The 57,671-nt window shown below is 49.7% G+C and carries 48 protein-coding genes, 2 tRNA genes and 1 other annotated feature (1 of these 51 running past the window's edge); of the genes, 35 read left to right on the forward strand and 15 right to left on the reverse strand.

Annotated elements, in window-relative coordinates; translation table 11 throughout:
• The 7 genes from lepA to acpS form a co-directional block, all read left to right on the forward strand.
• On the forward strand, positions 1–1,143 hold a 1,143-nt coding region (lepA, locus tag AC6R0R_RS09075), incomplete at its 5' end, for a translation elongation factor 4 (RefSeq protein ID WP_500626460.1).
• 123 nt (positions 1,144–1,266) lie between these two features.
• Complete coding sequence (lepB, locus tag AC6R0R_RS09080) at positions 1,267–2,163, forward strand: signal peptidase I (protein ID WP_500626461.1); 897 nt, start codon at positions 1,267–1,269, stop codon at positions 2,161–2,163.
• 30 nt (positions 2,164–2,193) lie between these two features.
• Positions 2,194–2,871 (forward strand): ribonuclease III, encoded by a 678-nt coding sequence (gene rnc, locus AC6R0R_RS09085; RefSeq protein ID WP_334554189.1) that lies wholly within the window; start codon positions 2,194–2,196, stop codon positions 2,869–2,871.
• Positions 2,864–3,838, forward strand: coding sequence for a GTPase Era (gene era / locus AC6R0R_RS09090; RefSeq protein ID WP_334554191.1), 975 nt, complete (start codon positions 2,864–2,866; stop codon positions 3,836–3,838). Before rnc ends, era begins: the two co-directional genes overlap by 8 nt.
• Before the next feature lie 91 nt (positions 3,839–3,929).
• On the forward strand, positions 3,930–4,652 hold the full coding sequence (gene recO / locus AC6R0R_RS09095; RefSeq protein ID WP_487901376.1) for a DNA repair protein RecO: 723 nt from the start codon (positions 3,930–3,932) through the stop codon (positions 4,650–4,652).
• Positions 4,652–5,383 carry a pyridoxine 5'-phosphate synthase gene (gene pdxJ / locus AC6R0R_RS09100; protein ID WP_334554195.1) on the forward strand — a complete coding sequence of 244 codons (732 nt, stop codon included), beginning with the start codon at positions 4,652–4,654 and terminating at the stop codon, positions 5,381–5,383. The genes recO and pdxJ overlap by 1 nt, the downstream gene beginning before the upstream one ends.
• Before the next feature lie 5 nt (positions 5,384–5,388).
• Positions 5,389–5,772 (forward strand): holo-ACP synthase, encoded by a 384-nt coding sequence (acpS, locus tag AC6R0R_RS09105; protein ID WP_500626462.1) that lies wholly within the window; start codon positions 5,389–5,391, stop codon positions 5,770–5,772.
• 14 nt (positions 5,773–5,786) lie between these two features.
• Here the strand turns inward: acpS and barA are convergent, their stop codons facing one another.
• Positions 5,787–8,579, reverse strand: a complete 2,793-nt coding sequence (gene barA, locus AC6R0R_RS09110; RefSeq protein WP_500626463.1) for a two-component sensor histidine kinase BarA — start codon at positions 8,577–8,579, stop codon at positions 5,787–5,789.
• A gap of 175 nt (positions 8,580–8,754) precedes the next feature.
• Between barA and rlmD the strand changes: the two genes are divergently transcribed.
• The 6 genes from rlmD to AC6R0R_RS09140 all read left to right on the forward strand — a co-directional run bounded on the left by rlmD (position 8,755) and on the right by AC6R0R_RS09140 (position 18,356).
• Positions 8,755–10,074 carry a 23S rRNA (uracil(1939)-C(5))-methyltransferase RlmD gene (rlmD, locus tag AC6R0R_RS09115; protein WP_500626464.1) on the forward strand — a complete coding sequence of 440 codons (1,320 nt, stop codon included), beginning with the start codon at positions 8,755–8,757 and terminating at the stop codon, positions 10,072–10,074.
• Between the two features lie 49 nt (positions 10,075–10,123).
• Positions 10,124–12,343 carry a GTP diphosphokinase gene (gene relA, locus AC6R0R_RS09120; RefSeq protein ID WP_334554203.1) on the forward strand — a complete coding sequence of 740 codons (2,220 nt, stop codon included), beginning with the start codon at positions 10,124–10,126 and terminating at the stop codon, positions 12,341–12,343.
• Between the two features lie 101 nt (positions 12,344–12,444).
• Positions 12,445–13,254, forward strand: a complete 810-nt coding sequence (gene mazG, locus AC6R0R_RS09125; protein WP_500626465.1) for a nucleoside triphosphate pyrophosphohydrolase — start codon at positions 12,445–12,447, stop codon at positions 13,252–13,254.
• A gap of 172 nt (positions 13,255–13,426) precedes the next feature.
• Complete coding sequence (pyrG, locus tag AC6R0R_RS09130; protein ID WP_334554207.1) at positions 13,427–15,067, forward strand: CTP synthase; 1,641 nt, start codon at positions 13,427–13,429, stop codon at positions 15,065–15,067.
• A gap of 82 nt (positions 15,068–15,149) precedes the next feature.
• Positions 15,150–16,451 carry a phosphopyruvate hydratase gene (eno, locus tag AC6R0R_RS09135; RefSeq protein WP_334554209.1) on the forward strand — a complete coding sequence of 434 codons (1,302 nt, stop codon included), beginning with the start codon at positions 15,150–15,152 and terminating at the stop codon, positions 16,449–16,451.
• A gap of 531 nt (positions 16,452–16,982) precedes the next feature.
• Complete coding sequence (locus AC6R0R_RS09140; protein WP_487901370.1) at positions 16,983–18,356, forward strand: L-cystine transporter; 1,374 nt, start codon at positions 16,983–16,985, stop codon at positions 18,354–18,356.
• A gap of 82 nt (positions 18,357–18,438) precedes the next feature.
• On the opposite strand, the gene AC6R0R_RS09145 is transcribed toward AC6R0R_RS09140, so the two are convergent.
• Complete coding sequence (locus AC6R0R_RS09145; RefSeq protein WP_500626466.1) at positions 18,439–19,686, reverse strand: multifunctional CCA addition/repair protein; 1,248 nt, start codon at positions 19,684–19,686, stop codon at positions 18,439–18,441.
• A gap of 116 nt (positions 19,687–19,802) precedes the next feature.
• Here AC6R0R_RS09145 and AC6R0R_RS09150 point away from each other — a divergent pair, with 116 nt between their 5' ends.
• Both AC6R0R_RS09150 and AC6R0R_RS09155 read left to right on the forward strand, forming a co-directional pair.
• Positions 19,803–21,458, forward strand: a complete 1,656-nt coding sequence (locus AC6R0R_RS09150) for an ExeA family protein (RefSeq protein WP_500626467.1) — start codon at positions 19,803–19,805, stop codon at positions 21,456–21,458.
• Positions 21,458–22,225: a general secretion pathway protein GspB gene (locus AC6R0R_RS09155; RefSeq protein WP_500626468.1), complete on the forward strand. Its 768-nt coding sequence runs from the start codon at positions 21,458–21,460 to the stop codon at positions 22,223–22,225. Before AC6R0R_RS09150 ends, AC6R0R_RS09155 begins: the two co-directional genes overlap by 1 nt.
• A gap of 76 nt (positions 22,226–22,301) precedes the next feature.
• Here the strand turns inward: AC6R0R_RS09155 and AC6R0R_RS09160 are convergent, their stop codons facing one another.
• The 3 genes from AC6R0R_RS09160 to AC6R0R_RS09170 form a co-directional block, all read right to left on the reverse strand.
• Entirely contained in the window at positions 22,302–22,913 is a 612-nt protein-coding gene (locus AC6R0R_RS09160) for a TIGR04211 family SH3 domain-containing protein (protein ID WP_334554218.1), read from the reverse strand.
• Positions 22,914–23,088: 175 nt separating this feature from the next.
• Complete coding sequence (locus AC6R0R_RS09165; RefSeq protein WP_500626469.1) at positions 23,089–24,348, reverse strand: inorganic phosphate transporter; 1,260 nt, start codon at positions 24,346–24,348, stop codon at positions 23,089–23,091.
• 127 nt (positions 24,349–24,475) lie between these two features.
• Positions 24,476–25,156: a TIGR00153 family protein gene (locus AC6R0R_RS09170; RefSeq protein ID WP_334554222.1), complete on the reverse strand. Its 681-nt coding sequence runs from the start codon at positions 25,154–25,156 to the stop codon at positions 24,476–24,478.
• A gap of 207 nt (positions 25,157–25,363) precedes the next feature.
• Between AC6R0R_RS09170 and AC6R0R_RS09175 the strand changes: the two genes are divergently transcribed.
• Positions 25,364–26,881, forward strand: a complete 1,518-nt coding sequence (locus tag AC6R0R_RS09175) for a CYTH and CHAD domain-containing protein (RefSeq protein WP_500626470.1) — start codon at positions 25,364–25,366, stop codon at positions 26,879–26,881.
• Positions 26,882–26,909: 28 nt separating this feature from the next.
• Here AC6R0R_RS09175 and AC6R0R_RS09180 read toward each other — a convergent pair whose 3' ends face one another.
• Positions 26,910–27,692 carry a potassium channel family protein gene (locus AC6R0R_RS09180; RefSeq protein ID WP_500626471.1) on the reverse strand — a complete coding sequence of 261 codons (783 nt, stop codon included), beginning with the start codon at positions 27,690–27,692 and terminating at the stop codon, positions 26,910–26,912.
• Between the two features lie 122 nt (positions 27,693–27,814).
• Between AC6R0R_RS09180 and AC6R0R_RS09185 the strand changes: the two genes are divergently transcribed.
• From AC6R0R_RS09185 to hldE, 3 genes are all read left to right on the forward strand, one after another.
• A complete protein-coding gene (locus tag AC6R0R_RS09185) occupies positions 27,815–29,071 on the forward strand; it encodes a methyl-accepting chemotaxis protein (RefSeq protein WP_487901363.1) in 1,257 nt (418 codons plus the stop codon).
• Positions 29,072–29,206: 135 nt separating this feature from the next.
• Complete coding sequence (gene glnE, locus AC6R0R_RS09190) at positions 29,207–32,065, forward strand: bifunctional [glutamate--ammonia ligase]-adenylyl-L-tyrosine phosphorylase/[glutamate--ammonia-ligase] adenylyltransferase (protein ID WP_500626472.1); 2,859 nt, start codon at positions 29,207–29,209, stop codon at positions 32,063–32,065.
• 141 nt (positions 32,066–32,206) lie between these two features.
• Complete coding sequence (gene hldE / locus AC6R0R_RS09195) at positions 32,207–33,637, forward strand: bifunctional D-glycero-beta-D-manno-heptose-7-phosphate kinase/D-glycero-beta-D-manno-heptose 1-phosphate adenylyltransferase HldE (RefSeq protein ID WP_500626473.1); 1,431 nt, start codon at positions 32,207–32,209, stop codon at positions 33,635–33,637.
• Positions 33,638–33,720: 83 nt separating this feature from the next.
• Here hldE and arcA read toward each other — a convergent pair whose 3' ends face one another.
• The gene (gene arcA, locus AC6R0R_RS09200; RefSeq protein ID WP_334554234.1) at positions 33,721–34,437 is read right to left on the reverse strand and encodes a two-component system response regulator ArcA; all 717 of its coding nucleotides are present in this window, start codon (positions 34,435–34,437) and stop codon (positions 33,721–33,723) included.
• Between the two features lie 326 nt (positions 34,438–34,763).
• Here arcA and AC6R0R_RS09205 point away from each other — a divergent pair, with 326 nt between their 5' ends.
• Both AC6R0R_RS09205 and AC6R0R_RS09210 read left to right on the forward strand, forming a co-directional pair.
• Complete coding sequence (locus tag AC6R0R_RS09205; RefSeq protein ID WP_500626474.1) at positions 34,764–35,153, forward strand: DUF3293 domain-containing protein; 390 nt, start codon at positions 34,764–34,766, stop codon at positions 35,151–35,153.
• Positions 35,154–35,234: 81 nt separating this feature from the next.
• Positions 35,235–35,717 carry a putative 4-hydroxy-4-methyl-2-oxoglutarate aldolase gene (locus AC6R0R_RS09210; protein WP_500626475.1) on the forward strand — a complete coding sequence of 161 codons (483 nt, stop codon included), beginning with the start codon at positions 35,235–35,237 and terminating at the stop codon, positions 35,715–35,717.
• Here the strand turns inward: AC6R0R_RS09210 and AC6R0R_RS09215 are convergent.
• Complete coding sequence (locus AC6R0R_RS09215; RefSeq protein ID WP_500626476.1) at positions 35,714–36,178, reverse strand: hypothetical protein; 465 nt, start codon at positions 36,176–36,178, stop codon at positions 35,714–35,716. The genes AC6R0R_RS09210 and AC6R0R_RS09215 overlap by 4 nt on opposite strands.
• A 347-nt stretch (positions 36,179–36,525) precedes the next feature.
• Positions 36,526–36,645, forward strand: a sequence feature (Thr leader region).
• Positions 36,646–36,674: 29 nt separating this feature from the next.
• Between AC6R0R_RS09215 and thrA the strand changes: the two genes are divergently transcribed.
• Genes thrA through thrC form a run of 3 tightly spaced genes read left to right on the forward strand, consistent with a single transcriptional unit; the run spans position 36,675 to position 41,387 of the window.
• Entirely contained in the window at positions 36,675–39,134 is a 2,460-nt protein-coding gene (gene thrA / locus AC6R0R_RS09220; protein WP_487901359.1) for a bifunctional aspartate kinase/homoserine dehydrogenase I, read from the forward strand.
• 16 nt (positions 39,135–39,150) lie between these two features.
• On the forward strand, positions 39,151–40,107 hold the full coding sequence (gene thrB, locus AC6R0R_RS09225) for a homoserine kinase (RefSeq protein WP_500626477.1): 957 nt from the start codon (positions 39,151–39,153) through the stop codon (positions 40,105–40,107).
• The gene (gene thrC / locus AC6R0R_RS09230) at positions 40,104–41,387 is read left to right on the forward strand and encodes a threonine synthase (protein WP_500626478.1); all 1,284 of its coding nucleotides are present in this window, start codon (positions 40,104–40,106) and stop codon (positions 41,385–41,387) included. The genes thrB and thrC overlap by 4 nt, the downstream gene beginning before the upstream one ends.
• Positions 41,388–41,472: 85 nt before the next feature.
• Here the strand turns inward: thrC and AC6R0R_RS09235 are convergent, their stop codons facing one another.
• The 4 genes from AC6R0R_RS09235 to mtnN all read right to left on the reverse strand — a co-directional run bounded on the left by AC6R0R_RS09235 (position 41,473) and on the right by mtnN (position 44,666).
• Positions 41,473–42,093, reverse strand: a complete 621-nt coding sequence (locus AC6R0R_RS09235; protein WP_500626479.1) for a TRIC cation channel family protein — start codon at positions 42,091–42,093, stop codon at positions 41,473–41,475.
• 69 nt (positions 42,094–42,162) lie between these two features.
• The gene (gene btuF, locus AC6R0R_RS09240) at positions 42,163–42,981 is read right to left on the reverse strand and encodes a vitamin B12 ABC transporter substrate-binding protein BtuF (RefSeq protein WP_500626480.1); all 819 of its coding nucleotides are present in this window, start codon (positions 42,979–42,981) and stop codon (positions 42,163–42,165) included.
• Positions 42,981–43,955, reverse strand: coding sequence for a cobalamin biosynthesis family protein (locus tag AC6R0R_RS09245; RefSeq protein ID WP_500626481.1), 975 nt, complete (start codon positions 43,953–43,955; stop codon positions 42,981–42,983). Before AC6R0R_RS09245 ends, btuF begins: the two co-directional genes overlap by 1 nt.
• A gap of 15 nt (positions 43,956–43,970) precedes the next feature.
• Positions 43,971–44,666, reverse strand: a complete 696-nt coding sequence (mtnN, locus tag AC6R0R_RS09250) for a 5'-methylthioadenosine/S-adenosylhomocysteine nucleosidase (RefSeq protein WP_500626482.1) — start codon at positions 44,664–44,666, stop codon at positions 43,971–43,973.
• Between the two features lie 235 nt (positions 44,667–44,901).
• Between mtnN and rpsO the strand changes: the two genes are divergently transcribed.
• The 3 genes from rpsO (at position 44,902) to nlpI (ending at position 48,664) form a co-directional block, all read left to right on the forward strand.
• Positions 44,902–45,171: a 30S ribosomal protein S15 gene (rpsO, locus tag AC6R0R_RS09255; protein WP_032551549.1), complete on the forward strand. Its 270-nt coding sequence runs from the start codon at positions 44,902–44,904 to the stop codon at positions 45,169–45,171.
• A 316-nt stretch (positions 45,172–45,487) separates the two neighbouring features.
• Complete coding sequence (gene pnp, locus AC6R0R_RS09260; RefSeq protein WP_500626483.1) at positions 45,488–47,617, forward strand: polyribonucleotide nucleotidyltransferase; 2,130 nt, start codon at positions 45,488–45,490, stop codon at positions 47,615–47,617.
• Between the two features lie 129 nt (positions 47,618–47,746).
• Positions 47,747–48,664, forward strand: a complete 918-nt coding sequence (nlpI, locus tag AC6R0R_RS09265) for a lipoprotein NlpI (RefSeq protein WP_500626484.1) — start codon at positions 47,747–47,749, stop codon at positions 48,662–48,664.
• A 34-nt stretch (positions 48,665–48,698) separates the two neighbouring features.
• Here nlpI and AC6R0R_RS09270 read toward each other — a convergent pair whose 3' ends face one another.
• The 3 genes from AC6R0R_RS09270 to AC6R0R_RS09280 form a co-directional block, all read right to left on the reverse strand.
• On the reverse strand, positions 48,699–49,580 hold the full coding sequence (locus AC6R0R_RS09270; RefSeq protein WP_500626598.1) for a U32 family peptidase: 882 nt from the start codon (positions 49,578–49,580) through the stop codon (positions 48,699–48,701).
• 20 nt (positions 49,581–49,600) lie between these two features.
• Positions 49,601–50,614: a ubiquinone anaerobic biosynthesis protein UbiU gene (gene ubiU, locus AC6R0R_RS09275; RefSeq protein ID WP_500626485.1), complete on the reverse strand. Its 1,014-nt coding sequence runs from the start codon at positions 50,612–50,614 to the stop codon at positions 49,601–49,603.
• A gap of 165 nt (positions 50,615–50,779) precedes the next feature.
• On the reverse strand, positions 50,780–52,819 hold the full coding sequence (locus tag AC6R0R_RS09280; protein ID WP_500626486.1) for a sensor domain-containing protein: 2,040 nt from the start codon (positions 52,817–52,819) through the stop codon (positions 50,780–50,782).
• 199 nt (positions 52,820–53,018) lie between these two features.
• On the opposite strand from AC6R0R_RS09280, the gene ubiT reads away from it, so the two are divergent.
• From ubiT to infB, 8 genes are all read left to right on the forward strand, one after another.
• Positions 53,019–53,546 (forward strand): ubiquinone anaerobic biosynthesis accessory factor UbiT, encoded by a 528-nt coding sequence (ubiT, locus tag AC6R0R_RS09285; protein WP_500626487.1) that lies wholly within the window; start codon positions 53,019–53,021, stop codon positions 53,544–53,546.
• Complete coding sequence (locus AC6R0R_RS09290; protein ID WP_500626488.1) at positions 53,530–54,033, forward strand: GNAT family N-acetyltransferase; 504 nt, start codon at positions 53,530–53,532, stop codon at positions 54,031–54,033. The genes ubiT and AC6R0R_RS09290 overlap by 17 nt, the downstream gene beginning before the upstream one ends.
• A 215-nt stretch (positions 54,034–54,248) precedes the next feature.
• The gene (gene secG, locus AC6R0R_RS09295; protein ID WP_334554266.1) at positions 54,249–54,581 is read left to right on the forward strand and encodes a preprotein translocase subunit SecG; all 333 of its coding nucleotides are present in this window, start codon (positions 54,249–54,251) and stop codon (positions 54,579–54,581) included.
• 27 nt (positions 54,582–54,608) lie between these two features.
• Positions 54,609–54,692 (forward strand) — tRNA-Leu (locus AC6R0R_RS09300).
• A gap of 55 nt (positions 54,693–54,747) precedes the next feature.
• Positions 54,748–54,824, forward strand: a tRNA-Met gene (locus AC6R0R_RS09305).
• 252 nt (positions 54,825–55,076) lie between these two features.
• The gene (rimP, locus tag AC6R0R_RS09310) at positions 55,077–55,532 is read left to right on the forward strand and encodes a ribosome maturation factor RimP (protein WP_500626489.1); all 456 of its coding nucleotides are present in this window, start codon (positions 55,077–55,079) and stop codon (positions 55,530–55,532) included.
• A gap of 24 nt (positions 55,533–55,556) precedes the next feature.
• The gene (gene nusA / locus AC6R0R_RS09315) at positions 55,557–57,044 is read left to right on the forward strand and encodes a transcription termination factor NusA (RefSeq protein WP_334554270.1); all 1,488 of its coding nucleotides are present in this window, start codon (positions 55,557–55,559) and stop codon (positions 57,042–57,044) included.
• 22 nt (positions 57,045–57,066) lie between these two features.
• On the forward strand, positions 57,067–57,671 hold the start of the coding sequence (gene infB / locus AC6R0R_RS09320; protein ID WP_500626490.1) for a translation initiation factor IF-2. It continues 2,107 nt past the right edge of the window; only the first 605 of its 2,712 coding nucleotides appear in the window; it begins with the start codon at positions 57,067–57,069; the stop codon falls past the right edge of the window.

Consider the following 57,671-nt stretch of genomic DNA (forward strand, 5'->3'; position numbering starts at 1 on the left):
AAAAAGAACGACAAGATCAAAGTGATGAGCACAGGTCAAACTTGGGGGGTGGATCGTTTAGGGATTTTCACGCCAAAACAAATCGATACCGACATTCTTCGCACTGGCGAAGTCGGTTGGGTTGTGTGTGGTATCAAAGACATCTTGGGCGCGCCTGTTGGTGATACGCTGACTTTGGCGAAAAACGGCAGTGAAAAACCACTACCGGGCTTTAAGAAAGTCAAACCTCAGGTGTATGCGGGTCTCTTCCCTGTCTCCTCAGACGATTACGAAAACTTCCGTGACGCGCTAGGTAAACTGAGTTTGAACGATGCCTCTTTGTTCTACGAGCCAGAAAATTCGGCGGCACTGGGCTTTGGCTTCCGTTGTGGTTTCCTTGGCATGCTGCACATGGAGATCATTCAAGAGCGTCTAGAGCGTGAATACGATCTTGATCTTATCACCACTGCGCCAACCGTAGTGTACGAAGTGGAAAAGACCGACGACACGCTGATCTATGTGGATAGCCCAGCAAAACTGCCGGCGATCAACGATATCGAAGAGATTCGTGAGCCAATTGCACGTTGTAATATTTTGGTGCCTTCTGATTACTTAGGTAACGTGATTACCTTGTGTGTTGAAAAGCGCGGCGTTCAAGTGGATATGGTGTACCACGGCAACCAGGTGGCGGTGACTTACGATATCCCGATGGCAGAGGTGGTGCTTGATTTCTTTGACCGCTTGAAGTCTACCTCACGTGGTTACGCTTCTCTGGATTACAACTTCCAACGCTTTGAAGCGTCTAACATGGTACGCGTGGATGTACTGCTCAACGGTGATAAAGTCGACGCGCTGGCGTTAATCACGCACAAAGATCAATCGCAAACTCGCGGCCGTCAGCTGGTGGAAAAAATGAAAGAGTTCATTCCACGTCAGATGTTTGATATTGCGATTCAAGCGGCGATCGGTAACCACATCATCGCTCGTTCTACGGTGAAGCAGTTGCGTAAAAACGTTATCGCTAAATGTTACGGTGGTGACGTGAGTCGTAAGAAGAAACTACTGAAGAAGCAAAAAGAGGGTAAGAAGCGTATGAAGCAGATCGGTAACGTCGAGCTGCCACAAGAAGCGTTCCTTGCTATTTTGCACGTAGGCAAAGATTAAGTTTGCCCACCGGTAAAGATTGAGCGCGATAGTGGGTCGGCGATGTTGACTGGCTTTAGCGCCAACGTTTTGAGTGAAAGGGGCTACCCTTTCACTTTCGTATTTTTGAGATAAGGGAAGTCAATGGCGAACACATTTTCACTCATCCTAGTCATCGTCACTTTGGTGACTGGTATTGTTTGGCTACTGGAGAAGCTGGTTTTTGCTAAGCAGCGTCAACGCCAAGTGATGGATATCGAAGCACAAACCACAGGTTTGGATGACGCGACGTTAGCCAAAGTGAAAAAGCAGCCTTGGTGGATCGAGAACAGTGTCTCCATCTTCCCCGTGATTGCGATTGTGTTGGTGCTGCGCTCGTTCATTTATGAGCCGTTTCAGATTCCATCAGGCTCCATGATGCCAACGCTATTAGTCGGCGACTTTATCCTGGTTGAGAAATACGCTTATGGACTCAAAGATCCCGTTTGGCGTACACAACTGGTGGAAACAGGCAAACCGGAGCGCGGTGATACGGTCGTCTTTAAGTATCCACCACAACCGAGCATCGATTACATCAAACGCGTGGTCGGCCTTCCGGGTGATACCGTGCGTTACAGCAGCAAAAAAGAGATCTGCATTCAGCCACAAGGTGAGAGCACTTGCCGCCAAGTGGGATTATCGAATGTGGTAGAGAGTCCGTTTATTCAAGACGGCGTACCACTTATCCAACTGAATGAAGAGTTGGGTGAAGTGGAGCATCAAATTTTGGTTAACCCTCTTCGTCGTGATCGCGTGTCGGCGTATCAGCCACGCAGTGGTGTGAACGAGTGGGTCGTACCGCAAGGGCACTATTTTGTCATGGGTGATAACCGTGACAACAGTGCTGATAGCCGCTACTGGGGCTTTGTTCCAGAGGCCAACCTCGTTGGCAAGGCCGTTGCAATTTGGATCAGTTTTGAGTTTGATCGTGGTGCAGACAGTGTCTTGCCGACTTGGATTCCAACTGGTGTGCGTTTTAACCGCATTGGTGGCATTAACTAGCTTGTTTAAAGCACAAACTATCGAGAGAGCATGAATTCTCCAATCACTAATCTAGAAAACAGACTCGGCTATCCGTTCAACGATGCCGAGTTACTCCAACTTGCGCTGACACACCGCAGCGCAAATGGAAAACACAATGAGCGTCTTGAGTTTCTGGGCGATTCAATTTTAAGTTTTGTCATTGCTGACGATCTTTATCACCGCTTCCCTAAAGTGAACGAAGGGGACATGAGCCGTATGCGTGCGACCTTAGTGCGTGGCAATACACTGGCGGAACTGGGTCGAGAATTCGAACTCGGAGATCACTTAAAATTAGGTCCAGGTGAGTTAAAAAGTGGCGGTTTCCGTCGTGATTCCATTCTTGCCGATGCCGTAGAGGCGATCATTGGGGCGATATACTTGGATAGCGATATTGAAGTGGTCCGTAGGATTATACTCAGCTGGTACCAGAGTCGTTTGGATGCCATTAAGCCGGGGGTATCGCAAAAAGATCCCAAGACGCGTTTGCAAGAATTTCTGCAAGGGCGAAGAAAACCGCTTCCTGTCTATACAGTGACTACTATTAAAGGTGAAGCACACAACCAGCAATTTACGGTTTCGTGTGAAGTGGCAGGCATCGGAGATCCTGTCATTGGCAAAGGCACCAGCCGCCGCAAGGCAGAACAAGCGGCTGCGGAATTAGCGCTAGAGCAACTTAACAATGACTGACTCAACCGACAACAACGAATTTGATATCGATGCGTTCTTTTCATCAAGTGGTGAAACCGCGTCGCCAGAGAACCAACACTGTGGTTTTATTGCCATTGTTGGCCGACCGAATGTTGGCAAATCGACACTACTGAATCGCATTCTAGGTCAAAAAATTTCGATAACTTCACGTAAACCTCAGACCACGCGCCACCGTATTATGGGTGTGGACACAGAAGGGGATTACCAAGCGATTTATGTCGATACCCCAGGGCTACACATTGAAGAGAAACGCGCCATCAACCGTTTGATGAACCGCGCGGCCAACTCTTCATTGAGTGATGTCAATCTGGTGTTTTTCCTCGTTGATGGAACCCACTGGACCAAAGACGATGAGATGGTGCTCACTAAGTTGCAAAAGTCGAACTTCCCTGTTGTGCTTTGTGTCAACAAAGTCGACAACGTTCAAGATCGCAACGAAGTGATGCTGCACATGATGGATCTGTCGAAGAAGATGGAATTCGTCGATGTGGTACCGATTTCGGCCAAACACGGTAAAAACATTGATGTGCTGCGTAAGCATGTCCGTGAACACTTACCTAAAGCGGCCCATCACTTCCCTGAAGAGTATGTGACTGACCGCTCTCAGCGCTTTATGGCGTCTGAAATTGTGCGTGAAAAGTTGATGCGCTTTACTGGCGAAGAGTTGCCTTATTCGGTGACGGTGGAAATCGAGCGTTTCGATTACAACCCAGACACCGACGGTTTCCACATCAACGCACTGATCTTGGTCGAACGCAGTGGCCAGAAGAAAATGGTCATCGGTAAAGGCGGCGAGAAGATTAAGACGATTGGTCGCGAAGCGCGCCTCGATATGGAAGAACTGTTTGGCCGTAAGGTCTACTTAGAAACGTGGGTCAAAGTGAAATCGGGCTGGGCGGATGACGAGCGTGCACTGCGCTCTCTCGGTTACATCGACGATCTTTAACCGTTGGCTCTCTTAGCGCCTCGCTAAGAGAGCACTCTCCTCACTAGGTTGACGAAGGATCGCAACCTCGTGTCTGTTGTGATCAAAGGCTATGTCATCAGAAGGTTTACAACGCTGCTTTGTACTTCATCGCCGACCCTATAGTGAATCGAGCCTGATTCTTGACGTCTTCAGTGAAGAGTATGGCCGCATCACCTTGATGGCAAAAGGTGCACGCAGCAAACGTTCTAACCTCAAAGGGGCGCTGCAACCCTTCACACCACTACTATTGAAATGGTCAGGCAAAGGTTCAATGAAAACACTGCGCCAAGCCGAGCCAATCAGTTTAGGTCTTCCTCTCTTTGGTATTCATCTCTATTCCGCTATGTACGTCAATGAGTTGATTGGCCGAGTGTTAATGGCCGAAGTGGCGATGCCTGCTCTGTTTCATGACTACCTGCATGCGTTGACGGAGTTGGCGCAAAGCGAGAATCCAGAGCCTGCTTTGCGCCGCTTTGAGTTGGCGCTGCTGTCGGCGATGGGGTATGGCGTGGATTTTTTACACTGTGCGGGCAGTGGCGAGCCAGTCTCACCGGAGATGACCTATCGCTATCGCGAGCAGAAAGGATTCATTGCCTCAGTGAGAAACGACAACCTGACGTTTTTAGGCAATGAACTGATCGCGATCAGCGAGCGTCGCTTCACCACAAAAGAACAACTCAAAGCGGCAAAACGCTTTACACGACTTGCCTTAAAGCCGTATCTTGGCGGCAAACCTTTAAAAAGCAGGGAACTTTTCATCGCAAGGGTTCCCAGAGCACGGAGTATGGAATAATGAGCTCAATCTACCTTGGCGTGAACATCGATCACATCGCAACTCTACGTAACGCACGCGGGACAAAATACCCAGACCCTGTCCATGCCGCAGAAGTGGCTGAGCGCGCCGGTGCAGATGGGATCACCATCCACCTACGCGAAGATCGCCGTCACATCAACGATCGTGATGTTCGTATCTTACGTGAAACGATTCAAACGCGAATGAATCTGGAAATGGCCGTTACCGATGAAATGGTCGAGATTGCGCTGCAAACCCAGCCAGAGTATGTCTGCTTGGTGCCAGAGAAACGCGAAGAGCTGACCACTGAAGGTGGTCTGGATGTGGTGGGGCAACTTGAGAAAATCAAAGCGGCGACCCAAAAACTCACCGATGCCGGCATTAAAGTCTCTCTGTTCATTGATGCCGATCGCCAGCAAATCGACGCCGCAAAAGCGTGTGGTGCACCCTACATTGAACTGCACACCGGCCACTATGCAGATGCAACCAATGATGCAGACCAACAAGATGAGTTGAAAAAAATCGCTGCAGGCGCCAGCTATGCCGCCGATCTCGGCATTACCGTGAATGCCGGGCATGGCCTCACCTATCACAATGTGGCACCGATTGCGGCCATTCCAGAAATGTACGAGTTGAACATTGGTCACTCAATTATCGGCCGCGCGGCCTTTGATGGTTTGGCAAAAGCCGTGGCTGACATGAAGGCCATTATGGTTGAAGCTAGAAAGTAGTCACTATGGCGATCGTAGGATTAGGCACAGACATTGCGGAAATCGAGCGAGTGGAAAAAGCCCTCGCTCGCAGTGGTGATGCGTTTGCCCAGCGAATCTTAACGCCGCCTGAGCTCGATACGTTTCATGCCATTAAACAGAAGGCGCGTTTTCTCGCCAAACGCTTCGCTGCGAAAGAAGCCGCGTCAAAAGCATTGGGAACGGGAATCGCGCTCGGCGTGACCTTTCAAGACTTTACCATCAGCAATGACGAACTCGGTGCGCCCGTCCTGACGCTGGCGAATAAAGCTTTAGCATTGGCGAATCAAAAACAGGTGGCGCATGTCCACCTGTCGATCTCTGATGAGCGCCACTATGCGATGGCGACGGTAATTTACGAATCGGCCTGATGTCAGGCCGAGACCTAATTAAGTGCTAGGTAGTGGGCCGACGTCTCGGTCACTTTATCCATTTCATCTTGCAACTCAAACAGCTCCGGCTCCACCTCTTCAATACTCGCGTCTGAGCGCAGCGCTTTCTCTAATGTCGCGCAAATCGACTTAAGACGTGGCACACCGCAGTATGAACCGCTGCCATGCAGTTTGTGGACATGATGAATCAGATTCTCTCGAGCTTCTTCATCCCCATCCCCGGTGAGCGCCTGTTCGACAACCGAATTGACCTCGGGGATGTAGTCGACCAGCATTTGTAGCATCTCTTTGGCGAGCGAGGCTTTGTTGGCAGATTGCTTCAACGCGGCGGGCCAGTCAATGACGATTTTGCTATCACTCTCGGACGGTGTGCTCGGCACGTCCGGTGTTGTGTGGACTGACAGATCGAGCTTTTCCAACTCTTGCACAGTGGCATTGGGGTTCCAGTGCATCAACACCTGCTGCAATACATGCTCTTCTATTGGTTTGGTGAGGTAGTCATCCATGCCGGCTTTAAGTAGGCGGTCGCGCTCGCCTAGCATGGCATGAGCGGTGACAGCGATCACCGGAGTCTGTTCATTGAGCGGCAGTTTTTTGATCGCTTTGGAGGCGGTAACCCCATCCATTTTAGGCATTTGAATGTCCATAAGGATCATATCGAAATGCTGATGTTCCGCCTGTGCGACGGCGTCTTCGCCATTGCTACAGGTGATCACTCGCTCAACGCGCTCTTTGAGTAGGGCGGTGATGAGTTTCAAGTTTGCGGGGTTATCATCCACCGCCATCACCGTCAGTGGCAATTTATCTGTGCTGACAGGCGTGTTGGGCTCCAATATAGGCAGCGCCTCTTGGTTGGCGGCTAACGTCTGTAGAAGCTTACGGCGTGACAATGGTTTGGTGATGCAGTGAACTTGATACTTTTGAATCAAGTGATCAGACAAAGCAAGGGCGGTACTTGGCATGCCGAGTACAACGTGCGGCGCGTAGGCCATGGCGCGTTCCACCAAGCTTTCCACTTCGCTAACGGTGTTATCTTGGCTCGGAGCCAGATTGAGCAGTACGTAATCATAGCTGGCAGGTTCTTCAGGCATCGACGAGCGGTAAGTGACCGACAAGCCCTCGCGAGTCAACATGTTTTGTACGATCGAGGCCGCTTGCATATTAGGTTCGATTAGCAGCAACTGGCGCTGCGCTAGGGTTTGCGCTTCGATGAGATCGCTCACCGGCATATCGGTGACATGCAATCTCAGGGTAAACCAGAAGGTAGAGCCTTGGTGCAAGCGACTGGTTAGGCTGATTTCACCGCCCATTTGACTGACGAGTTTCTGCGTGATGACTAGCCCAAGCCCGGTGCCACCATAGCGGCGCGAGATGCTGGCGTCTGCTTGACTAAAGGCTTGGAAAAGCTGCGCTTGTTGACGCTCTGAGATACCGATACCCGTGTCGCGTACCATAAATTGCAACTCGACCACGTCATCGCGCTGTGAGCGAAGTTCGACGCTGATATCGATGTTGCCACGCTCAGTAAACTTGATGGAGTTGCCCACCAGGTTGGTCAACACTTGTTGGATGCGCAGCGGATCGCCAGCGAGACCCGCCGGAATTTTCGGATCCACTTTGAGCGTCAACTCTAGCCCTTTCTCATGGGCGCTGGTGGCTTGTAGGCTGACCACCTCTTCTAGCGACTCTTGGAACTCAAAAGGAATATTCTCCAGCGCCAGCTTACCCGCTTCAAGTTTCGAGAAATCGAGGATGTCATTGATGATGTTGAGCAAGTTGTTGGCGGAACGCTCGATGGTCTGCAAGTAATCGGTTTGGCTGTTGGTGAGTTTGGTTTTCAACATCTGGCGAGTAAAACCTATCACACCATTTAGCGGCGTTCTTAGCTCGTGTGACATGTTTGCCAGAAACTCAGATTTCACTCGCGCTGCTTCTTGCGCGCGTTTTTTCGCAATATCGAGCTCGATGTTTTGGATCTCAAGCTGCTCTAGGGTTTCGCGCAGATCGGAAGTGGCTTGGTCGATGCTGTGCTGCATTTCCACGTGGTATTCCGACAGCGAGACCGCCATTGCGTTGATGCCGTTTTTCAACGAGTCGAGCTCGCCGTGCATTTTGCCTTCGATACGTACATCCAAATGCCCGCGACGAATGCGATCCACCATGTTTTTCATGTGAGAGATCGGACGGGTCACGTCGTACATCAAGCGGTAGGAGAAGACGGCGGATAGGCCGAGTCCGACGAGCAACACTAACGCAGCGGCAAAAATTTCTTGATACTGCTGCAAGCGCAGCGACGAGAGATCGAGTTCAATCGAGACATAGCCGAGTGCTGGTGTGGTGCTTTGCCCTTCGAGTGTCGCGGTTAAGCCCGCCTCAGAGATAACGGGCGCGCGAAGAATTAAGGTGTTGCCGCGCAAATCAGAGGTGAGTAGCAGCGGGATGGGCTCTTGTTTTGGAAAGGTCAGCGACTCGAAGTTAGGGTGAAAGTTCGAGGTCACGAACAGATCGTGCTTGTAATCAAACACGGCAATACTGCGGACAAATTTCGAGTTCTTACGATGCGCAAAGCTGATGATACGCCTGACAGCTTCGCGGCTGTTATTGCGAAGCCCGTCTTCACTGGCAATTGCCAAAGGCTCAACGATATTTAAACCTGAATTGATGACCTGAGTTTCCAAATCGTGATAGCGATTAAAGGAAAAGAAGGCGGTCAGCAGAAGCCCGATGATCAATGTGGGGGCGAGAGTAAGAGAAATAACGCGGGCGCGTAAGCCATATCTGGTCATTATTGTCTAAACATCGTGGTGTGGATATGGGAAAATAACTTCCATAAATAGAAGCCGCCGAAGGTTTAAGCATAATCAACTCGGTCGGCTCACACAATGATTCTGCTGTAAAAGCGGGAATCGACACTGTAATTAGAGCAAATACAGTCTGTTGACTGCGAAATAGGCACGGCACATGGCGCGTTTCTTCCAACCTAAAAAGAAAACTCAACTCAATACTAAGCATCAATCTGTTCTGGTCGAGAAACTCGATCACCACGGTGCGGGCATGGCATACCAAAATAAAAAGCCGATTTTTATTGAAGGCGCTCTGGCCAAAGAAGAGGTATTGATTCAACTGACGGAAAGCAAAGCCAAGTACGCGCGTGCCAAATTGATCAAAGTTCTCACGCCTAGCCCAGAGCGTATTGCGCCATTTTGCCCGCATTACGACATGTGTGGCGGCTGTAACATGCAGCACCTCTCTAACGCTGATCAGCAAGTGCATAAATCGCGCACCTTAGCGCAGTTGATGCGCAAATTCAGCGGACAGGATGCAGCGCTCTCAGCGCTGATTTCTGGGGATGAGCAAGGCTATCGCCGCCGCGCGCGCATCAGTATCAAGTGGGATAAAAAGCAGCGTCAGTTACAGTTTGGTTTTCGTAAAAAACAGAGCCAAGAGATCATCACACTGACCGATTGCCCAGTATTGGCGCCAGAGCTGAGCGCGTTAATGGCGCCGCTGTATGCCTTGTTGTCGGAGTTCAGTCAGCCAGAGCACCTTGGCCATGTGGAATTGGTGAAGGGAGACAACGTTAATATCTTGGTGGTGAGACATCTCAAGCCGCTGACCGAGAATGAAGAAGCGGCGTTGATCGCCTTTGCGACCACTCACCACATCACGCTTTACTTGATGCCGGAAAGTCATCAGTTGACGTTGGTGATGGGCGAGGCTGGGGTCTACCAAGAAGCAGGCGTGACTATTGCGTTTGAACCAAATAACTTTATTCAGGTCAATCAGAAGGTCAACGCGCAAATGGTCCAACAGGCGATGGCGTGGCTAACGTTGAGCGACAGTGATCGTGTGTTGGATCTGTTTTGCGGTCTAGGCAACTTTAGCTTGCCAATCGCTAAGCATGTAGCGCATGTGGTTGGTGTTGAAGGTGTGGAGGCGATGGTTGAGAAAGCGGCGAACAATGCGGCGCTCAATCAACTCTCCAATGTCGAGTTTTTCCAAGCGAATTTGGAACTACCCATCGCAAATAACGCCTGGGCGGGCGAAAAGTTCGATAAAGTGTTGCTCGACCCAGCACGAGCGGGCGCGAGCGGCATCGTAGAACAACTTTCTGCTTTGGGTGCGACTCGTGTCGTTTATGTTTCTTGCAATCCTGCTACCCTAGCAAGGGATTCGCAAAGCCTTATCGAGCAGGGCTACCAATTAGAAAAACTCGCGATGTTGGATATGTTCCCCCATACCAGCCATTTAGAATCAATGGCGTTATTTGTTAAGGATTAGACCCGCCCGCTGGGCGAGGTTAAAAAAATAAAAAACTAGGACGATAGAGATGGTTGCGGTAAGAAGCGCACACTTAAATCAAGACGAACAGTTTGAGCTAGAAAAATGGATTGCGAGCCTGAATCAGGACGCAAAAATTGCCCAGCGCTTAAAAGAAGTGTACCGCCAGTGCGAAAAGGTACTTGAGGGTAATGAACAAGGCCCACTGCTGTTATGGCGTGGCCGTGAAATGATCGAAATTTTAATCACGCTGTCGATGGACAAAGCTACCTTAGTGGCGGCGTTGCTGTTTCCGCTCGTCTCGGCTGGCGCCTACGCGCGTGATGCCTTTGAAGAAGACTTTGGCAAAGAAACCATCAAACTGATTGATGGCGTAGAAGAGATGGCGGCACTTGGCCAGCTCAACATTACCATGGAAGGCAGCGCTGCATCGGCGCAGGTGGACAATGTCCGCCGAATGCTACTGGCGATGGTTGATGACTTTCGCTGCGTAATCATTAAGTTAGCTGAGCGAATTTGCAACCTCATTGAAGTAAAGAAAGCGCCCGATGAAGTGCGCCGTGCTGCAGCGAAAGAGTGTGCGAATATCTACGCACCACTGGCCAACCGTTTGGGTATCGGTCAGTTGAAGTGGGAAATTGAAGACTACGCCTTTCGTTACCAGCAACCGGAAACCTACAAACAGATTGCGAAGCAGCTCTCTGAGCGACGCATTGTCCGTGAGCAGTACATCAAAGATTTTGTCGATGATCTCTCCGATGAAATGAAAGAGGCGGGCATCAACGCCGAAGTGAGCGGGCGTCCCAAGCACATCTACAGCATCTGGCGCAAAATGCAGAAGAAAAATTTGGCGTTCGATGAGCTGTTTGACGTGCGCGCAGTGCGCATCATCGCCGACAAACTGCAAGACTGTTACGCCGCGCTGGGGATGGTGCACACCAAATACAAACACCTGCCCAGTGAGTTTGATGACTACGTTGCAAACCCAAAACCAAATGGCTACCAATCCATTCACACCGTGATCCTCGGCCCGGAAGGCAAAACCATCGAGATTCAGATCCGCACCAAGCAGATGCACGAAGATTCTGAACTTGGGGTGGCCGCGCACTGGAAATACAAAGAGGGCGGCGCTGGTCGCAGTGGGTACGATGAGAAAATTACCTGGCTACGCAAACTGCTTGATTGGCAAGAGGAGATGTCCGACTCGGGTGAGATGTTGGATGAAGTGCGTAGCCAAGTGTTTGATGACCGCGTCTATGCCTTTACTCCGCGTGGCGATGTCGTCGACTTACCGATGGGCGCGACTCCACTCGATTTTGCTTACCACATTCACTCGGAAGTGGGGCATCGCTGTATTGGTGCCAAAGTAGCGGGCCGTATCGTGCCTTTTACCCATAAATTGTCGATGGGCGATCAAGTTGAGATCATTACTGCTAAAGAGCCCAACCCATCGCGCGACTGGTTAAACCCGTCGATGGGGTTTGTGACCTCAGGGCGAGCACGCGCGAAGATCAATGCTTGGTTCCGCAAGCAGTCTCGTGAGAAAAACCTCGAGGCGGGGCGCGAGATTCTCGAGGTGGAACTGGCGAAAATTGGCGCGACGTTAAAAGATGCCGAGCGTTATTCGCTGAAGCGCTTTAACGTCAACTCGACCGATGAACTGTTTGTTGGGGTGGGCAGCGGTGATTTGCGGATTAACCAAATCATCAATCATATCAATGCGTTGGTGAATAAGCCCACCGCAGAAGAAGAAGACAAGCAAGCCCTAGAAAAGCTCCAAGAAGCCGAGCACAAAGCGCCGGCTCAGAGCCGCCCTAAGAAGGATGCGGTTGTGGTCGAAGGGGTCGACAACTTGATGACCCACCTCGCTCGATGCTGTCAGCCAATCCCGGGCGATGAAATCTGCGGTTATATCACCCAAGGCCGTGGCATTTCAGTGCATCGCGCCGATTGTGAGCAGCTTGATGAGTTAAGGCACCATGCGCCAGAACGTATTATTGATACCGTTTGGGGCAGCGGCTTTGTGGGCTCCTACATTCTCACTGTCCGTGTTGAGGCGATGGAGCGCGGTGGGCTGTTAAAAGACATCACTACGCTGTTTGCCAATGAGAAAATCAAAGTGACCAGCATGAAGAGTCGCGTCGACTACCGTAAACAGTTATCGATCATGGATTTTGATCTTGAAGTGAACAACATCGAGGTGTTATCACGGGTGATCAAACGTGTGGAACAGATCCGAGACGTGATGAGCGTTAAACGTTTGGGCTAACCGGAATCCGTAGCAATTATTGACAATGCGCGTTAAGCGCGACCAACAGTTCGAAGGTGAGTGGTTATGCTGCTCACCTTTTCATTTTGTGAGGGAGAGGCATGAGTCATCCAATTGAACAATTAGAGCAAATCATGGCCAAGCTGCGTGATCCAGAACACGGCTGTCCGTGGGATTTAAAGCAGTCTTTCGACACCATAGTGCCGCACACCATTGAAGAAACCTATGAAGTGGTGGATGCGATTCACAACCGCGATTGGACCAATCTAAAAGAAGAGCTTGGCGATCTGTTGTTCCAGGTGATTTTCTACAGTCAACTGGCTAAAGAGCGGCAATTGTTTGATTTTTCTGAGGTGGTCGACACAGTGAATGAAAAACTCACGCGCCGTCACCCGCATGTCTTTGGCCAAGCGGAGTTTGCCAGCGACGAGGAAATTAACGCCAATTGGGAGGCGGAAAAAGCCAAAGAGAAAGCGCAACTAGGCAAAAATGAACAAAGTATCCTAGACTCAATACCAGCTTCTCTACCGGCGCTTTCTCGTGCTACAAAAATTCAGAAAAAGTGCGCCAAAGTGGGCTTTGATTGGGACACTTTAGGACCCGTGGTGGATAAAGTGCGCGAGGAGGTCGATGAAGTCGTCGCGGAAGCGGTCCAAGTCTCGGTGCAAGATGACAAGGTCGAGATGGAGCTCGGTGATTTGCTGTTTGCGGTGGTGAATCTTGCTCGTCACCTCGGTCATGACCCAGAATCGGCATTGAGTAAGGCGAATCTTAAGTTTGTGCGTCGCTTTAAAGGCATAGAATCACGTGTTGCGGCGCAGAATAAGACGCTAGAACAGTTACCCTTAGAGGCGCTTGATGCTCTGTGGGATGAAGTAAAAGCGGCGGAAAAAAATACTCGCTCAGAGTAATCACGCGAATTCGTCTGAGTACAGTCAGCCGTCGTGTGAATTTGATTTGAAGCAAAAAAGAAAAAATGACAGTGTGATAGATTTCACGTTGTGGCGGTTAGGGTCTTCTGGTATATTTTCGTCCCGTCCAGAAGAATTCCATTTCCCTCATTCAACCAATTTCAGGTTAAACATGACGACAAATTACATTTTTGTTACTGGCGGGGTTGTATCCTCTCTAGGTAAAGGTATTGCAGCTGCATCTCTAGCCGCTATTCTAGAAGCTCGTGGTCTTAAAGTGACCATGATGAAGCTTGACCCTTACATCAACGTTGACCCGGGCACCATGAGCCCAACTCAGCACGGTGAAGTGTTCGTCACGGAAGATGGCGCAGAGACCGACCTAGACCTTGGTCACTATGAGCGTTTCATTCGCACCAAGATGACTAAGCGCAATAACTTTACTGCCGGTCGTGTTTACGCAGACGTGCTTCGCAAAGAGCGTCGTGGTGACTACCTAGGCGCCACCATTCAAGTTATCCCTCACATCACTAACGCCATCAAAGACCGTGTTATTGCCGGTTCTGAAGGGCACGATGTGGCTATCGTTGAAGTTGGTGGTACGGTCGGTGACATCGAGTCATTGCCGTTTATGGAAGCGATTCGTCAGCTTGCTGTTGAACTCGGCCGTGAACGTGCGATGTTCATGCACTTGACGCTAGTCCCTTACCTTGCTGCGGCGGGTGAAGTGAAAACCAAGCCGACTCAGCACTCAGTGAAAGAGCTGCTCTCTATCGGTATCCAACCTGATATTCTGGTTTGTCGTAGCGATCGCATGATCCCAGCGAACGAGCGTAAGAAAATTGCCCTTTTCTGTAACGTTCCTGAGAAAGCGGTGATTTCGATGAAGGATGTGGATTCGATCTACAAGATCCCTCAACTCATCAAATCGCAAGGTCTTGATGATCTTGTGTGTGCACGTTTTGGTATCGACGCTCCAGAAGCAGACCTGTCTGAATGGGAACAGGTTATCTATGAAGAAGCGAACCCAACGGGCGAAGTGACTATCGGTATGATCGGTAAATACATCGAACTACCGGACGCGTACAAATCAGTCAACGAAGCGCTTAAGCATGCTGGCTTGAAAAACCGCTTGAACGTCACCATTAAATACGTAGATTCACAAGATGTTGAGACTAAAGGCGTTGAAGTGCTTGCTGGTCTTGACGCTATTCTAGTACCGGGCGGTTTTGGTGACCGTGGTATCGAAGGTAAGATTCGCGCAGCGCAATACGCGCGTGAAAACAATGTCCCTTACCTTGGTATCTGTCTTGGTATGCAAGTCGCGCTGATTGAATACGCTCGTAACGTCGCGGGTATGGAAGGCGCGCATTCAACAGAATTTAATAAAGAGACGAAATACCCTGTGGTAGGCTTGATCACTGAGTGGGTCGACGGTGAAGGTAAAGTTGAAGAGCGTACCGAAACGTCGGATCTTGGTGGTACTATGCGTCTTGGCTCTCAGCTATGTCACTTAGAGAAAGGAACTAAGGCTCGCGAGCTTTACGGTAGCGCGACGATTCATGAACGTCACCGTCACCGTTACGAAGTGAACAACGTCCTTCGACCACAAATTGAAAAAGCGGGCTTGAAGGTCTCTGGTCTTTCTGCAGACAAGAAGCTGGTGGAAATGATTGAAAACCCTGCGCACCCATGGTTCGTTGCGGCTCAGTTCCACCCAGAATTCACATCGACGCCTCGTGATGGTCACCCATTATTCGCAGGTTTCGTGAAAGCCGCTGGTCAGCACTCACGCGGCGAGTTTGAGAAGTAAGTAAAAAGGATACGGGCGGCGGCGAAGGTTGTGCTGCTGCCTTTTAAATTTGACATTTATATTTGAACGAGAGGAAACATTAATGTCTAAGATCGTTAAAGTTCTAGGTCGTGAAATCATCGACTCACGTGGTAACCCAACTGTAGAAGCTGAAGTACACCTAGAAGGCGGTTTCGTAGGTATGGCTGCTGCTCCATCTGGCGCATCTACTGGTTCTCGCGAAGCTCTTGAGCTACGTGACGGTGACAAAGCACGTTTCCTAGGTAAAGGTGTTCTTAAAGCTGTTGAAGCAGTAAACGGCGAAATCGCAACTGCTCTAACAGGTAAAGACGCGAAAGACCAAGCGGCTATCGACGCAATCATGATCGAGCTAGACGGCACTGAGAACAAATCTAAGTTCGGTGCAAACGCAATCCTAGCGGTTTCTCTAGCGAACGCTAAAGCTGCTGCAGCAGCGAAAGGCATGCCTCTATACGAGCACATCGCTGAGCTAAACGGTACTGCTGGTCAGTTCTCTATGCCTCTACCAATGATGAACATCATCAACGGTGGTGAGCACGCAGACAACAACGTTGACATCCAAGAGTTCATGATCCAACCAGTTGGCGCTAAGACTCTAAAAGAAGGTCTACGTATCGGTGCTGAAGTATTCCACAACCTAGCAAAAGTTCTTAAGTCTAAAGGCTACAGCACTGCAGTGGGTGACGAAGGTGGTTTCGCTCCAAACCTTAAGTCTAACGCTGAAGCGCTAGAAGTGATCGCAGAAGCGGTTGCAGCGGCAGGTTACGAACTAGGTAAAGACGTAACTCTAGCTATGGACTGTGCTGCATCTGAGTTCTTCGACAAAGAAGCTGGCATCTACAACATGAAAGGCGAAGGTAAAACCTTCACTTCTGAAGAGTTCAACCACTACCTAGCTGAGCTAGCAAGCAAGTTCCCAATCGTTTCTATCGAAGATGGTCTAGACGAGTCTGACTGGACTGGCTTCAAGCACCAAACTGAACTACTAGGTGACAAGCTTCAACTAGTAGGTGACGATCTATTCGTTACTAACACTAAGATCCTTGCTGAAGGTATCGAGAAAGGCGTAGCTAACTCTATCCTTATCAAGTTCAACCAAATCGGTTCTCTAACTGAGACTCTAGCTGCAATCAAGATGGCTAAAGACGCAGGTTACACAGCTGTAATCTCTCACCGCAGCGGCGAAACTGAAGATGCAACTATCGCTGACCTAGCGGTAGGTACTGCTGCAGGTCAAATCAAGACAGGTTCTATGAGCCGTTCTGACCGTGTTGCTAAGTACAACCAGCTAATCCGTATCGAGGAAGCGCTAGGTGAGCGTGCACCTTTCAACGGCCTTAAAGAAGTAAAAGGCCAAGCTTAATTCTTTGTTGAATAAGGTTTAGCTTTAACGCTTTTTAGAAACGCTCCACTTCGGTGGAGCGTTTTTTTTTGGAAACGCTCGGTGAGCGTGCACCTCCATATTTCAAGGAAGCGGTCTTAAAGAAGTAAAAGGCCAAGCTTAATTCTTTATTGAATAAGGTCTAGCTTTAACGCTTTTTAGAAACGCTCCACTTCGGTGGAGCGTTTTTTTTGGAAACGCTCGGTGAGCGTGCACCTCCATATTTCAAGGAAGCGGTCTTAAAGAAGTAAAAGGCCAAGCTTAATTCTTTATTGAGTAAGGCTTAGCTTTAACGCTTTTTGGAAACGCTCCACTTCGGTGGAGCGTTTTTGTTTTTCTATCCACAATATCAATGGTATTTACGACCTGTTTACATTGTTGCTCATTATGCACTCAGTTCTATAACTAAAGTGTCTAGATAATGGAAATTGAGTATTTTCTATTTTGCCAACAAACCGTTACCGTATTTGTCTTACATTATTCAAATAACAACGTTGGTTAAAAGGAAACATCATGAGTGTCGCAGTGATTGCAAATTTAGTGGTATTTGCAGCGCTTCTTTTCTTCTTGAATCTTCAGCAAAGAAAAGGCGCAACACTATCAAGACAAGTGCTGATTGGATTGGTGCTAGGTAGTGGATTTGGTTTAGCGTTACAGCTGATTTACGGTGAAGGTAGCCTAGCGATTGGTGCGAGCCTAGACTGGATCAATGTGGTTGGCCGCGGTTATGTAGGTTTGCTGCAAATGGTCATCATGCCTTTGGTGTTGGTCTCAATGTTTGCAGCGGTAGTGAAGCTTGAGAACTCGGCCTCCCTTGGCAAAATTAGTGGCTTAACCATTGGCGTGCTGCTGTTTACCACCGCGATTTCTGCTTTGATTGGTATTGCAGTGACACAAGGCTTTGGTCTTTCTGCTGAAGGGTTAACAGAAGGTTCGCGTGAAGCGGCGCGTCTGTCTGCCTTAGAAGGTCGAATGGATCGTGTCAGTGACCTGACGATTCCCCAGATGCTAGTCAGCTTTATTCCAACCAACCCCTTTGCTGATCTGACGGGTGCGCGTTCGACCTCGATTATCGCCGTGGTGATCTTCGGTATCCTTTCTGGCGTTGCCGCGCGTAAGGTGATGTTGGAAAAAACCGAACTGGCGGCGCCGATTCGTACCTTTGTTGAAGCTGTGCAATCCATTGTCATGCGCCTAGTGAAAATGATCATGGCTCTCACGCCTTACGGTATTGCCGCTTTGATGGCCAAAGTGGTCGCGACCTCAAGTGCGAGTGATATTCTTAATCTGCTGGGCTTTATCATCGCCTCTTACTTTGCGATTGCGTTGATGTTCCTTGTGCATGGTGTGTTGGTCTCTTTTGTTGGCGTGAGCCCGAAAGAGTACTTCACTAAGATCTGGCCAGTATTGACCTTTGCTTTCACGTCACGCAGCTCCGCAGCGACCATTCCATTGAACGTTGAAGCACAAATCAGCAAATTAAAAGTGCCGCCTGCGATTGCCAACTTATCCGCCTCATTTGGTGCCACTATTGGTCAAAATGGTTGTGCGGGTATCTATCCGGCGATGTTGGCTGTGATGGTCGCGCCGACTGTTGGTATCAACCCAATGGACATCAACTTTATCCTGTCGTTGGTGGCGATCATTACTATTAGCTCATTCGGTATTGCTGGTGTAGGTGGCGGCGCGACCTTTGCTGCGCTGATTGTGCTGCCTGCGATGGGGCTGCCGGTGACAATTGCTGCACTATTGATCTCGATTGAGCCTTTGATTGATATGGCCCGTACAGCGCTCAATGTCTCAGGTGCCATGACAGCCGGTACGATCACCAGCCGCTTGTTAAAACAGAAAGTGGATGAGCCGGAACTCAATGAGCAAAGCGCATAACCGTTACTCTGTGTAGAGTGGAAAGCCTAAGCCTTGTTGCTTAGGCTTTTTTCGTTTGGGTGACGATTTTTCTTTTAAGCATCTACTCTTCGTTTCGGTCACTAGAGAGGCGCTTCGCTTTGCTTTGGGCAATCGCTTCGACGCGGCGTTGATTGAGCGCTTGGCGAATCTCTGCACCTTGATAACCATCAGCAATGATGTCTTTGACTTCGACGTTCAGCGCCGCTTGGTAGGCTTGTTCGAACCAGATTTTTTGTGGATAGGGTTCGGCTTCAAAGCCTTTTCTTCCCTGGCTATCTGCCATGCAGCAGAGCAGGATATCGTCTAATCGTTCAGGCTTTCGCCAGACGTCAAAGGCATCGAGCACTTTGAGTAACGTTGCCGGCTTGAGCTCAGCGGCGCGATGAATATTGGAGTGGTATTGGCAGACGAGCAAGGCCAAATCGCGGTATTCATTGGGAATCTTTACCCGCTCACATAGATCTCTAATCAACTTGAGCCCGGTATGACAGTGCAATTTGTGACTCGGCCACTCATTTTTCGGCGTGACCCCTTTGCCGAGATCGTGCACTTGAGCGGCAAAACGCACGCTTGCAGAAGGCGACAAGCGCGCCGCACGTTCAGCGACCATTAACGTGTGGATGCCAGTATCGATTTCTGGATGCCATTGCTCCGGTTGCGGTACGCCAAACAGGGCGTCAAATTCGGGCAGCACGACTGCGAGCGCGCCACATTCGCGCAGTACGGAAAGAAAAATGTGCGGGTTTTCTGTGGTGAGCGACTTTTGCCACTCCAGCCAGATTCGCTCAGGGGTAAGTTGAGACAGTTCTCTCGACTCGGCAATGGAGCGCATCAAGCCCAGCGTCTCTTGAGCGACCTCAAAGCCTAAATGATGGAGTTTTGCTGCAAATCGAGCGACTCTTAACACGCGCAGCGGATCTTCCACAAACGCCTCTGAGACATGACGAAGCTGGCGCAGTTCGATATCGTTTAGGCCACCGTAGGGATCAATCAGATGTCCCTCACTGTCTTGCGCGATGGCGTTAATGGTCAAATCGCGGCGGCGTAAATCCTCTTCGAGCGTGACATCTGGTGCGAAGTAGCAATCAAAGCCAGTGTAGCCCGCACCGGTTTTCCGCTCTGTACGTGCAAGCGCGTACTCTTGCTTCGTCTTAGGGTGAAGAAAGACAGGGAACTCTTTACCTACGGGGGTGTAGCCTTGCGCGATAAGATCATCGGGTGTGGCCCCAACGATCACCCAATCCTGATCGTAAACGTCAATATTGAGCAGGTGATCGCGTACCGCGCCACCGACAAGGTATCGTTTCATGGCCACTCCTTCTCATTTTAAAACATAGCCGTTGGCTAATTGGGTGTGCAATGGTACTTTTCTTATCAACAAATGCCCAGCAACAAATAGTCGCCATCCACTCAGAGACGAGATGCATGTACAAACACCACTTTGCTTTTCATGAGCTCCCTTTCTCGATTGTGCCTAGCTCTCGTTTTCTCTATCTCAGCCAGCGTCACAAGGAAGCGATCTTTCGCCTCACCTCTGGTTTAGGGGAAGGGGGCGGTTTTGCCATGTTAACCGGAGAAGTGGGGACGGGCAAAACCACGGTAGCCAAGGCGATGTTGGATGACTTGGATGCAATCGTCGATCAAGGACGCCAGCAAGCCGGTTTTATACTCAACCCAACCTTTTCCGAATCAGAGTTGCTGGAAGCCATCTGTGATGAGTTCTCCATTGCCTATTCTGATGACGCCTCACTGAAGCAGTTGAGTCAGGCCATCCACCAGTTTTTAATTGAGAGTTACGCGCAAGGCCGGCAAACCTTGTTGGTGATTGATGAAGCTCAGCACCTCAGTGCGCAAGTGCTTGAGCAGCTGCGCCTGTTGACCAACCTTGAAACAGAGCAGCACAAGCTATTGAAAGTGTTATTAATTGGTCAGCCTGAGTTGCAGCAAAAATTGCAAATGCCGATCTTGCGTCAGTTGGCGCAAAGGATCACGGGCCGCTATCACTTGCTCCCTCTAGACAGCGCCGAAACCGCGAACTATGTCCGTCATCGGCTGACACTCGCCGGCGGCGATCCTGATCTCTTCTCTTCGCGCTCGCTCAAGTGGATCGCCACCCAAACGCAAGGGATCCCAAGGTTGATCAACTTGGTGTGTGACGCGGCGCTGCGTCATGCCTACTCGAGCGGTGAGCTAAAGCCTAGCCATGACAGTGTGCAGCGTGCCTGTGATGAGGTGATGAGCTTTCAGCCTTCGTTTCAAGTCACTCGCCCTCGCCGCTCGACAAGATCATCCGGTGCACCTTATTGGTTTGCGGCTGTAATAGGTATCGCGTTGAGTGTTGTGGGTTATCAAAGTGCGCCGCTTTGGGCTGATGATCTGATTACGCAGCAAGTCGCCCGCAGTCACCCCATCCAGTACAGTGAACCGACGGTCAACCACGTGCTGCCAGATACGCTGAAAACGGCACTCGACTCCGCCATCAATCTTGAGCAAGGTTTGGCGAACTTGTATCGCGTCTGGGGCTATCAGGCATCCGTGTTGGATAAGCTCTGTTTGGAGAATGAGCAAAGCGTGTTTCAATGCCAACTGACTCAAGGGGATTTAGCCACTTTGGTGCAAGCCAATCGCCCAGTGCTGCTCACGTTGGGGGAGGCAGACTCTCCACGTTATGTGGTGTTGTATCAACTCGATTCAGAGCACGCGACGCTGCTGCTTGACGGGCAGTTGTACACCTTGCCCAGCGCCGAACTGGAGAGGCGTTGGAATGGCGAGTATCGACATATTTGGCGGCGCTATTGGGTAGGTACGCTCAAGCCTGGTATGGAGGGAACGGCCATTGCCGCGCTCGATGACCATCTCTCCTCAATTCTTGACCAACCCTCAACACAAAGTGCACGCTTTGATGAGGCGCTAGAGCAAAAAGTGAGATTGTTCCAACGTTGGCAGGGGCTCACGGTTGATGGGATTGCTGGCTCGAAAACGCTGCGCAAAATTGAGCAGATGAGTCTGTATGAGTCCCCGAGGTTGGATACCCGGATGGTCACAGCCAATCACAGCGCGGATGCGCAGGAGAACCGCTGATGTCACAAACGATGAAAGCGTTGAAGGCGTCCCAGCATCGCTATCAAGCGGCATCTGCAGCTGACGATGTCAACAACTCGCCGATAGACAGCGTTGCAACGCGCCCAAGTATGATGGTCATCAGCTTGCTGATATTGCTGCCTGCCTCACTCGGAGTAGGGTTGGGTGTTGAGCGTCACTACCGTCAAGTGGAAGCCGACTGGCTCCTCAAGCAAACGGCGTCGCCTAGTGTCATTGAGCGCCCTGTCGAGTTCAGCGTTACCCCTTGGCAAGACGAGCAGGCGTTGGCCATGACGTACGAACTCACCCTTTATGATGTACAAGCAGTGCCGAGCTACTCTCGTAGCCATGAGGCCGAGGGTAGTCAACCAATGGATACACCGCCGGTATCTCCCCAACCTAATGTACAGGCTTCACCTCAACCTTTCATTGATGACTTAGATCTCTCTCAGTTATCGCCCGAGTTAGCCCTTCGCGTGCAAAGTGCCCTCAAACCGTCGTCAACACCCACTCCGACGTCGAATGTCAGTCAACTCGCGCAGCAAGGTCTCAAGTGGACGGGGCAGTTACCCGCGCTCAATTTCCAAACTCATGTCTATTCAAGCAAGCAAGATAAACGCTGGGTTAAGGTCAATGGTGTCGAGTATCAAGAGGGAGACTGGATCGCAACCGGGGTTCAACTGCTTTCAATAGAACCGCAGCACTGTATGGTGAGTTTCTCGGGTGAGAGGATTGAAATCCCAGCCTTGTATGATTGGCAAGGGTAGCCCTAGGGCTAGTGTAAAAAACAGAGGGAAAAGAAAAGGTCGCATTGGCGACCTTTTCGTTATCTTGGTTAGGGGATTACGCCCAGCCCGATGGTGAACGCTTTCTGCGCGGGATAATGTGCGGCAGAATCAAACCCAACAGCAAGCCAATGCCAGCCACGCCACCGCCGTACATAAAGTACTTGAGCAGCAAGTCGTCTTTTTGGGTGTCAAGCTGTGCTCTTAGCTTGCGTACCTCTTCTTGAGAAGCCGTCAGTTGCTGACTCATCTCACTGTATCCGCTTTCTAGGTCGGCGATTTGGCGGTTGCGTGTTTCAAGAGAATCGACCAAGCCCGCTTTTTCTTGATCAGAGTTTGCGCGCGCGTTGGCAAGCTTCTCTTTCACTTCTGCCAGCTCTTTTTCTACGCGAGGTAAGCGCAGTGTCACGCTCTCTTGTGAGGTCACGAAACGGCTTTCGACCCATCCTCGGCGTCCTTTCGAGTCTTGGATGTGACTGTAACCGGAATCTTTATTGGACTCGATAAAGGTCACTTTTTCGCCCGCATCGACACTGCCAATAATACGAAATTGATTACTTGGTCCTGAGTGCATGTAAGTAAACAATTGATCAGAGATGTAGCGGTCTTGAGCAAACGCGGCAGGGGCCGCCACAATCGATGCCAAAAGCAGGTAAACCCATTTTTTCACGGTAAATCCTTTAACAGTTTTTTGTGTCTAATTTTTACTAGGGCAAATAGTAAGAATTTTCTAGGGGCTTCGCAACAAAGAAGGGAGGCTGAGCCTCCCTTTCTGCGGTATTGAGTCAATAATGACAGTGTATTAACAGAAGTAAGAATCCACTAACACAGTACTGACAGATGACTTAGACAAACATTGCTTGAATCGCGTAGTAGAACACCACGGCCAGCAGTGCACCGGCTGGGAGTGTCACAATCCAAGACGCAACGATGTTACGTACCACGCCTAGGTTCAATGCTGCGATGCCGCGAGCAAAGCCGACACCCAGTACCGCGCCGACCAGTGTTTGAGTGGTCGAGATAGGCAGACCAGTACCCGATGCCAATACCACAGTACATGCCGTAGCGAGCTGCGCAGCGAAGCCGCGGCTTGGCGTCAGTTCGGTAATGCCGGTACCTACCGTTGCCATCACTTTGTGACCCAATGTCGCAAGACCGACCACAATACCAAAGCCACCTAGCGGAAGAATCCACCAAGCGATGGTGCTCTTACCAGTGATTTCACCCATGTGCTCGACGGTAGAGACGACCGCAGACAGTGGACCAATCGCGTTGGCAACGTCGTTCGAACCGTGTGCAAACGCCATCGCACACGCAGTAATGACCATCAGGACACTGAAGATGCCTTCAACGCCGGCAAATCCGTGGTCATCTTCGCGGCTCGCAAATTTCTTCTGGATGTAGAGGTAGCCACCAATCATGACCAGCCCTGAGAAGCCCGCTGACCACATCCACGCTTCGCTGTTCGATAGGTGAAGACCGACGTGCTTTAGGCCTTTCTTAATGGTCACAAGCGCAATCACCATGGTGGTGATGAACATGTAGACAGGCACAAAACGTTTAGCGTTGATCAGCGGTTTTTCAGTATCGAAAATCAGGCGCTGAGCACTGACGAAAATAACGTAAGCAAAGAAACCGGAAATGACAGGGGTAACGATCCAACTGCCGACAATGCCTTTCACACTGCCCCAGTCCACCGCTTCTGTGCCAACAGAGACACAAGCAAAACCGATGATGGCGCCGATGATAGAGTGAGTTGTCGATACTGGCCAACCCATATAAGAGGCGAGCAGCAACCATGTACCCGCTGCTAATAACGCAGACATCATGCCGTAGACAAGAACGTCAGGTTGATTGGCAAACAGAGAAGTTTCGATTACGCCTTTGCGGATCGTATCTGTCACTTCACCGCCGGCTAAATACGCACCGGCAAATTCAAAGATCATCGCGATAATGATCGCTTGTTTTACGGTGAGTGCTTTTGAACCTACCGAGGTACCCATGGCGTTCGCGACGTCATTCGCGCCGATACCAATCGCCATTAAAAAGCCGAAGGCTGCTGCAATAATAATCAGGACAGTGCCGTAATTCGCAAGGATATCCATCGTAATACCTAGTTGTTGATAACAAGCGGAGCAAATTGGACACGACAAAACCCCACAGCGAATTCAGTGTAGCTCGCTTACTGGGGTGTGCTTATAAAATGCTCTTCGTTATTTGGTTAACTTATGTTTATGAGCGAGACAGCATGAGTTCAAGACGCGCACCAACACGCTGAGCTTGATCTGCAATACCACCGACCCATTCAAGAATCTTGTAAAGGAACATCACATCAATCGGATTCAAATCGCTTTCGATCGCCATCAGTTGTTGGCGAAGTTGGATTTGCATCGCGTCTGTGTCGTCCTCAATCACATCCAGTTGATGGATCATTTCAGCCACGAGAGTCACTTCGCGACCTTTAAATCCAGTTTCCAATAACTCATCGAGCTCATTGATGACTTCTTGCGCTTGGTTTGCGGCGTCGAGACAACGCTTCACGTAAGCAATGAAGTTTTCTTGAAGAGGCTCAGGAATAGTCAGTTGTCGGCCGTAGACACGACCAGCAATATCTTTGGCTAGGTTGGCCAGTTTGTCTTGTTGAGTCAGCAGCTCCAGCATGTCGCTGCGGTCGACTGGCAAAAACAAACCACGAGGAAGTTTGAGACGGATCTCGCGCTTTAGTACGTCGGCTTCTTTCTCTAGGTGAGAAATTTGTGCACGGATTTCTGCGGCCTTCTCCCAGTCACCCTTTGAACTGACTTCAAAGAAGTTCACTAGGTGCGAGCAACATTCGTTCACACACACAACGTGGCGCTGCAAAGGTTTGATAGGGGACTTTGCAAATAACCCCATAATTGTATTTACTGGCATGGTCATTCAACCCAATTAATATAACCTAGAAAAAACAGACACCAATAAGAATGGTGAAATGTTGAGCGATGGCTATAAAGGCGCGCATGTTAACCCATTAAAGTGTGCATTTAAACTGTTTTAGATCATCAATGGGGCGATATTTCTCTCTTGCCGAGTAAGAAAATAGGCAATATCCTTTGGCTATCTGCGTTAAAAGGTAACACTATGGAAACCGAGATAGAACTGAAGTTTTTTGTTTCACCTGAATTTTCAGAGACGTTAAGAGAAAAAATAGCGTTAACAAAAGTACTTCAGCACAGTTGTCGTGAGTTAGGGAATACTTACTTTGACACCCCGGACAACTGGCTACGTCAACATGATATTGGATTAAGAATTCGTCGTTATGATGATGTGTTCGTGCAAACGGTCAAAACCGCAGGACGTGTGGTCGCCGGACTTCATCAAAGACCGGAATACAATGCAGAGCATAACAGCAACGAGCCCGTCCTTACCTTACATCCGCAAGACATCTGGCCCGATGGCCGCGCGATTGAGGAACTGCAATCTCAAATCGCTCCTCTCTTCTCGACCAACTTTACCCGTGAGCAATGGCTGGTTGGCATGCCAGATGGCAGCCAAATTGAAGTGGCGTTTGATTTAGGCTGTGTCGAGTCAGGGGACTTAACCGCGCCGATTTGCGAAGTGGAACTGGAGCTGAAATCAGGCCAGACCGATGCCCTCTTTACCTTAGCGCGCAGCTTGTCAGAGCAAGGAGGGATGCGCTTAGGCAACTTAAGCAAAGCGGCCAAAGGTTATCGCTTAGCATCTGGCTACCAAGGTGACGAAGTGAAACCGCTAAGTTTGGTTGAGACACAGCCAAAAGACAGCGTAGAGACCTGTTTTGTCCAGTCGCTTGAGCATGCGTTGTCGCATTGGCACTACCATGAGCAGATTTACTCTGAGCGCGAGTCGATTGATGCGCTGCATCAAATCAAAAACGCCATCAGTTTTATTCGCCAAGTATTGACCGTCTATGGCGATGTGGTGCCACGTCGTGCCAGCGCCCTGGTTCGACAAGAGCTCAAATGGCTTGAACAAAGCTTAGAGTGGCTTAAGCAGTACGATTACCTTGAAGAGCTGCTGGAAGATAAAGGGCACGCGTTACGTAAACTAGAGGCACGTAAGTTCCTTGTCGCAGAGCTGAAAGAGATTCAGCAGCAGTTGCCTGACAGAGAAGAGATGTTGGCTCTGATTCATTCCGCCCGCTACGCCGGTTTGCTGCTGGATTTAAGCCGTTGGATTTTGACTCGCGGCTGGCAGCCGTTTTTAGATGAGAAAGCCCGTGAAGAGATGGCTGAGGGCATCGAGCGCTTTGCTGTCGCCCAGCTCGATAAAACCTGGTCACAGTTGCTTGAAGTGTTCTCGCCTGAGCAAGATCTCAACGCGCCGGCGTATGTGGAGCAGCAGTACCATCTGATGCGCAATCTATACACAGGGGTGAGTTTTGCGAGCTTGTTCGATGTCGATGAGCGTAACAGCTTCCGCTTGCCTTGGAGTGACTTGCTGCATGGCATCGATGATTTGCTGACCCTTGAAACGCTGGAGCAACTCAGCGACAAGTTAGAGGGTGAGCAGCGCGAGCAACTGTTGCGTTGGTTAACTCGTCAAGAAAACTCCATTTTGCACGCGATGGAGCAGACGCGAATCATCTGCTTAGAGGCTCAGCCTTATTGGCGCCACTAATCTCGCATCATCACCATCACTAGGGAGCTTAAAGCTCCCTTTTTGTTGTCTGAGGAGTGGCTTTTTGCACTTTATTCTCCAATGTATCGAGCCGTTTAATGATGGCTCGTTGATTGGCGAGAATCTCTTTGAGCAGTTGTTCTTTGTGCTCAGATCGTTTGGCTTGCAACTTGGACGGCGAGGTGATCAACGAAGTGATAAGCCCTGAGATCATACCGAACAAGCCTACTCCACAGATGATCAGGGCCGACGCTAAGATCTTACCGCCGTGGGTGACGGGAAAGTGATCGCCATAGCCAACGGTAGAGATGGTGACCAATGCCCACCACAGGGCATCCCCACCGGATTGAATATTGGCGTGATCAGAACCTCCCTCAATCAACAACATCATACTTGAACCAACCGTAAGTAAAACGATCAACAGCAATAAGATCGACGCTAAGGTCATTTCATGACGATTACTTAAGATCTGACGCAAGATGTGCTTACTGGCGCGGATCACCAAGATCACGCGCATGATGTGAAACAGACGTGCGTAGCGCAGGGGTTCAATCATCGGGATGCTGGCGACAAAATCGATCCAATGGCGTTTCATGTATTTCACGCGATCTGTTGCACGGATCAAATCTATGCTCAACTGCAGGATAAATATGCTACAGATTGCGAAGTCCAAGCCGATAAGGACTTGTCGAGTTTCTTGACTGACTGGAAAGAACAATAAGCCTGAAATCACAAATAGTGCGACGAAAGACAAAATTAGTGACAGTAAGCTCATTGGTTTCGTATCGTCTTTGGTATCATCTCTTTTCATACGAGGCTCGAAATAAATAATATGAGTGCGACCGTTCCCTCGCGGTAGGCAGCGATAAGCATTAAGTGTCTGATAAGTACTCAATCACACCGTATCATAGTTGACTTAGCGGAGAACGAACAATGACCAAAATGGCATTTAAGCCATGGGAGCGAGCGATAACGAACGTCCGTTTGATCCCCAAAATGGTGCTACTGATGGTATTCAGCACCGTCCTTATCGTGGCTAAACAGTTGTGGGATGCCAGTACTTTCCACGACTCCTTGCTCGCCGCCACTCAAAATGCCCAAGTGGCGCAAGCGCATTATCAAGCCTACTTAGTACAAGTGGCTTGGCAAACTGTAATTTTGATTGGCGTCTTTGTCGTTATTTTGCTCTTTGCTGCTCGTATTATGCTGCGCCAAACTCAGTATTTGAATGATTCAATCAAACAAATGGCGAATCGCGATCTCTCCAATCCGATTGAAATGGACTGCAAAGATGAATATGGCGATGTGGCGCGTGAGCTAGAAAAAACACGCCGTCAGTTGCAAGAGGTGATCAAACTGCAAGTAGAGGCCTCGCAAGAGCTCTCAACGATGACTGAAGTGATGACTCTCAGCATGTCTGAAACGAAAGAATCGGCGCAAGAAGAGTTCAATGAAATTGACCAATTAGCCACGGCAATGAGTGAGATGACCTCAACGGTACAAACCGTTGCTGATCATGCACAGAATGCTTCTGCACTGACGGAAAGTGCGACAGGGCAAGCGCAAAGTGGCCAACACTTTGTGAAAGGTACGGTCGATAAAATCAGTGCGTTGTCGAAAGATATCGCTGCCTCAGCGCAGGCCGTTAACGAGGTCGAAGAGAGTGTTGAAGCCATCGGCAGTGTTGTCGGCACCATTCAAGGAATCTCAGAGCAAACCAACCTTTTGGCATTGAACGCGGCGATTGAAGCGGCGCGTGCCGGCGAAGCCGGGCGCGGTTTTGCTGTGGTTGCGGATGAAGTCCGTAATCTGGCGCAGCGCACACAGCAAGCGACGGTCGAGATCCAAGATATGATTTCTCAGTTGCAAAGCAGCGCATCCTCGGCGGTTGAGTTGATGGAAAAGAGTGTTGTTGAAGCGGCAGAAGGGGTGGAATTGGTCACCAATGCTGGCGGTGAGCTGGATGGTATCGTATCGCAAGTTAACCAAATCAATGATATGAACTTCCAAATTGCGACGGCAGCGGGCCAACAAAGCAGCGTGGCGGAAGAGATGAACCAGAACCTGACCAATGTTCGTGAGCTGGTGGAAGCCTCTGTGGTGGTGGTAACGGAACTGCTTGAGACGTCAGAAATGATGCAGCGCAATGCCGAAGAGTTGGATGAAAAAATTACCTCTTTCCGTGTCTGACGAATAAATCGCGCAACGACCAATAAAATTGATTGAACCAACGCCCATCGCCTACGCATGGGCGTTTTTTATTGACGCAAGTCTGGTATAACTAACGTCTTCGGTTTTTTATGCATTCGATTGTAAGGACTCCTCATGCATTTGCCTTCCTCGTTGTCTCCTCTTAGTGATAAAGCGTTCGCGGCGCTGCCCAGTGAGGCATTGGCGCAATGGCCAGCCGCGTTGCTCGAGTCGCTCAAGTACGTCCTAGGGTTAAGTCAGTTCGTCGCAGACAATCTGACCAAAGATGAGTCACTGCTGCGTCAGCTGCCAGAGATGCTTACTGAGCAAGATCGCAAGCAGCACTATCGCGCAGATCTTTGCGCGCAACTGGAAACCTGTTCCGATGAGATGCAAGGACAGCGAGTCTTAAGACAGTTTCGTCGTCGTGAAATGACCTACATCGCTTGGCGAGACTTTTGTCAGAGTTGGACATTGGAAGAGAGCCTGAATCATCTTTCGGAGCTGGCTGAGGCGATGATTGTTGAAACCTATCAATGGCAATATAAAGCCTGTTGCGAATTGTGGGGTACACCTTGTGATGAGGCGGGGAAGCCACAGCCGATGTTGATCATTGGTATGGGTAAGCTTGGCGGTGGTGAGCTCAACTTTTCATCCGATATCGATCTGATTTTTACCTATCCAGAAAACGGGGAAACCCAAGGTGCCCGTCGTTCGATTGCTAACGCTCAGTTTTTTACCCGCTTGGGCCAGCGCATTATCAAAGCGCTCGATCAACACACCTTTGACGGTTTTTGTTACCGCGTCGACATGCGCTTGCGCCCTTTTGGCGAGAGTGGCCCTTTGGTGATGAGTTTTGCCGCGCTGGAAGATTACTACCAAGAGCAGGGGCGTGATTGGGAGCGCTACGCGATGATCAAAGCGCGAGTGATGGGGCGAGAGATGTATCCCGAATATCAAGCGCTGAGAGAGATGTTGCGACCCTTTGTTTTCCGTCGTTACATCGATTTTAGTGCCATTCAATCGCTGCGCCGAATGAAATCCATGATCAGCAGTGAAGTACGCCGCCGTGGGCTGAGTAACAATATCAAGCTAGGGGCTGGTGGTATCCGCGAAATCGAATTTATCGCCCAAGTGTTCCAGTTGATCCGTGGGGGCCGAGAGCCGAGCTTAAGGCAGCGTGGATTGTTAGTCACCTTAGAGGGGATTGAAGCACTGGCGTTGCTCTCAAGGGATGAAGTGACCCATCTCACTCAGGCGTATCATTTTCTGCGTCGTTTGGAGAACCTGCTCCAAGCGATGGCCGACAAACAGACGCAAACCTTGCCAGAGTCTGACCTTGAGCAGTGTCAGTTAGCAACGGCGATGGGCTTTGCTGACTGGCCTGCACTAACGCGCGAGGTAGAAGCGCACATGCAGCGGGTTCACCATGTGTTTCAGGCATTAATTGGTGACGATGAAGAAGAGCATGAGCAGAGCGATGTCGCCAAGCATTTTCATGAGCTGTGGGATATGGCAGAAAAACCGGATGTGATGGAGCATATTTTATCTCATGACATCGGGCGAGAAGAAGCCAGTGCGATGGCGATGACCATCATTCAATTTAAGCATGATTTGGCGAAAAAAACCTTGGGCCCACGTGGGCGTGAGGTACTCAACCGTTTGATGCCCAAGATCTTTGCTGCGATCTATTCACATCAGGATGCAGAGTTCGGTTTACCGAGAGTGCTGCATCTATTGCACAAAATTGTCACACGTACCACTTATCTTGAGCTGCTGGATGAACATCCTGCAGCCTTGACGCAACTGGTGCGTTTGTGTACCGCCAGTTCCATGATCTCGGAGCAGTTGGGTCGCTATCCGATCTTGCTTGACGAACTGATTGACCCTCAGCAGTTGTATAACCCTGTCCCGCTTGATAGTTACCGCACCGAATTGCGAGACTTTCTTGCCCGTATCCCAGAGGATGATATGGAGCAGCAGATGGAGGCACTGCGTCAATTTAAACAGATTTGCATCTTGCGTATTGCCGCCGCCGATATCGCCGGTGTCTTACCTGTCATGAAAGTGAGTGACCACTTAACCTATTTAGCCGAAGCCATTGTTGAGTCGGTCGTCCATCAAGCTTGGCTACAAATGGCAGAGAAGTACGGCGAGCCGACGCACCTCAAAGAGAGAGAGGGAAAAGGCTTTGCGGTCGTCGGCTATGGCAAAGTGGGAGGCTGGGAGTTGGGCTACAACTCGGATCTGGATATCGTGTTCATGCACGACTGCCCAGTGAACGTCTACACTGATGGCGCAAAAGAGATTGATGGGCGACAGTTTTATCTGCGCCTTGCTCAGCGCATCATCCATATTTTCTCAACCCGCACAGCCTCGGGGATTTTGTATGAAGTGGATACCCGCTTAAGGCCATCCGGCATCTCTGGTTTACTGGTTAGCCCTGCCGACGCCTTTGATGAATATCAGCATCAAGAGGCGTGGACATGGGAGCATCAAGCTCTAGTGCGCGCCCGCATGATTTACGGTGATGAGCCGCTACAAGCTGCATTTGCTAAAACGCGCCATGAGGTGTTGGCGACGCCGCGCGATGAAGCCAGTTTGCGTAAAAACGTCGCCGAAATGCGAGAAAAAATGCGCGCTCATCTGGGTGGGAAAAAGCCTGGTCGCTTTATGCTCAAACAAGACCCAGGCGGCATCACTGATGTGGAGTTTTTGGCGCAATATTTAGTACTTCGCTATAGCCATGAGAAGCCAAAACTCACGCGTTGGAGTGATAACGTCCGTATTTTCGAATCCATGATGGCGCAAGGTGTGCTTGAGGAATCGGCGGCGCAGGCGCTGACTCACGCCTACACCACCATGCGCAACCAAATTCATCACCGCAATCTGCTCAACCTTGACGCCGATGTCACGCAAGATAAATTTACCGACGAGCGTGCGCTGGTGCAGAGACTATGGGCGCAGTGGTTAACGTTGGAGTCGGCCTTTTAAGGTTTACTAAAGTGACAAAGCCGATACGCGGTGGCTGGCAGAAAAATCGCCCAATTCCGACAATTTGGCATTAAGGCAAGGGTTTAGGGTGGTATGACGCTGTGCTAAACTCTCGCGAGAATTTAATTTTGGAGATCGTTGATGAAACCTATCCTGCCGAACTACAAGGATTCTGGTGTCTTAATCATTGGTGATGTGATGCTGGATCGCTACTGGTACGGACCGACTGGCCGTATTTCACCAGAAGCACCGGTGCCTGTGGTTAAAGTAGAAAATAACGAAGAGCGTCCAGGTGGGGCCGCCAACGTCGCTATGAACATTGCGTCACTCGGCGGACATGCGCACATCGTCGGTCTAACGGGTATTGATGAGCCAGCTCAGGTGTTGAGTGATACGCTGACGGCGCTGAACGTGACCTGCGATTTTGTTGGTTTGGCCGAGTATCCAACCATCACAAAACTGCGCGTGATGAGCCGAGGGCAACAACTGATTCGTCTCGACTTTGAAGACAAGTTTGAAGGTGTTGACCCGTCATTAGTGCTTGCTCGTATGGAGAATGCACTGCCCAACGTCAAAGCGGTGGTGTTATCGGATTACGCCAAAGGCGCGCTCGAGCACGTCCAGCAGTACATTCAAAAAGCGCGAGCGGCGAACGTGCCTGTCTTTATCGACCCGAAAGGGGCAGATTTTGAACGCTACCGCGGCGCAACTTTGTTGACACCTAATATGGCAGAGTTTGAGCATGTGGTAGGCAAAGTGAAGTCCGATGACGACTTGGTGGAAAAGGGCTTAGCCCTTATCGAACAGTTTGACTTGGACGCACTCTTGGTGACGCGTAGTGAGCACGGTATGACCTTGCTACGTCGCGGGCAAGCGCCATTCCATCTTCCTACTCAAGCGAAAGAAGTGTTTGATGTGACGGGTGCTGGCGATACGGTGATTTCCGTGTTGGCTGCCTCGGTTGCCTCAGGGAAAGCGTTGGATGAAGCGTGTGCGTTGGCCAATGCCGCCGCTGGCGTTGTGGTGGGTAAGCTGGGTACTTCTACGGTATCAACCATCGAGCTTGCCGAAGCTGTACATGGCAGCCAAGATACCGATTACGGAGTGATCAGCGAGAAAGCGTTAATTACTGCCGTTAAGCAGGCGCAGCAGAAAGGCGAGAAAGTGGTCATGACCAATGGCTGTTTCGATATCTTGCACGCCGGCCATGTCTCTTACCTCAATCATGCGGCGGAGCTCGGCGATCGTTTGATCGTCGCTGTCAATACTGATGAGTCGGTAAAACGCCTTAAAGGCCCAGGTCGACCTGTCAACCCAACCGATCGCCGCATGGCCGTGCTGGCAGGGCTCGGTGCCGTCGACTGGGTAGTGCCGTTCAGTGAAGATACCCCACAACGCTTGATTGCCACGGTATTGCCGGATCTGCTTGTCAAAGGCGGTGATTACAAGCCTGAAGAGATTGCTGGTGGAGCTGAGGTGATTGCTAACGGCGGTGAAGTCAAAGTGCTCAATTTTGAAGACGGTTGCTCGACCACAGAAATCATTCAAGCCATCCGTGGTGGAAAAGGCTGATCCAACCGAGCAGCACATACCAAAAATACCCAACAAAAATGGAGCCCTTAGGCTCCATTTTTATGTTGACTGCGAGATGTCGATTACTCTTCTAAATCACCGCAGAAACGGTAACCTTCACCGTGAATAGTCGCGATGATTTCAGGCGTGCCTGATACCGATTCAAAGTGCTTACGAATACGACGAATCGTAACATCAACAGTACGGTCATGAGGCTTAAGCTCACGGCCGGTCATTTTCTTCAGAAGATCAGCGCGAGTTTGGATCTTACCTGGGTTCTCACAGAAGTGCAGTAGGGCACGGAATTCTGAACGAGGTAGCTTGTAGCCATCGCCACTTGGGCTCACCAGTGAGCGGCTGTTGATGTCCAGTACCCAACCATTGAACTGGTACTTCTCAACGCTACGTTTTTCTTCTTGCACGGCACTGGCGTTCATCGAACGATTAAGCAGGTTGCGCGCGCGAATGGTCAATTCTCGTGGGTTAAATGGTTTGGTGATGTAATCATCCGCACCGATTTCTAGGCCTAGAATTTTATCCACTTCATTGTCACGACCTGTTAGGAACATCAGTGCCACATTGGCTTGTTCGCGCAGCTCACGAGCCAGTAGCAGGCCGTTTTTACCAGGCAGGTTAATATCCATGATCACCAGATTTACATGGCTCTCAGACAGAACCTGGTGCATCTCTTCACCGTCACTGGCCTCAAAAACAGCGTATCCCTCTGCTTCAAAAATACTCTTTAGAGTGTTACGAGTTACTTGCTCATCTTCAACAATAAGAATGTGCGGGGTTTGCATTGGCGGTACCTAAACTTGTGAAAAAACTGTGCTAATAGAATAAATTCTAGGCAAAAACATAACATACAGGTAATGTCTTGTTGATAATAAACCAAAGACTTTAAAATTACACTGCCTTTAGTTGCCCGCCATCCTTGGTGTCTAACAGACTTGCAGCGAGGTCCCTTAGTCCTCTGTATCCCATTAGTCGTTGAAGCGGATTCTATAATGTTAACAGCATGCTAACAATGCAGAAATGTTAATTCCAATCACTTTGTTGATTTATATCAAGAGTTCTAATGTAACAAATATTAATAGTCTCGAGTAAATGTAAAACTGTTGACGATATGACAATCAATGCTCAGCTGTGGCAAGCCTATCGCGAGCCATTTTTCCGATTTATCAGTACGCCACCTGTTGATGCGTTCGCCATCGTGACGGCGTGGAACCCCGCCAGCCAACGCCTTACCTTAGAGCAAAATCGCCTTCGGCAGCAGGCGATGATCACAAGTCTAGGCGGCGCAGCATGGAGTGAAGTCTTGGTAGGGGATCGCCGTTTTGAATGGAGCGAAGAGAGCCTGGCGGTGACGATGCCGATGCAAACCGCGCTTTCATTGGCCAACCGTTTTGGGCAAAATGCCATTTACTACGTCCAAGGAGAGATGTTGATCTTGGTGTCTTGTTTGCCTGATGGTCGACAAGAATCGCTAGGGCAGTGGCGCACTCGATGCCTATAAAGGTCGATTTACCCTCTGGGGTTACGAGGCGAACGTCAGAGAATCAGTTTTAACAATTGAATGTTTCATGGAGGATATACAATGGATATTACGCCTGATATTTGTGATCAGCACGAAGATAAAGTGACACTGCTTGAGTTACCGCTTCAAAGCTTTGGCCGTAAGTTGGCTTTTTGGGGAGAGATCGTCACTATTCGTTGTTATCACGACAATTCCAAAGTGCGAGACATGCTGAGTCAAGATGGCAGCGGAAAGGTGCTGGTGGTCGATGGGCATGGCTCGTGTCAAAAAGCGCTACTCGGCGATCAGTTGGCGATCATGGCGATCGAAAACAATTGGGAAGGGGTCATTGTTAATGGTGCGGTACGTGATGTCGCGACGATGGCTGAAATGGAGCTAGGCATAAAAGCGCTAGGTACCTGTCCTTTCAAGACTGAGAAGCGCGGTGCGGGTGAAGTCAACGTAACACTCACTATACAAAACCAGATGATTCAACCGGGCGACCATATCTACGCGGATTGGAATGGCGTTTTGATGTCTTCTGAGGCGTTAGAGTGGAGTTAGAAGCGAAAGCCTAACCCGACCTCAACGCCTTGTTGCCACTCTTGATAATCGAGAGTGGCGTGTATATCGAGGTTTTCAGTCAGCTTCATCCGGCTAGACACTTCGGCTGAGAGCGCTGGCTGACGTTTCCCTTCATCGACACTCTCTATGCTGTAAGAGTGCAAGGTACTTTTCACTGAGAGACGCGGCGTAAGCTGGTAACTCACCCCACTAAGAAATCCTGATTCACTGTTTGTGTCACTTTGATTGAGACGCGCACCGACATAGAGATCGATATTGTCGAACAGAGAATAAGAGTAACCGCCATCAATTTTCCAAGAGTCAAAATCTAAGCTGTCATTTTCACTCGAAATGAAGAGCTTGTGCGGTGACGTGTGTTGCGAGGCAGGCAAGGGGGGCAAGGTGACGGCAACAGACGAAAAAGTAGTAAGCAGCAGCAAGAGGCCGATTGTCGTTTTCATACGCCACTCCTTAGCTTATGGTTGTTTCGTTGTCGCTCGATTGATTCGTGCTGTTTTCTCCACTGCCCACATTACGCTTGAGGTGTATTGTCCTTCAAGTCATAACGGAAGGGTAACTATCATTAAAGCACAAAAGTACACCGTATTGAGCAGAAATTATATAGCATTTGGTTATTAGGCGGAGCGTCTGTGGATGATTTGTTATGAGTCTTGTTGCTATGGTCGGCGTATGTGAACCTAGTGCAAGAATCAGCAAATGAAAAAATAGCAAGTTTTCGTTGACTCGCTATTCACAAATAGGTTAAACCTATGTGAAGCAAACACATCAAGTAGAATCAAATATGTTTAACAGCTCAGTAATGACCACAACCATTATTATTACCGACACTATTTATGTTGGGGCAGGCTGCTAAGCGAAGAAAATTCAAAAAAAGGCCTGTATCCAACAAGATACAGGCCTTTTTTTATACCCATTTATTATCATTTGGAGGAAGGGATGCGTGTATTAAAGTTTGGCGGTTCGTCTTTGGCGGACGCCGACCGCTTCTTAAGAGCGGCGGATATCATTGCCAATAATGCCCAACAAGAAGAAGTGGCCGTGGTGCTCTCCGCACCGGGTAAAACAACCAACAAGCTCGTGGCTGTGATTGAATCAGCGTTGAAAAACGGAGAGTCTGAACTGCAAATCGCCGAGCTTGAAGATTCGTTCCGCGACCTGTTCCAAGACATCAAACAAGTGCTACCTTCGATCGATGGCAGTGCCTATAACCATCAAGTCAAAACCTCCCTCTCTCAACTGCGTCAATTTGTTCATGGCATCAACCTACTGGGTATGTGTCCTGATAACGTGAATGCTCGCATCATCAGCAAAGGTGAGCGCGTCTCGATTCAATTGATGAAAGCAGTCTTGGAAGCGAAAGGTCAAGCGGCAAGCTTGATCGATCCGGTTGAGTACCTTTTTGCAAAAGGTGAGCCACTTGAAGCCATGGTAGATGTGGAGATTTCCACTCAGAACTTTCGTCAGAAGCCGCTTCCACAAGGCCATGTCAATATTATGCCGGGCTTTACCGCGGGCAATGACAAAGGTGAGTTGGTCACGTTGGGCCGCAATGGCTCGGACTACTCTGCCGCAGTGTTAGCGGCATGTTTGCGTGCCGATTGCTGCGAGATTTGGACAGATGTTGACGGTGTCTACAACTGCGATCCGCGTTTAGTTGATGACGCGCGTCTGCTTAAGTCACTGAGTTACCAAGAAGCGATGGAGTTGTCGTACTTTGGCGCGTCTGTACTGCATCCCAAAACGATTGCACCGATTGCGCAATTCCATATCCCTTGCCTCATCAAAAACAGTTTTAACCCTCAAGGTGCAGGTACCTTGATTGGCCAAGATACGGGCGAAGACAAGCTGGCGATCAAAGGCATCACGACACTCAACGATTTGACTATGGTTAACGTCTCCGGTCCTGGTATGAAAGGTATGGTGGGCATGGCGAGTCGTGTGTTTGGTGCGATGTCATCGGCGGGCGTCTCTATCGTCTTGATCACTCAGTCATCGTCAGAGTACAGCATCAGCTTCTGTATCGAAGCGCAAGATAAAGCGCTGGCGCAAAAAGCGCTCGCTGATGCGTTTGAGTTGGAGCTGAAAGATGGCTTGCTCGAGCCGGTAGATTTTATCGATAACGTTGCCATTGTGACCCTAGTGGGCGATGGCATGCGCACATCACGCGGTGTGGCCTCTCAGTTCTTCTCGTCGCTTGCGGAAGTGAACGTCAATATTGTTGCGATTGCACAAGGTTCCTCTGAGCGTGCAATCTCGGCGGTGATCCCAGAAGATAAGATCTCTGAATCGATCAAAGCGTGTCATGAAAATCTATTTAACTCAAAGCACTTCCTTGATGTCTTTATTGTCGGTGTCGGCGGTGTGGGCGGCGAGTTGGTGGATCAAATCGAGCGTCAACAAGCCAAGTTAGCAGAAAAAGGCATCGTGCTTCGTGTCTGTGGCCTTGCCAATAGTAAAGGTCTGCTACTTGATAGTGATGGACTGCCTTTGGATCACTGGCGTGATCGTATGAATGGCGCAAGCGAAGAGTTCAGCTTAGCGCGCCTGATCTCGACCGTTCAACGTAATCACATCATCAACCCAGTCTTGGTTGATTGTACCTCGAGCGAAGCGATTGCTAACCAATACGCGGACTTTTTGGCGGCGGGTTTCCACGTCGTTACTCCGAACAAGAAAGCCAATACGGCGAGCATGGCCTACTATCATCAGTTACGCGATGTCGCGCGTAGCTCTCGTCGTAAGCTAATGTACGAAACAACCGTTGGTGCCGGCCTTCCCGTCATCGAAAACCTGCAAAATCTGATTTCAGCGGGTGACGAACTTGAGCGCTTCACTGGTATTTTGTCGGGTTCTCTCTCTTTCATCTTCGGTAAATTGGATGAAGGCATGACGTTGAGCCAAGCGACCAATATCGCTAAAGAGAACGGCTTTACCGAGCCTGACCCACGTGACGACCTGTCCGGTATGGATGTCGCACGTAAGCTGCTTATTCTGGCTCGTGAAGCGGGTATGAATCTTGAGCTTGAAGATGTCGTGGTCGATCAGGCGCTGCCGCCAGGCTTTGATGATTCTGGTACGGTAGACGAGTTTATGGCGCGTCTTCCTCAAGCGGACGCTTACTTTCAAGAGCTGTCAAAGCAGGCAGCCCAAGAGGGTAAAGTACTGCGCTACGTTGGTGAAATCAAAGATGGAGAGTGCCGCGTTAGCATGGCGGCGGTCGATGAGAACGACCCAATGTTCAAAATCAAAGATGGTGAAAATGCGCTGGCGTTTTACAGCCGTTACTATCAGCCCATTCCTTTGGTTCTACGTGGCTATGGTGCGGGCACGGAAGTGACTGCCGCGGGCGTCTTTGCTGACGTGATGCGTACACTTGGCTGGAAATTAGGGGTGTAGTGTAATGAGTCGTGGTATGGATGTAGTGGTATACGCCCCAGCGTCAATTGGCAATGTCAGTGTGGGTTTTGATGTGCTTGGCGCCGCGGTGTCACCTGTGGATGGCACCTTACTTGGTGATCGTGTATTGGTGAAAGCTGGGAATGACGCGTTTGACCTACGCACCGCCGGTCGTTTCGTCGATAAGCTGCCGAGCGATGCGAAAGAGAACATTGTCTATCACTGCTGGCAAGTGTTCTCGCGAGAGCTGGACAAAAAAGGGCAGACCGTATTGCCGGTTGAGATGACGTTAGAGAAAAACATGCCGATTGGTTCTGGGCTTGGCTCAAGCGCCTGTTCTATTGTCGCGGCATTGGATGCACTTAACCGTTTTCATGGACAGCCTTTAGATGAAACCGAACTACTGGCGTTGATGGGGGAAATGGAAGGTCAAATTTCCGGTGGTATCCATTACGACAACGTTGCGCCCTGCTATTTAGGTGGCGTGCAGTTGATGTTAGAAGAGCTCGGTATCATCAGCCAAGAAGTGCCTTGTTTTGATGATTGGTACTGGGTGATGGCTTACCCGGGCATTAAAGTGTCGACGGCACAAGCGCGCGCAATTTTGCCGGCTCAGTACCGCCGTCAAGATATTATTGCTCACGGTCGCCACTTGGCGGGCTTTATTCACGCGTGCCACTCGGGTCAGCCTGAGTTGGCTGCGAAAATGATCAAAGACGTGATCGCAGAACCATATCGTGAGAAACTGCTGCCTGGTTTTGCGGATGCGCGTAAATACGCGGCATCGGCAGGCGCCTTAGCAACGGGCATCTCAGGAAGTGGTCCCACACTATTTAGTATTTGCAAAGACAAAGACGTCGCCGAGCGGGTTGCTCACTGGCTCGAGCAGAACTACGTACAAAATGAAGAAGGATTCGTCCATGTTTGTCGTTTGAACAAACAAGGGTCGACAGTAACAGGAAGTGAGCTATGAAGCTTTACAACATAAAAGAAAATGATGAACAAGTTTCCTTTGGCCAAGCCGTTCGCCAAGGGTTAGGTCGCAATCAAGGCCTATTTTTTCCATCCGAACTGCCAACATTCGATGATGTGGATGCGCTTTTAGCAGAGGATTTTGTTTCTCGTAGCACCAAGATTTTGTCGGCATTGATCGGCGATGAACTGACGCAAGAGCAAGTGCATTCGATGGTGGATGCGGCATTCCAATTCCCAGCACCGATCAACAAAGTGAAAGATGGGGTCTACGCACTAGAGTTGTTCCACGGTCCAACGCTGGCGTTCAAAGACTTTGGCGGCCGTTTTATGGCGCAATCTTTAGCAGCCGTGTCTGATGGCGGTAAAATTACCATTTTAACGGCCACATCCGGTGATACGGGCGCAGCGGTAGCCCATGCCTTCTATGGTATGGAAGACATCAATGTTGTGATCCTTTATCCGAAAGGTAAGATCAGCCCACTGCAAGAGAAGCTGTTCTGTACCTTGGGTCAAAATATCCATACTGTCGCTATCGATGGTGATTTTGATGCCTGTCAGGCACTAGTAAAGCAAGCCTTTGATGATGCAGCGCTGCGTGAAGAGATTGGTCTTAACTCTGCTAACTCAATCAACATCAGCCGCCTAATGGCGCAAATCTGTTACTACTTTGAAGCGGTTGCTCAGTTGAGTAAAGCCGAGCGTGAGAACCTAGTGATCTCAGTACCAAGTGGTAACTTTGGTAATCTTACCGCCGGTCTACTCGCAAAAGCGTTGGGCTTGCCGATCAAACGCTTCATTGCGGCGACGAACGCCAACGATACTGTGCCACGTTATCTAGAGACCGGTCAGTGGGATCCTAAGCCAACTGTCGCGACAACCTCCAATGCGATGGATGTCAGCCAGCCAAACAACTGGCCGCGCATCGAAGAGCTATGCCGCGTCAAAGAGTGGGGCTTGGAGACACTAGGTAAAGGCGCTGTTTCTGATGACCAAAGTGCTCAGTCAGTCAAAGCGTTGCATTCTTTGGGTTACTTATGTGAGCCACACGGCGCGATTGCTTACCGCGTATTGGATGAGCAGCTTCAAGAGGGCGAAACGGGGGTATTCCTTTGTACCGCTCATCCTGCCAAATTCAAAGAAGTGGTTGATAAGATTTTGGATACCGACATCGAACTGCCAGGCCCTCTCGCCAAGCATGCTGCGATGGAACTATTGTCTGAAGATTTAGGCAACGATTTCGACGCACTGAAGCAGGTTCTACGCCGCGTGCAAAAATAAAGTCTAGCTCGGCGTTAGATTAAGCAAAAAGGTCACTCATCGTAGTGACCTTTTTGTTGGGTTTTTTATGTTGGTTTAACGCGATTTAGCGGTTAATCGCAAAGGTGGGCAGTGACAAATGCCAGCGAATCGCCCCTAGACGAATCAGCAAGGTAGACAAGACGCCTGATAAGAAAGCGGTGTTGGTGTCGTAACCCATGCTGAGGGCGGTTGTGTGAAAAGCGCCGCCGACAATACAGGCCGTCGCGTACACTTCACTGCGCAATACCATCGGGACTTCTCGGGCTAAGACGTCGCGTATGATGCCACCGCCACAACCGGTTAGCACGCCCATGATGACGGCCACCAAAGCCGAATCTTGATAGACCATGGCTTTTTCCACGCCAATACCGACAAACGCCGCCAGACCAATCGCATCACATACCGGCAGTATCCACCACGCCACGCGCTTAGGGCGGCGGACGATCAACATCGTCAGCAAGCAGGTCGACAAAATCACCCACAAGTAATTGGTATCGGTGATCCAAAACACAGGCGTGGCACCCAGCGCCATATCTCGAATGGTGCCACCACCAATGGCCGTCACACTACCCAGTACCACTACGCCAAAGGGATCCATTTTTAAACGGCCTGCCAGCAGGACGCCAGAGATAGCAAAGATAGCCGTACCGAATAAGTCAAAAAAGTAGAGCAGCATAGTGTCCATGACACGAGTTTCTCTTCATTTGCAGCAAAAACAGGAGGCGCAATTGTAAGGGAAAGGCTCGCGCCATCGCTAGCGTTTTTCTCGGGCCTGCTGAAAATAGTCACACACTTGCTCAATGGCCTTGAGGGTGCGCATCGTGGGTCGATTGATCCAGTCTGAGTGGAGTGACCATACGTTGTTGGCTTGAACGGCAGTTAACTCGCTCTGCCAACGTTGCCACATGCTGCCATTGGCAATGGCGTGCTCGGAGGTAAACATGACCTCAGGATTGGCGAGCAGCACTTGCTCCATTCCCACTTGAGGGTAGGGCATGGCAGCATCTTCAAATACATTGACGCCGCCACAAAAAGTAAACACTTCGCTCGGCCAGTTTCCTTGCGCGACACTGATGATGGGTGATTCGCTCAATTGATAGAAATAGCGTACAGGTTGCGAGGTGTCGTAGCGCTGAGCCATATCATTCAGCGTTTGCCTAAACTGCTCGGCTCGCTGCTTGGCGACCGATGGGTCGTCAGCAAACTGCCCTAAGCGCTCAATGTTTTCGGCGATGTCCGGGATGGAGTGTGCTTGAGAGTAATAAATATCAAAGCCAAGCTGAGCCAATTTGTCGAGCTCCTTGGCGGGATTTCCGCCCGGCCACGCGAGAATTAAATCCGGCTCCAAGGCAATGATTCTCTCGAGCTTAAAGCCTTGGTAGTTGGCGACTCGCTCTATGCGCTGCGCTTGAACAGGGTAATCGCTGTACTCGGAGACGCCGAGCAGTTTATCGCCAAGCCCAGCACTAAACGCCAACTCAGTTGTGTGAGGGGACAAGCTGACGATGCGCTCGATCGCCCACGAAGGGGCGCTAGTCAGTACCAACAGCGCAAAAAGGGAGCGCAATCTCATTAGAATCCTTGATAAATCATTGCCATAATCAGGCTTTGTAACACAAACCAGACGAGTAATCGTTGGTTGAGTAAAGTCAGGACTTGGGCAACATGAATGGCTGACGGGGCGATTCGCCCGCCGAGTTTCGCTCGGATACGCTTTTTGCTCGCTTGATGTTTGGCATCAGTGGGGTAGATTGCAGGCCCACCCATCGATAACTCCAACTTCGCGCCAACACTCACCAATAACCAAGCTGGGCCGGGTAGCGGCCATTGCCTCGCTTGCTCCCTTAGTAAAAGATAAGTCGCACGGCTACGCTGACCCAGCAATATGAAGAGGCTATAAAGGCGCAGCGGTAACCAGTCGAGTATCGCGACAACGCGCACCGCGGGTAGCCCAAATGGATGAAAGTATTCACGAGAAGGTGACCATGCCCTCGCCAGTTCGACACACATGCGATACAAAAAGGCGCCAGTCGCACCAGAGATGCCATACCAAAATAAGACGCCAATCAGATTGCGTCCGTACGACATCGTCAACGTTTCTACGCCCGCTTTCCCAAGCCCAAGTAGCGACAACGGACGGGTTTCTCGATTGAGATAGGGGCGAATAAGCAGCCGAGCTTGCTCTTTATCATTGCGAGCGAGCGCTTCAATAAAGAGGCGGCCAAAACGTTGGGTATTGCGCCACTCAATCGCCAGCAGCAAAAACGCGAGTTCAAATAGGGCGGGTTGCCAAACCAGAGGTTTGAGCGCGATTAAGACTGCCAGTGTCGGCAGTATCATTAAGCCCCATGCCAGCGTCCCAGAGATGAGGCTTTGTGAGTAGCTGGCGCGGGTATTGACCTTCTCAGCTAACTGCTCGGCAAATTTGTGCCAGAGGATGGCGGGGTGCGCCTCTCTGGGAAAAGGAAGCAGCCAATTGCAAAGCAGGGCGCCCCACATCACCAGCAGTGCGCCCCCAGCGTAGAATTGAGTGAACAGATCTTCCATGATGCTCCACTGCGCTTATTTCAGTAACTGAACCATATTGATCACCATTTCCGAAGAGCTTTGCGCAGCCAGAGGTAAAAACTCTTCAAAGCTCATCGGTGACTCTTTGTCTGCAACATCAGAGATTGCGCGGACGACAACAAAAGGCACCGCGAACTGATGACACGTCTGAGCAATGGCAGAAGCCTCCATCTCTACGGCAATGACAGATGGGAAGTGGGTACGGATAAAGGCTTGACGCTCTGCGGTGCAGACAAACGCATCGCCAGTACAAATCAGACCGCGTAGCGCGTGTTTGTCGTCCATTTTTGCTAGTGCTTGCTCAGCGACGGCCATCAATTTTTCATCCGCCGCGAACGCCGCAGGTTGGCCGGCCATTTGGCCCATTTCATAGCCAAACGCGGTCACATCGGCGTCATGGTGGCGAACTTCACTCGAAATCACGACATCACCAAGATTTAGCGATGAGTCGAACCCGCCCGCAGAGCCAGTGTTGATCACGACGTCTGGTTGATGCTCACTGATCAACAAGGTGGTGCCGACGGCCGCGGCCACTTTACCGATACCAGATTGCAGCAATACGACATCCACACCGTGAAGTTGACCTGCATAAAAGGTGCAGCCTGCCTTAGTCGTGGTTTGGACGTTGTCTAACGCGTCTTTTAGAATCGCAACTTCTTGCGCCATCGCGCCGATAATACCGATTTTCATAATGAATCCTGTTCATTTTCACTAGAATACTGTTTGCCCGACAGTTTATCAGAAAAATGCCGCAGGGCACCCTTTGTCGCCGCGGCGCTACCGCACCCACCATTGGTGCAACCCTTGATAACCAAAATACTTATTGCACCGCCTAGTCGCATCCCCTATAATTCGCGCTCCTCGTGTCGGCTGAATCAGAGATTGGCTGGCACAAATATTAACTTACTCTTATTAGGAGAGAATGATGTCTCTGAATGCAGAAACTAAAGCAGCAATCGTTGCAGAATACGCGCGCTCTGAAGGCGACACTGGTTCACCAGAAGTTCAAGTAGCTCTACTTACAGCTTCTATCAACCACCTACAAGGTCACTTCAAAGCTCACAAAGGCGATCACCACAGCCGTCGTGGTCTTCTACGTATGGTTTCTAGCCGTCGTAAGCTTCTAGACTACCTAAAAGGTAAAGATCTAGGTCGCTACCAAGAGCTAATCAAACGTCTAGGCCTACGTCGCTAATCAGCGTCTGCATAGAATAGTTTGTAAAAAAGGGGCTTATAGCCCCTTTTTTGTTGTCTAAATTTAGCCAAACCTCATTTATGCCGTTATACTACGGGCGGCAAATCCTGATTAGGATTTTCAATTAGCTCATTGCATTACAATTGCCATTTGGGCCAGTCATAGAATTTAGTTTCCAGCTTCTCACCGATAACTTAGCCCTTAGGTTGGGAGTTAGAAACTAAACTCTAGACTGTTTAATTCGTAATGCCTTGAGTCTTAATCCACTCTTTTTAGGTTTCGCATCACGGCGTGAACCTAGACACAAGGAATAACAATGTTCGAAAAACCAGTTGTTAAAACGTTCCAGTACGGTAACCACACAGTTACTCTAGAAACTGGCGTTATTGCACGTCAAGCTACGGCTGCCGTTATGGTCACTATGGACGATACCGCGGTATTCGTTTCTGTCGTAGGTAAAAAAGAAGCGGTTGAAGGTCAAGACTTCTTCCCTCTAACAGTAAACTACCAAGAGCGTACCTACGCTGCGGGTAAAATCCCAGGTGGATTCTTCAAGCGTGAAGGTCGTCCTTCTGAAGGCGAAACACTGACGGCTCGTCTGATCGACCGTCCAATCCGTCCTCTATTCCCAGATGCATTCAAAAACGAAGTACAAGTGATTGCAACAGTAGTATCTGTGAACCCAGACGTTCAACCAGACATCCCAACAATGATTGGTACGTCTGCAGCACTTGCTATCTCTGGTATTCCGTTCAACGGTCCTATCGGTGCAGCGCGTGTTGGTCACATCGACGGTCAACTTGTTCTTAACCCAAGCAACACTGAACTAGAAACGTCTAAGCTAGACCTAGTGGTTGCGGGTACGGAATCTGCGGTACTGATGGTTGAATCAGAAGCGGATAACCTAACTGAAGAAGAGATGCTAGCAGCGGTTGTGTTTGGTCACGATCAACAGCAAGCCGTGATCTCTGCAATTAACGAATTCAAAGCTGAAGTGGCAACACCAGCTTGGGATTGGGTTGCACCAGAAGAGAACACAGCGCTTAAAAACCGTATCGCAGAACTGGCTGAAGCGAAATTGGTTGAAGCATACCAAATCACTGAGAAGATGGCGCGTTACGACCGTATCCACGCTATCGCAGGTGAAGTGAACGAAGTGCTGCTTGCTGAAGATCCAGAAGCAAACACGAAAGAAATCCACACTATCTTCCACGATCTAGAGAAGACAGTGGTTCGCCGCAGCATCATCGCGGGCAACCCACGTATCGACGGCCGTGAAAAAGATATGGTTCGTGCGCTAGACGTACGTACTGGTGTGCTTCCACGTACTCACGGCAGCGCACTATTCACTCGTGGTGAAACTCAGGCTCTAGTAACGGCGACGCTAGGTACGCAGCGTGATGCTCAAATCATCGACGAGCTAACCGGTGAGCGTAAAGATCACTTCCTACTACACTACAACTTCCCTCCATACTGTGTTGGTGAAACGGGTTTTGTAGGTTCTCCTAAGCGTCGTGAAATCGGCCACGGTAAACTGGCTAAACGCGGTATTGCAGCTGTTATGCCTTCTGTTGATGAATTCCCATACACAGTACGTGTGGTATCGGAAATCACGGAATCTAACGGTTCTTCTTCAATGGCTTCGGTATGTGGTACTTCTCTTGCTCTTATGGACGCAGGTGTACCAATCAAGTCTTCTGTTGCGGGTATCGCAATGGGTCTTGTTAAAGAAGGCGACGACTTTGTTGTTCTTTCTGACATCCTTGGTGACGAAGACCACCTAGGTGACATGGATTTTAAAGTAGCGGGTACTAACACGGGTATCACTGCACTTCAAATGGACATCAAGATCGAAGGTATCACTAAAGAGATCATGCAAATTGCGCTTAACCAAGCTCAAGGTGCACGTAAGCACATCCTATCTGTAATGGATGAAGCTATCTCTGGTGCTCGTGAAGACATCTCTGAATTCGCTCCTCGCATTCACACCATGAAGATCAGCGCAGAGAAGATCAAAGACGTGATCGGTAAAGGTGGTGCAGTTATCCGTGCTCTAACTGAAGAGACAGGTACAACTATCGAAATCGAAGACGACGGTACTATCAAGATTGCAGCAACGGAAGGCGCGGCAGCGAAAGAAGCTATCCGCCGCATCGAAGAGATCACGGCTGAAGTTGAAGTTGGTCGCATCTACACGGGTAAAGTGGCTCGTCTAGCTGACTTTGGTGCATTTGTAACAATCCTTCCAGGTAAAGATGGTCTAGTACACATCTCTCAAATTGCTGACAAGCGTGTAGAGAAAGTGTCTGACTACCTTGCAGAAGGTCAAGAAGTTCAAGTGAAAGTGCTTGAGATTGACCGTCAAGGCCGCGTTCGTCTAAGCATGAAAGAAGCGGTAGAGAAAGCGGAAGAAGCGGCAGAAGAGAAGCCAGCGTCTGACGCATAATCGCGTTTGCCTCCTAAGGGGGTAAATTAGATTATTACTCTAAAAGCATGTTATAAAGGGAGCATTACGCTCCCTTTATTATTTTCAGGGATTTCGCTAAGCCTCGCTTAGCTACAGGAGTATCTATTTGTGAAATGGTTTCAAACCGCAACTCTAGGCCTGACCCTTCTCATTACCGCAGGCTGTGCCACTCAGTCTCACCAAAATGCGGAGTGGCTCTACCCTCCCATGGCTGTCCCTCTGCAAGCCAGTGTTCAACAGGAAGTGCAAATAGCGCGTTTGAGTCAGTTACTGCAACGTACGGATCTGAATGATGATGTGCGGGCGAAGATGCTTTACGAGCGTGGAAACTACTATGACAGTGTTGGTCTGCGTGACTTAGCTCGACTCGATTTCAATCAGTCTTTGTCACTGAATCCCGCGCAGCCCGATCTGTTTAACCTGCTTGGTGTCTACTTTACCCAAATTGGTGAATTCGACGCAGCGTACGATGCGTTCGATTCGACGTTAGAGCTCGATCCTGAGAACTCTTATGCGGCGCGCAATCGAGCTATTGCCTTGTACTATGGCGATCGACTTGATCTTGCGCTTGAAGACATGAACAAGCATTTTGCCGAGGATCCGAGCGATCCGTTTCGCGCGCTGTGGCTCTACATCATTGAAGCGGAGCGTGCACCAGAGCAAGCCCGCGCTACCTTGCTTGAGCGTTATCATGACCGAGATGAGCAGTGGGGATGGGTGCTGGTGGCGATCACGTTAGGTGAAGTGTCGGAGCAGCAAGCGTTTAAAGCGATCTTAGCGGGAACCCGTGATAACACGTTGCTGGCTCAGCGTCTCACTGAAGCGTATTTCTACCTAGGCAAGCGCTATCAAAGCGAAGGGGATTTCGCTAGTGCAATCTCTTTATATAAGCTCGCGATCTCCTTCAATGTGTATGAGTATGTCGAGCACCGCTACTCTTTCTTGGAGCTGAGCCGGATTTATAACCAAGTGAAAGCGGAACAGCTCGCCAAAGCGAAGCAGCAAGCCATAGAGGCAACGCAATAATGACAAGGCCATCGCAATGCGATGGCCTTCTTCGTTAGTCTAGAGTTTTCACTTTAAGCCCAGCAATTTGATGCCAGTAGCCATTGCATTGGCGATCGTGCAACATCTGAGGTTTTTGACCTTGTTCATTGGCTTTAAACTCGCTGACGTGTGAAAAGGTCTCCAATCCGAGTGGGCTTAAGCGCACCACATCGACCAAGCCTTGCATGCTCGGCAAGTCATTGACCAAGTTATAGCAATAACCGGATTGCGTTTGAATGCCATTAAGATTGAAGACCTCTTGCCCCTCCTGGCTGCGTACCTTGAGACCCGTCGGGTATTTGATGCAGCAGGTTTCGCAGTCATCCTTGGCGCGGTTTTCCGCACGCGCGGTAAAACAGCGCGCTGAATAGGCCAAAGGCAGGTAACCGTGGCTGAACACTTCAACATCAAATTGGCCGCGAATGCCTAGATCCTCACATTGCGATAAGGTGTTTGAGAGCCACTCTCGCGAGAGCTCAACGGGCATGCACCAGCGTATCATCCCCTGTTTAAGAAACAGCTTTAACGTGTGGGCGTTGTAGGTATTGACCGCAGGGCCGACCACAAAAGGCACTTTGTGTTGTGAGGCGAGCTGAATCGCGGAGACATCGTTCGCTTCAATAGCGAAGTCACCATTGTCGATGTACTTTTTCATCACGTTGACTTCACTCGGCGCTTCTAGAAGTGCCATGGTGGAGAGCACCACCTGTTTACCTGCTTGGCTCAGCTCTTGCGCCAAGTCAAACCAGTGGCTAGGTTTCATCTCACGTCGTTTAGAGCAGACGCTTTCGCCTAAGTAGAGAATATCCGCATCGCTCTGCTTCGCTTGTTGATAAAAGTCTTCAACGTTCTGCTTTGGCCAGAAGTAGAGTAAGGGACCAAGGGCGTATTTCATCGTGTTTTCCATATCAGTCTCTACTGCCATTTACGGTGGTATGCACCCAGTGTGGTTTGTGTCCCTTCGGAAACGTTCGCAAGGGCTGCATCCCACTGCGGTTCCACCTGATACTGCTCTGGCGCGGATTGGTAGCGGTCAATAGCAGCGCGCCATGTTCGCGTGACTTGCTCGACGTACGCCGGGCTGCGCTGGCGTCCTTCAATTTTGACCGAAGCCACATTTGCCGCAAACAGCTCAGGTAGCATAGACAAAGTATTCAAGCTGGTCGGCTCTTCAAGGGCGTGATAGCGCTTGTGTTCTCCTGCGATCTCTGCGTCAAAACGCCCTTTGCACAGGGTAGGGTAGCCAGCGTTTTCGCCCGCTTGATAGCGATCAATCAGGATATCATTGAGGCGTGATTCCAATCCTTGCTCGGTCTCTTGCCAGCGGACGTATTTCGCGGGTGAGCAGGCGCCAACGGTGTTGGGGGACTCTCCTGTCATGTATGAGGAGAGGTAGCAACGACCTTCCGACATGATGCACAAACTGCCAAAGGCAAACACTTCCAGTTCGACATCTGAGGTGATGTTGCGAGACAGCTGTTTTACCTGATGAATTGAGAGAACACGAGGCAGCACGACACGTTTGACGTTGAAGTTCTGTTGGTAGAATTCGATTGCGGCGACATTGGTGGCTGAAGCTTGGACCGACAAGTGTAGCTCAAGATCTGGGTATTTATTGGCGGCGTAATCGAGCACCGCAATGTCTGCGACGATCAAGGCGTCCACGCCTAAATCGGCTGCACGATCGACGGCGTTGGTCCAGCGTTCAAACCCATTCGGATGAGCAAAGGTATTCAACGCAATATGAATTTTTTTGTTGTGGTCATGAACGTAGTCGACCGCTTTGTCGAGCTTCTTACCTTGAAAGTTGAGGCCTGCGAAGTGACGCGCATTGGTGTCATCTTTAAAGCCGATGTAGACCGCGTCAGCACCGCAATCAATCGCGGTTTTTAAAGCAGGAAGATTGCCTGCTGGGCATAGGAGTTCCATTGCACATTACCCGTTCTTAATCCGCCACGTCCAAGGCGTGGGCGAAGAGGTGTCAAAGTATGCTGGGCATTTTATGAAGGTTTATGAATAGCAAATTTGATGTGAGGCAGGTTTGAGCGAATTCGCTCTGAAAATAATCACTTAGTGGTAAAAAATACCGCAGGGTTAGTTCTTGTGACGGCGGTTTTGCGCGAACAGCTCTTCAATGTCCTGTTTCGGTTGAGGGCGATGAAAGTGGAAACCCTGAATCGCATGACAATTGAGATTAGAGAGCAAGGTCGCTTGCTGTTGGGTTTCTACCCCTTCGGCCACCACGGTTAAGCTCAACGATTTACCGAGATTTATGATGTTCTCGATGACGGTGATCTGCTTAGGTAGCGTGTCGATGTCGGTGATAAAGGCACGGTCTATTTTGAGCTCATCAATCGGAAAGCGTGCCAAATAAGAGAGTGACGAGTAGCCGGTACCGAAGTCATCAATCGACAAGGAAAAACCAAGCTTTTTGATCGCGTTGAGCATCTGTAGCGTGTGCTCGCTGTCACTCATAACGGCGCTTTCAGTCAACTCAAAGGTGATGCAGTTAGGGTCCAGCTCAGTGGTACGCAAGAGCTTTTCCATGTAGTCGATAAGCTTAGGGTTGCCAAACTGCTCGGGTGACAAGTTGATGGCGACACGTCCCGGCAAAATGCCTTGTAGCTTCCAGCGTTTGACCGTATTGAACACATCACGCATCACCACGCGTCCAAGGTGCTCAATCAATCCAGCGCGCTCGGCCACCGGAATAAAGGCGCCAGGGCTGATGTAGCCTTCAACGGGATGTTTCCAACGGATCAGTGCCTCGGCGCCATTGATACTAAAATCGCGCGCGTTCACTTTCGGCTGATACCAGACCTCTAACCCGTTTTGCTGGAGCGCTTTTTGCAGCTCAATTTCGAGCCAAAGGCGCATCCGCGCTTCTTTGTTCATTTGATCGTTGAATTTGATCAAACGATTTCGGCCGCGATCTTTCGCTTCGTACATCGCGGTGTCTGCATTTTGCAACAAAATGCGTGCGTCGTTGCCATCGCCTGGATACGCAACACTGCCGATAGAGCAGGCTAAGCGCTTACTAAAGTGGTGCAAATCAAAAGGTTGGTTAATCAGCGAGATAATACGCTCAGAGAGCATCTCGGCCATGCGGTTGTTTTCTGGCTCGGGCAGAATAAGGCCAAATTCATCACCGCCCAGATGCCCCAAAATCGCTTGGGGAGGCAAGAGACGTTTTAGTCTTGATGAGACTTCTTTGATCACTTTGTCACCGATGTGATGACCCAGTGAGTCATTGATATTTTTAAAGTTATCAATGTCTAGATAGAGCATAATCAACGGCGTTTCGTTGTGAATCAGTTGCTCAAGGCGCTTGGTAAACCCAAAGCGGTTGTAGAGACCGGTTAGTGAGTCGAGGTGCGCATCCTCTTTACTGGTTGGTGAGAGTGTTTTGTTACTCACTTCGGCATCTTGAATCAGCACTATTTGGGTGTTGCCACCAAGCAGTTTGGTTGCGCCTGCGTGTAGCTGGACTTTACGCTCAAAACCACAGCGCGGCCCGGTTAAACAGACCAAAGGCGCTTTGACGATCTGGTTTTCTAGCGATTTGGCAAAGACGGTCTTGGTTTTCTCGTCGACAAACAGGCGAGAGAAGCTTTCGCCCAGCAGTTCTTGAATCATCTCAAAACCGAGTAGACGCAGCGCTGCGGGATTGGCCGACAGAATGCAGTCATCTTCGACCAGCAGTAATCCATCTGGCAGTATCGTGGTTAAGGTGCTGAATTTACCTTCTGACTCTTCGAGAGAGCGAACCAAAATTTGTTTTTCAGAGGTATCGATGGCATGAAAGACGATGTGTTCGACTTTGCCTTCAGTCTCAACGGGAGTCAGACTAAAATGAACGCTGGTTTCGAGGTCGATGTCATCAAGGGTGATTTCTGCCTCTAACGTTTCGCCATTAAACGCCCGCTCATAATAGGGTTTGAGCTGTTGGTAGAACTGTTTACCAAGAATTTCGCTGTCGCACATTCCGACCATTTCCGCAGGCGTGAGGCCAGAAAGGTCGCAGTAACGCCCATTCACCAAAGCATAGTGATGTTGGTTATCTAAGATCGCAAAAAAAAACGGACTCTTCGCCGTTATTTTTGTAAACCAATGCTGAAGTTGTTGCGAGAGCATCAAGTTTGTACCAGTTCTCCGAGGATTCTTCTTAGTAAGCGGCATATTTACTAAGACGTCAATACAACTATAACGACCTTTGTGACGTGATGACAAGGAAGAGAAGGATAAAGACTGTTTTTTGATAAATAACAGGATTTCTCTCAGTGACATCCACTATGATGGCGAGTTGTGTTTGACAAATTAACGGATCATCAGCGTGATTAACAAGATTCGCACTCAGCTAGTTCGTAATGCCGCATCAATTTTGCGATCTCCAATCCACTTCTTGCCTCATTTTGTTCAAAAAAGAGCCTTGTTGGATGGACTAAACACGGTGTTTAAAGAAGCCCTCGAAGACGGCGATTTTGACTTCTTGCAAGACAAATGGCTTAAAGTCGCGATCAAAGATCTCGATCTCTGCTGGTTCATCAGTTATCAAGATGAACAGCTACAGGTTGCCGATACTCCGATGACCGCCGATGTGACCTTCAGTGGCAACCTCAATGATTTGGTGTTGATTGCAGGTCGCAAAGAAGATCCAGATACGCTCTTTTTCCAACGCCGCCTTTCTATCGAGGGGGATACCGAGCTTGGTCTGGAAGTCAAAAACTTGATGGACAGTGTTGATCTCACGCTTTTACCTAAACCCTTGCAAATGTGCATGAATCAACTGGCCGACTTTGTTCAGAAAGGCGTACAATCTGAGACCTTAAACAAAGAGGTTGTCCATGCTTATTCGAACTGAAGCGCCCGCTGATATTCTGTCGGTCGAAAAATTACTCCAAACCACTTTTGACACTGACGCTGAAGCCAACTTGGTGATGAGCCTGCGAGAAAACGGCAATCGCACTTTGTCTTTGGTCGCGTGCAACGATGAGGGTGACGTCGTCGGTTATGTGTTGTTTAGCCCAGTAACCGTTAATGGTGAAGAGAAAAACTGGCAAGGGCTCGCGCCTTTAGCGGTGGCGAACGCGTATCGCAATCAGGGGATCGCGGCACAATTGGTTGAAGAAGGGCTCGCGTCACTGCATGAGTTTGGTTATCCCGCCTGTGTGGTCTTGGGCGATCCGAACTATTATGGCCGTTTTGGCTTCGAGTCAGCGGAGAAGCATCAGTTGCATTGTCGTTGGGATGTGCCGGCTGGCGCGTTCCAAGTCATAGAGTTAGCAGCAGGTGAAGTGCAAGGTGTACAGGGCTTGGTGGACTACAGTCCGGAGTTTACCGCCCTCTAAGTGGCGGTTTGAACAAGATTTATCCATGAAAAGCTTGGTTTTGTCCTTTTTTTAAGCGTTCGACACGATAAAGCCAATTTTTTCAAAAATACCACTTGTCAGCGTTATGTCGTTTCGCTAGTATTGCTCCGCCTTCAACGAGGAGGTCGCTAGCCTTGTTCAGGACGACTCCTAGAACGGCGCTGGCTCAACAATTTGGAACATAGGTGGAAAGCATGTTTACCGTTCTACTTGTGATTTACCTGTTGGCAGCGGTTGGTGTAATCGGCCTCGTGCTGATTCAACAAGGTAAAGGCGCAGATATGGGAGCCTCATTCGGTGCAGGCGCATCAAACACAGTGTTTGGCGCAAGCGGCTCAGGAAATTTCCTAACCCGAATGACTGCAATTTTTGCAACAGTATTTTTTGTTATCAGCCTAGTGCTTGGCAACATGTCGACACACAAGACAGAGTCTCAGTGGGTTGACCCAACACAAGGTCAAGTGATTCAAGCTGGTGACGTGAGTGAAGTTCCTGCACCTACAACGGGTGACGAAATTCCTCAATAAGCGATAGCTCGCTTAAGTAAGATTTATGCCGAGATGGTGAAATTGGTAGACACGCTAGCATGAGGTGCTAGTGCCTTTGGTGTGAGGGTTCGAGTCCCTCTCTCGGCACCATTATTTACAAACTTGTAAAACACCTTGGAGAGCGTATAATGCTCGACAAGTCGGACGCGGGGTGGAGCAGCTTGGTAGCTCGTCGGGCTCATAACCCGAAGGTCGTCGGTTCAAATCCGGCCCCCGCAACCAATTCCTATATTGAGATTTGACCAGTTCTTATCTGATGAAAATTAGGATGTTGCAAGTTTTCGCAGGCTTGATTATGTCGAATAGTCACTGCGAGTTAAATGATGAAATACATCGTTTAACGTATCAGGGTCCAGCAACAAAAAACCCCGACTATATCGGGGTTTTTTGTTATCTGAACTTTTTAAAAGTTCAGAGCTTGCTTGGAATTTAAATTGGGCTCTGAGCCCTTTTTTTGTTTCTGGAGTGGTTTAAATGACTGGTTTAGAAAGACAACTTACTGAAATGCTTGAAGCTCCTGTAGCAGCATCAGGTTATGAGTTAGTTGGATTAGAATTTATTCGCGCAGGCGAACACTCAACGTTGCGTATTTTTATTGACCATGAAAATGGCATTACCGTCGATGACTGTGCAGAAGTGAGTCGTCAGGTCAGTGCGGTGATGGACGTTGAGGATCCAATCACAGTGGCTTACAACCTAGAAGTGTCTTCACCAGGTTTAGAAAGACCACTTTTCAAAGCGGCACATTATGAGCAATTTATTGGTCACGAGGTCAGCATCGTTTTGAAAATGGCTATCGGTAACCGTCGTAAGTGGAAAGGTGTTATCCACTCTGTCGAAGGTGAAACAGTGACGATTACTGTGGATGGCAACGATGAAGAGTTTGCATTAAGCAACATTTCAAAAGCTAACCTGATCCCTAAATTTTAAGCGAAGTCTTAGAGGCTATTTAAAATGAGTAAAGAAATTTTAGCGGTAGCAGAAGCGGTATCGAACGAAAAAGCGGTACCTCGTGAGCGTATTTTTGAAGCATTAGAAATCGCACTCGCTACCTCGACTAAGAAAAAGTACGAAATCGAAATCGAGGTTCGCGTAGCTATCGACCGTAAAACCGGTGAGTTTGATACTTTCCGCCGTTGGTTAGTGGTGGAAGAGGTTGAGCATCCAACGAAAGAGATCTCACTAGAAGCGGCGCAATTCGAAGATCCAGAGCTGCAAGTTGGCGATTACGTAGAAGACGAAATCGAGTCGGTGACGTTTGACCGTATTACGACGCAAACTGCGAAGCAAGTGATTGTTCAGAAAGTTCGCGAAGCAGAGCGCGCACAGATCGTTGAACAGTTCATCGACAACGAAGGTGAGCTTGTGACTGGCGTGGTGAAGAAAGTGAACCGCGACACCATCATTCTTGATCTGGGTAACAACGCGGAAGCGGTTATTCTGCGTGATGACCAGTTACCACGTGAGAACTTCCGTCCTGGTGACCGTGTACGTGGCCTACTGTACCGCGTCGCGCCAGAAGCGCGTGGCTTCCAGCTATTCATCACACGTTCTAAGCCAGAAATGTTGGCAGAACTGTTCCGTGTTGAAGTGCCAGAAATCGCAGAAGAAATCATCGAATTGAAAGGCGCAGCGCGTGATCCTGGTTCTCGTGCAAAAATTGCCGTGAAGACCAACGATAAGCGTATTGATCCTGTCGGTGCCTGTGTGGGTATGCGCGGTGCGCGTGTTCAAGCCGTATCGGGTGAACTTGGTGGTGAGCGTATTGATATCGTGCTTTGGGATGATAACCCAGCGCAGTTCGTGATCAACGCTATGGCGCCGGCTGATGTTGCTTCCATCATTGTTGATGAAGATACGCACTCAATGGACATCGCGGTTGAAGCGGACAACCTAGCTCAGGCGATTGGCCGTAACGGTCAAAACGTTCGTCTCGCCTCTCAGCTAACGGGTTGGGAACTGAACGTGATGACGGTTGAAGATCTTCAGAAGAAACACGCTGAAGAGTCACAAGCGTCTATCGAAAACTTTATGAAGTACCTAGATATTGAAGAAGACTTTGCTCAACTGCTTGTTGAAGAAGGCTTCTCGACTCTAGAAGAGATCGCTTACGTGCCCGTAAACGAGCTACTAGAGGTTGATGGTTTGGATGAAGATCTTGTTGAAGAGCTACGTAGCCGTGCCAAAGAAGCATTGACCACGATCGCCCTAGCACAAGAAGAATCGTTTGAAGGTCTAGAGCCTGCAGAAGATTTACTAGGTCTTGAAGGCCTAGAACGCGAAATGGCATTTAAACTGGCAGCAAAAGGTGTCTCCACATTGGAAGATCTTGCTGACCAGGGTATTGATGACCTAGAAGGTATTGAAGGCCTAACTGAAGAGCGTGCGGGCGAGCTGATCATGGCAGCACGTAACATCTGTTGGTTCGGCGAAGAAGCATAATTTCCCAGCAAGGAGGAGCGGCATGACGCAAATTACCGTTAAAGCACTAAGTGAAGAAATTGGTACGCCAGTAGACCGCCTATTAGAGCAACTTGCTGACGCAGGAATGAAAAAAGCGAGCACAGATCAAGTCACAGAAGATGAAAAACAGAAACTGCTGACTCACCTGAAAAAAGCGCACGGCGACACCAATGGTGACGCTGAGCCAACTCGCTTAACCCTGCAACGTAAAACTCGCAGCACATTGAGTGTTAATGCGGGTGGCGGCAAAAGCAAAGAAGTCAACGTTGTGACTCGTAAGAAACGTACTTACGTGAAAGCGAGCACAATTGAAGATGAAGCGAAACGTGAGGCTGAAGAAGCCGCTCAACGTGAAGCTGAAGAAGCGGCAAAACGCGAAGCTGAAGAAGCAGCAAAACGTGAAGCCGAAGAAGCAGCAAAACGTGCAGCAGAAGAAGCAGCAAAACGCGAAGCGGAAGAAAAAGCGAAACGTGAGGCAGAAGAGAAAGCCAAACGTGACGCTACCGAGAAGGCGAAACGTCAATCTGGACAACAGAACGAACGTAGCGCTGAAGAGAAATCTAAGCAAGAAGCAGCGCGAAAAGAGGCCGACGAGCTTAAACGTCG

This window comes from Vibrio sp. R12-SW3-ISO1 (assembly GCF_059834005.1).

What these genes read in the sequence shown, in the direction of transcription:
- pnp (WP_500626483.1), top strand. Translation starts at nt 45,488, where the DNA reads ATGTTCGAAAAACCAGTTGTTAAAACGTTCCAGTACGGTAACCACACA.
- hldE (WP_500626473.1), top strand. Translation starts at nt 32,207, where the DNA reads ATGAAACCTATCCTGCCGAACTACAAGGATTCTGGTGTCTTAATCATT.
- AC6R0R_RS09185 (WP_487901363.1), top strand. Translation starts at nt 27,815, where the DNA reads ATGACCAAAATGGCATTTAAGCCATGGGAGCGAGCGATAACGAACGTC.
- AC6R0R_RS09140 (WP_487901370.1), top strand. Translation starts at nt 16,983, where the DNA reads ATGAGTGTCGCAGTGATTGCAAATTTAGTGGTATTTGCAGCGCTTCTT.
- rpsO (WP_032551549.1), top strand. Translation starts at nt 44,902, where the DNA reads ATGTCTCTGAATGCAGAAACTAAAGCAGCAATCGTTGCAGAATACGCG.
- AC6R0R_RS09175 (WP_500626470.1), top strand. Translation starts at nt 25,364, where the DNA reads ATGGAAACCGAGATAGAACTGAAGTTTTTTGTTTCACCTGAATTTTCA.
- AC6R0R_RS09145 (WP_500626466.1), bottom strand. Translation starts at nt 19,686, where the DNA reads ATGAAACGATACCTTGTCGGTGGCGCGGTACGCGATCACCTGCTCAAT.
- AC6R0R_RS09155 (WP_500626468.1), top strand. Translation starts at nt 21,458, where the DNA reads ATGTCACAAACGATGAAAGCGTTGAAGGCGTCCCAGCATCGCTATCAA.
- mazG (WP_500626465.1), top strand. Translation starts at nt 12,445, where the DNA reads ATGAGTCATCCAATTGAACAATTAGAGCAAATCATGGCCAAGCTGCGT.
- rlmD (WP_500626464.1), top strand. Translation starts at nt 8,755, where the DNA reads ATGGCGCGTTTCTTCCAACCTAAAAAGAAAACTCAACTCAATACTAAG.
- AC6R0R_RS09270 (WP_500626598.1), bottom strand. Translation starts at nt 49,580, where the DNA reads ATGAAATACGCCCTTGGTCCCTTACTCTACTTCTGGCCAAAGCAGAAC.
- era (WP_334554191.1), top strand. Translation starts at nt 2,864, where the DNA reads ATGACTGACTCAACCGACAACAACGAATTTGATATCGATGCGTTCTTT.
- AC6R0R_RS09150 (WP_500626467.1), top strand. Translation starts at nt 19,803, where the DNA reads ATGTACAAACACCACTTTGCTTTTCATGAGCTCCCTTTCTCGATTGTG.
- arcA (WP_334554234.1), bottom strand. Translation starts at nt 34,437, where the DNA reads ATGCAAACCCCGCACATTCTTATTGTTGAAGATGAGCAAGTAACTCGT.
- secG (WP_334554266.1), top strand. Translation starts at nt 54,249, where the DNA reads ATGTTTACCGTTCTACTTGTGATTTACCTGTTGGCAGCGGTTGGTGTA.
- AC6R0R_RS09180 (WP_500626471.1), bottom strand. Translation starts at nt 27,692, where the DNA reads ATGAAAAGAGATGATACCAAAGACGATACGAAACCAATGAGCTTACTG.
- glnE (WP_500626472.1), top strand. Translation starts at nt 29,207, where the DNA reads ATGCATTTGCCTTCCTCGTTGTCTCCTCTTAGTGATAAAGCGTTCGCG.
- barA (WP_500626463.1), bottom strand. Translation starts at nt 8,579, where the DNA reads ATGACCAGATATGGCTTACGCGCCCGCGTTATTTCTCTTACTCTCGCC.
- thrC (WP_500626478.1), top strand. Translation starts at nt 40,104, where the DNA reads ATGAAGCTTTACAACATAAAAGAAAATGATGAACAAGTTTCCTTTGGC.
- AC6R0R_RS09215 (WP_500626476.1), bottom strand. Translation starts at nt 36,178, where the DNA reads ATGAAAACGACAATCGGCCTCTTGCTGCTGCTTACTACTTTTTCGTCT.
- ubiU (WP_500626485.1), bottom strand. Translation starts at nt 50,614, where the DNA reads ATGGAACTCCTATGCCCAGCAGGCAATCTTCCTGCTTTAAAAACCGCG.
- AC6R0R_RS09170 (WP_334554222.1), bottom strand. Translation starts at nt 25,156, where the DNA reads ATGCCAGTAAATACAATTATGGGGTTATTTGCAAAGTCCCCTATCAAA.
- AC6R0R_RS09235 (WP_500626479.1), bottom strand. Translation starts at nt 42,093, where the DNA reads ATGGACACTATGCTGCTCTACTTTTTTGACTTATTCGGTACGGCTATC.
- pdxJ (WP_334554195.1), top strand. Translation starts at nt 4,652, where the DNA reads ATGAGCTCAATCTACCTTGGCGTGAACATCGATCACATCGCAACTCTA.
- AC6R0R_RS09290 (WP_500626488.1), top strand. Translation starts at nt 53,530, where the DNA reads ATGCTTATTCGAACTGAAGCGCCCGCTGATATTCTGTCGGTCGAAAAA.
- AC6R0R_RS09245 (WP_500626481.1), bottom strand. Translation starts at nt 43,955, where the DNA reads ATGGAAGATCTGTTCACTCAATTCTACGCTGGGGGCGCACTGCTGGTG.
- thrA (WP_487901359.1), top strand. Translation starts at nt 36,675, where the DNA reads ATGCGTGTATTAAAGTTTGGCGGTTCGTCTTTGGCGGACGCCGACCGC.
- recO (WP_487901376.1), top strand. Translation starts at nt 3,930, where the DNA reads ATGTCATCAGAAGGTTTACAACGCTGCTTTGTACTTCATCGCCGACCC.
- AC6R0R_RS09210 (WP_500626475.1), top strand. Translation starts at nt 35,235, where the DNA reads ATGGATATTACGCCTGATATTTGTGATCAGCACGAAGATAAAGTGACA.
- rnc (WP_334554189.1), top strand. Translation starts at nt 2,194, where the DNA reads ATGAATTCTCCAATCACTAATCTAGAAAACAGACTCGGCTATCCGTTC.
- rimP (WP_500626489.1), top strand. Translation starts at nt 55,077, where the DNA reads ATGACTGGTTTAGAAAGACAACTTACTGAAATGCTTGAAGCTCCTGTA.
- lepB (WP_500626461.1), top strand. Translation starts at nt 1,267, where the DNA reads ATGGCGAACACATTTTCACTCATCCTAGTCATCGTCACTTTGGTGACT.
- AC6R0R_RS09280 (WP_500626486.1), bottom strand. Translation starts at nt 52,819, where the DNA reads ATGCTCTCGCAACAACTTCAGCATTGGTTTACAAAAATAACGGCGAAG.
- btuF (WP_500626480.1), bottom strand. Translation starts at nt 42,981, where the DNA reads ATGAGATTGCGCTCCCTTTTTGCGCTGTTGGTACTGACTAGCGCCCCT.
- pyrG (WP_334554207.1), top strand. Translation starts at nt 13,427, where the DNA reads ATGACGACAAATTACATTTTTGTTACTGGCGGGGTTGTATCCTCTCTA.
- AC6R0R_RS09165 (WP_500626469.1), bottom strand. Translation starts at nt 24,348, where the DNA reads ATGGATATCCTTGCGAATTACGGCACTGTCCTGATTATTATTGCAGCA.
- AC6R0R_RS09205 (WP_500626474.1), top strand. Translation starts at nt 34,764, where the DNA reads ATGACAATCAATGCTCAGCTGTGGCAAGCCTATCGCGAGCCATTTTTC.
- mtnN (WP_500626482.1), bottom strand. Translation starts at nt 44,666, where the DNA reads ATGAAAATCGGTATTATCGGCGCGATGGCGCAAGAAGTTGCGATTCTA.
- eno (WP_334554209.1), top strand. Translation starts at nt 15,150, where the DNA reads ATGTCTAAGATCGTTAAAGTTCTAGGTCGTGAAATCATCGACTCACGT.
- thrB (WP_500626477.1), top strand. Translation starts at nt 39,151, where the DNA reads ATGGATGTAGTGGTATACGCCCCAGCGTCAATTGGCAATGTCAGTGTG.
- relA (WP_334554203.1), top strand. Translation starts at nt 10,124, where the DNA reads ATGGTTGCGGTAAGAAGCGCACACTTAAATCAAGACGAACAGTTTGAG.
- acpS (WP_500626462.1), top strand. Translation starts at nt 5,389, where the DNA reads ATGGCGATCGTAGGATTAGGCACAGACATTGCGGAAATCGAGCGAGTG.
- nusA (WP_334554270.1), top strand. Translation starts at nt 55,557, where the DNA reads ATGAGTAAAGAAATTTTAGCGGTAGCAGAAGCGGTATCGAACGAAAAA.